Annotated in this window: 46 protein-coding genes and 2 pseudogenes (2 of these 48 cut by a window edge); 35 read left to right on the top strand and 13 right to left on the bottom strand. The window is 41.8% G+C overall.

Going from position 1 to position 57,671, the window contains the following annotated elements:
- The 9 genes from sufC to LKE01_RS02125 form a co-directional block, all read left to right on the top strand.
- Positions 1-668, top strand: the 3' portion of a protein-coding gene (gene sufC / locus LKE01_RS02165; RefSeq protein ID WP_056983012.1) for a Fe-S cluster assembly ATPase SufC. Its footprint begins 151 nt before the window's first position; the window shows 668 of its 819 coding nt (coding positions 152-819); its start codon lies beyond the left edge, outside the window; the stop codon is at positions 666-668.
- Position 669: 1 nt separating this feature from the next.
- Positions 670-1,962, top strand: a complete 1,293-nt coding sequence (gene sufD / locus LKE01_RS02160; protein ID WP_056983013.1) for a Fe-S cluster assembly protein SufD — start codon at positions 670-672, stop codon at positions 1,960-1,962.
- Complete coding sequence (locus tag LKE01_RS02155; RefSeq protein ID WP_054768788.1) at positions 1,943-3,181, top strand: cysteine desulfurase; 1,239 nt, start codon at positions 1,943-1,945, stop codon at positions 3,179-3,181. The genes sufD and LKE01_RS02155 overlap by 20 nt, the downstream gene beginning before the upstream one ends.
- Complete coding sequence (gene sufU / locus LKE01_RS02150) at positions 3,168-3,623, top strand: Fe-S cluster assembly sulfur transfer protein SufU (protein WP_054768787.1); 456 nt, start codon at positions 3,168-3,170, stop codon at positions 3,621-3,623. The genes LKE01_RS02155 and sufU overlap by 14 nt, the downstream gene beginning before the upstream one ends.
- Entirely contained in the window at positions 3,616-5,019 is a 1,404-nt protein-coding gene (sufB, locus tag LKE01_RS02145) for a Fe-S cluster assembly protein SufB (RefSeq protein WP_056983014.1), read from the top strand. Before sufU ends, sufB begins: the two co-directional genes overlap by 8 nt.
- An 11-nt stretch (positions 5,020-5,030) precedes the next feature.
- Positions 5,031-5,345, top strand: a complete 315-nt coding sequence (locus tag LKE01_RS02140) for a metal-sulfur cluster assembly factor (RefSeq protein WP_054768786.1) — start codon at positions 5,031-5,033, stop codon at positions 5,343-5,345.
- 170 nt (positions 5,346-5,515) lie between these two features.
- A complete protein-coding gene (locus LKE01_RS02135) occupies positions 5,516-6,250 on the top strand; it encodes a sulfite exporter TauE/SafE family protein (RefSeq protein ID WP_056983016.1) in 735 nt (244 codons plus the stop codon).
- Between the two features lie 211 nt (positions 6,251-6,461).
- Complete coding sequence (locus tag LKE01_RS02130; protein WP_054768785.1) at positions 6,462-7,220, top strand: NADP-dependent (R)-specific alcohol dehydrogenase; 759 nt, start codon at positions 6,462-6,464, stop codon at positions 7,218-7,220.
- Positions 7,221-7,454: 234 nt separating this feature from the next.
- Positions 7,455-8,183, top strand: coding sequence for a MerR family transcriptional regulator (locus LKE01_RS02125; protein WP_054768784.1), 729 nt, complete (start codon positions 7,455-7,457; stop codon positions 8,181-8,183).
- A gap of 88 nt (positions 8,184-8,271) precedes the next feature.
- On the opposite strand, the gene LKE01_RS02120 is transcribed toward LKE01_RS02125, so the two are convergent.
- The 3 genes from LKE01_RS02120 to LKE01_RS02110 form a co-directional block, all read right to left on the bottom strand.
- Entirely contained in the window at positions 8,272-9,189 is a 918-nt protein-coding gene (locus LKE01_RS02120; protein WP_056983018.1) for an anti sigma factor C-terminal domain-containing protein, read from the bottom strand.
- Positions 9,189-9,671, bottom strand: coding sequence for an RNA polymerase sigma factor (locus tag LKE01_RS02115; protein ID WP_056983020.1), 483 nt, complete (start codon positions 9,669-9,671; stop codon positions 9,189-9,191). Before LKE01_RS02115 ends, LKE01_RS02120 begins: the two co-directional genes overlap by 1 nt.
- Positions 9,672-9,779: 108 nt before the next feature.
- Complete coding sequence (locus LKE01_RS02110; RefSeq protein ID WP_054768781.1) at positions 9,780-10,637, bottom strand: fructosamine kinase family protein; 858 nt, start codon at positions 10,635-10,637, stop codon at positions 9,780-9,782.
- A gap of 140 nt (positions 10,638-10,777) precedes the next feature.
- On the opposite strand from LKE01_RS02110, the gene LKE01_RS02105 reads away from it, so the two are divergent.
- A complete protein-coding gene (locus tag LKE01_RS02105; RefSeq protein ID WP_056983022.1) occupies positions 10,778-11,968 on the top strand; it encodes an oxidoreductase in 1,191 nt (396 codons plus the stop codon).
- Between the two features lie 26 nt (positions 11,969-11,994).
- Complete coding sequence (locus LKE01_RS02100; RefSeq protein ID WP_054768780.1) at positions 11,995-13,377, top strand: flavocytochrome c; 1,383 nt, start codon at positions 11,995-11,997, stop codon at positions 13,375-13,377.
- Between the two features lie 486 nt (positions 13,378-13,863).
- Here the strand turns inward: LKE01_RS02100 and LKE01_RS02095 are convergent, their stop codons facing one another.
- From LKE01_RS02095 to LKE01_RS02080, 4 genes are all read right to left on the bottom strand, one after another.
- Positions 13,864-14,772: an aldo/keto reductase gene (locus LKE01_RS02095; protein ID WP_056983024.1), complete on the bottom strand. Its 909-nt coding sequence runs from the start codon at positions 14,770-14,772 to the stop codon at positions 13,864-13,866.
- A 68-nt stretch (positions 14,773-14,840) separates the two neighbouring features.
- Positions 14,841-15,320 (bottom strand): Dps family protein, encoded by a 480-nt coding sequence (locus LKE01_RS02090; RefSeq protein WP_054768779.1) that lies wholly within the window; start codon positions 15,318-15,320, stop codon positions 14,841-14,843.
- A gap of 145 nt (positions 15,321-15,465) precedes the next feature.
- The gene (locus LKE01_RS02085) at positions 15,466-16,806 is read right to left on the bottom strand and encodes an MFS transporter (RefSeq protein WP_056983026.1); all 1,341 of its coding nucleotides are present in this window, start codon (positions 16,804-16,806) and stop codon (positions 15,466-15,468) included.
- Between the two features lie 169 nt (positions 16,807-16,975).
- Positions 16,976-17,659, bottom strand: a complete 684-nt coding sequence (locus tag LKE01_RS02080; protein ID WP_056983028.1) for a YjjG family noncanonical pyrimidine nucleotidase — start codon at positions 17,657-17,659, stop codon at positions 16,976-16,978.
- 153 nt (positions 17,660-17,812) lie between these two features.
- Between LKE01_RS02080 and budA the strand changes: the two genes are divergently transcribed.
- The 3 genes from budA to LKE01_RS02065 all read left to right on the top strand — a co-directional run bounded on the left by budA (position 17,813) and on the right by LKE01_RS02065 (position 20,632).
- The gene (gene budA / locus LKE01_RS02075) at positions 17,813-18,523 is read left to right on the top strand and encodes an acetolactate decarboxylase (RefSeq protein ID WP_056983030.1); all 711 of its coding nucleotides are present in this window, start codon (positions 17,813-17,815) and stop codon (positions 18,521-18,523) included.
- Positions 18,524-18,940: 417 nt separating this feature from the next.
- Positions 18,941-20,326 (top strand): sugar porter family MFS transporter, encoded by a 1,386-nt coding sequence (locus LKE01_RS02070; RefSeq protein ID WP_054768778.1) that lies wholly within the window; start codon positions 18,941-18,943, stop codon positions 20,324-20,326.
- Positions 20,327-20,425: 99 nt separating this feature from the next.
- Positions 20,426-20,632 carry a hypothetical protein gene (locus LKE01_RS02065; RefSeq protein WP_054768777.1) on the top strand — a complete coding sequence of 69 codons (207 nt, stop codon included), beginning with the start codon at positions 20,426-20,428 and terminating at the stop codon, positions 20,630-20,632.
- Between the two features lie 50 nt (positions 20,633-20,682).
- Here the strand turns inward: LKE01_RS02065 and LKE01_RS02060 are convergent, their stop codons facing one another.
- Positions 20,683-21,369 (bottom strand): type 1 glutamine amidotransferase domain-containing protein, encoded by a 687-nt coding sequence (locus LKE01_RS02060; RefSeq protein WP_054768776.1) that lies wholly within the window; start codon positions 21,367-21,369, stop codon positions 20,683-20,685.
- Between the two features lie 334 nt (positions 21,370-21,703).
- On the opposite strand from LKE01_RS02060, the gene LKE01_RS02055 reads away from it, so the two are divergent.
- The 3 genes and pseudogenes from LKE01_RS02055 to LKE01_RS02045 all read left to right on the top strand — a co-directional run bounded on the left by LKE01_RS02055 (position 21,704) and on the right by LKE01_RS02045 (position 24,140).
- A complete protein-coding gene (locus tag LKE01_RS02055) occupies positions 21,704-22,156 on the top strand; it encodes a DUF3290 domain-containing protein (protein WP_054768775.1) in 453 nt (150 codons plus the stop codon).
- Complete coding sequence (locus LKE01_RS02050; RefSeq protein WP_056983032.1) at positions 22,156-22,794, top strand: DUF421 domain-containing protein; 639 nt, start codon at positions 22,156-22,158, stop codon at positions 22,792-22,794. Before LKE01_RS02055 ends, LKE01_RS02050 begins: the two co-directional genes overlap by 1 nt.
- 169 nt (positions 22,795-22,963) lie before the next feature.
- Positions 22,964-24,140 (top strand): annotated as a pseudogene (locus LKE01_RS02045) (aminotransferase class I/II-fold pyridoxal phosphate-dependent enzyme).
- A 75-nt stretch (positions 24,141-24,215) separates the two neighbouring features.
- Here LKE01_RS02045 and LKE01_RS02040 read toward each other — a convergent pair.
- Together LKE01_RS02040 and LKE01_RS02035 are read right to left on the bottom strand one after the other, a co-directional pair.
- Positions 24,216-26,759: a DUF5776 domain-containing protein gene (locus tag LKE01_RS02040; protein ID WP_082619764.1), complete on the bottom strand. Its 2,544-nt coding sequence runs from the start codon at positions 26,757-26,759 to the stop codon at positions 24,216-24,218.
- A 384-nt stretch (positions 26,760-27,143) separates the two neighbouring features.
- The gene (locus tag LKE01_RS02035) at positions 27,144-28,583 is read right to left on the bottom strand and encodes a DHA2 family efflux MFS transporter permease subunit (RefSeq protein WP_056983033.1); all 1,440 of its coding nucleotides are present in this window, start codon (positions 28,581-28,583) and stop codon (positions 27,144-27,146) included.
- Positions 28,584-28,854: 271 nt separating this feature from the next.
- Here LKE01_RS02035 and LKE01_RS12315 point away from each other — a divergent pair, with 271 nt between their 5' ends.
- The 4 genes from LKE01_RS12315 to LKE01_RS02020 all read left to right on the top strand — a co-directional run bounded on the left by LKE01_RS12315 (position 28,855) and on the right by LKE01_RS02020 (position 33,810).
- Positions 28,855-28,977, top strand: a complete 123-nt coding sequence (locus LKE01_RS12315) for a hypothetical protein (RefSeq protein WP_261907038.1) — start codon at positions 28,855-28,857, stop codon at positions 28,975-28,977.
- A 27-nt stretch (positions 28,978-29,004) separates the two neighbouring features.
- The gene (locus LKE01_RS02030) at positions 29,005-30,699 is read left to right on the top strand and encodes an oleate hydratase (protein WP_056983035.1); all 1,695 of its coding nucleotides are present in this window, start codon (positions 29,005-29,007) and stop codon (positions 30,697-30,699) included.
- Between the two features lie 396 nt (positions 30,700-31,095).
- Entirely contained in the window at positions 31,096-33,204 is a 2,109-nt protein-coding gene (locus tag LKE01_RS02025) for an alpha-galactosidase (protein WP_054768772.1), read from the top strand.
- 270 nt (positions 33,205-33,474) lie between these two features.
- Positions 33,475-33,810 carry a hypothetical protein gene (locus LKE01_RS02020; RefSeq protein WP_054768771.1) on the top strand — a complete coding sequence of 112 codons (336 nt, stop codon included), beginning with the start codon at positions 33,475-33,477 and terminating at the stop codon, positions 33,808-33,810.
- 62 nt (positions 33,811-33,872) lie between these two features.
- Here the strand turns inward: LKE01_RS02020 and LKE01_RS02015 are convergent, their stop codons facing one another.
- Positions 33,873-34,829, bottom strand: a complete 957-nt coding sequence (locus tag LKE01_RS02015; RefSeq protein ID WP_225364652.1) for an AraC family transcriptional regulator — start codon at positions 34,827-34,829, stop codon at positions 33,873-33,875.
- Between the two features lie 151 nt (positions 34,830-34,980).
- Here LKE01_RS02015 and LKE01_RS02010 point away from each other — a divergent pair, with 151 nt between their 5' ends.
- A complete protein-coding gene (locus tag LKE01_RS02010; protein WP_054768770.1) occupies positions 34,981-36,321 on the top strand; it encodes an MFS transporter in 1,341 nt (446 codons plus the stop codon).
- 14 nt (positions 36,322-36,335) lie between these two features.
- Entirely contained in the window at positions 36,336-38,303 is a 1,968-nt protein-coding gene (locus LKE01_RS02005; protein ID WP_056983037.1) for a glycoside hydrolase family 127 protein, read from the top strand.
- A gap of 111 nt (positions 38,304-38,414) precedes the next feature.
- Here the strand turns inward: LKE01_RS02005 and LKE01_RS02000 are convergent, their stop codons facing one another.
- Positions 38,415-39,350 carry an AraC family transcriptional regulator gene (locus tag LKE01_RS02000; RefSeq protein WP_056983038.1) on the bottom strand — a complete coding sequence of 312 codons (936 nt, stop codon included), beginning with the start codon at positions 39,348-39,350 and terminating at the stop codon, positions 38,415-38,417.
- Between the two features lie 335 nt (positions 39,351-39,685).
- Between LKE01_RS02000 and LKE01_RS01995 the strand changes: the two genes are divergently transcribed.
- The 8 genes from LKE01_RS01995 (at position 39,686) to LKE01_RS01960 (ending at position 52,093) form a co-directional block, all read left to right on the top strand.
- The gene (locus LKE01_RS01995) at positions 39,686-41,866 is read left to right on the top strand and encodes a beta-L-arabinofuranosidase domain-containing protein (protein ID WP_054768768.1); all 2,181 of its coding nucleotides are present in this window, start codon (positions 39,686-39,688) and stop codon (positions 41,864-41,866) included.
- Between the two features lie 22 nt (positions 41,867-41,888).
- Positions 41,889-44,255: a hypothetical protein gene (locus LKE01_RS01990; RefSeq protein ID WP_054768767.1), complete on the top strand. Its 2,367-nt coding sequence runs from the start codon at positions 41,889-41,891 to the stop codon at positions 44,253-44,255.
- Between the two features lie 90 nt (positions 44,256-44,345).
- On the top strand, positions 44,346-45,740 hold the full coding sequence (locus tag LKE01_RS01985) for a glycoside-pentoside-hexuronide (GPH):cation symporter (protein WP_371861705.1): 1,395 nt from the start codon (positions 44,346-44,348) through the stop codon (positions 45,738-45,740).
- A gap of 344 nt (positions 45,741-46,084) precedes the next feature.
- On the top strand, positions 46,085-47,431 hold the full coding sequence (gdhA, locus tag LKE01_RS01980) for an NADP-specific glutamate dehydrogenase (protein ID WP_056983043.1): 1,347 nt from the start codon (positions 46,085-46,087) through the stop codon (positions 47,429-47,431).
- Positions 47,432-47,517: 86 nt separating this feature from the next.
- Positions 47,518-48,069, top strand: coding sequence for a LemA family protein (locus LKE01_RS01975; protein WP_054768766.1), 552 nt, complete (start codon positions 47,518-47,520; stop codon positions 48,067-48,069).
- Between the two features lie 16 nt (positions 48,070-48,085).
- Positions 48,086-49,093, top strand: a complete 1,008-nt coding sequence (locus LKE01_RS01970; protein WP_056983045.1) for a M48 family metalloprotease — start codon at positions 48,086-48,088, stop codon at positions 49,091-49,093.
- Positions 49,094-49,337: 244 nt separating this feature from the next.
- A complete protein-coding gene (gene glnA / locus LKE01_RS01965) occupies positions 49,338-50,660 on the top strand; it encodes a type I glutamate--ammonia ligase (protein ID WP_054768765.1) in 1,323 nt (440 codons plus the stop codon).
- A gap of 419 nt (positions 50,661-51,079) precedes the next feature.
- The gene (locus tag LKE01_RS01960) at positions 51,080-52,093 is read left to right on the top strand and encodes a ketopantoate reductase family protein (RefSeq protein WP_054768764.1); all 1,014 of its coding nucleotides are present in this window, start codon (positions 51,080-51,082) and stop codon (positions 52,091-52,093) included.
- Here LKE01_RS01960 and LKE01_RS01955 read toward each other — a convergent pair.
- On the bottom strand, positions 52,081-52,923 hold the full coding sequence (locus LKE01_RS01955; protein ID WP_056983047.1) for a prephenate dehydratase: 843 nt from the start codon (positions 52,921-52,923) through the stop codon (positions 52,081-52,083). The genes LKE01_RS01960 and LKE01_RS01955 overlap by 13 nt on opposite strands.
- A gap of 272 nt (positions 52,924-53,195) precedes the next feature.
- Here LKE01_RS01955 and LKE01_RS01950 point away from each other — a divergent pair, with 272 nt between their 5' ends.
- The 4 genes and pseudogenes from LKE01_RS01950 to LKE01_RS01935 form a co-directional block, all read left to right on the top strand.
- Positions 53,196-54,140, top strand: coding sequence for an alpha/beta hydrolase (locus LKE01_RS01950; protein WP_054768763.1), 945 nt, complete (start codon positions 53,196-53,198; stop codon positions 54,138-54,140).
- Between the two features lie 228 nt (positions 54,141-54,368).
- Positions 54,369-56,123, top strand: a pseudogene (gene spxB / locus LKE01_RS01945) (pyruvate oxidase).
- A gap of 286 nt (positions 56,124-56,409) precedes the next feature.
- Positions 56,410-56,814, top strand: coding sequence for a hypothetical protein (locus tag LKE01_RS01940; protein WP_054768807.1), 405 nt, complete (start codon positions 56,410-56,412; stop codon positions 56,812-56,814).
- Positions 56,815-57,091: 277 nt separating this feature from the next.
- Positions 57,092-57,671, top strand: the 5' portion of a protein-coding gene (locus LKE01_RS01935) for an SDR family NAD(P)-dependent oxidoreductase (protein ID WP_056983049.1). The gene runs 176 nt beyond the window's last position; 580 of the gene's 756 nt are visible here — the first part of the coding sequence; the start codon lies at positions 57,092-57,094; its stop codon lies off the right edge, out of view.

The raw sequence follows: 57,671 nt of genomic DNA, 5'->3' as shown, positions 1-57,671 counted from the left end.
TGTCAGAAACTATTATGGGAAATCCCAAATATCTTGTGACTCAAGGAGATATTATGCTTGATGGGACAAGTCTTCTGGGTAAGCCGGTTGACGAACGTGCCCGTGCCGGATTATTCCTGGCCATGCAATATCCCGCCGAAATCAAAGGCATTACCAATCTTGAATTTATGCGGGCAGCTGTTAACGCCACCCGACCCGACAACGATCCTATTCCAATTCGGACTTTTCTAAAAGAGCTGGATAAAAACCTGGAAATCCTGAATATGTCTGACGATATGGCAGAACGTTACCTTAATGAAGGATTTTCCGGTGGTGAAAAAAAGCGAAATGAAATTCTTCAATTAATGACCATCAAACCCAAGTTTGCAATCTTGGATGAAATTGACTCAGGCCTTGATATTGACGCCCTTCAAGTCGTTGCAAAAGGCGTCAATCAGATGGCTAGCCCAAACTTTGGCGTTCTGATGATTACCCACTATCAACGCTTATTGAACTATATCCATCCGGACCAGGTTCACGTGATGATGGGCGGTAAAATTGTCAAAACCGGGAATGCATCATTGGCGACTGAACTTGAAGCTACCGGTTATGCGGGATTGCGTGATGAACTCGGACTTGATGTTGACCTGGTTGATGAGGATGTCCCTGCAGGGAATGGGGGTCGTTAATATGCTGAAAACGATGACCTTGGAGTTGGATCCGGACTTGCTAAAGCAGGCCCGGTTCTCAAATGAACCACATTGGTTAAAAGCGTTGCGTGAGAATGCCTGGAAGCAGATTAATTCGTTGGAAATGCCGATTTTTGCCAAAATCAATTATCATGCCTGGCCACTACTTGATTTTGTGAGCCATCCAGTGTTCAACGTAACAATTCCTGAAAGCGTCTGGTCAGAATCAAACGGCTATCAATTTGCCAGTCTCGGCCAGTTGGTTGTTAAAACCGAACTCAGTGAGGAATTAACTGCCAAAGGGGTCATCCTTTGCGATATGGGAACTGCAATCCATCAATATGGTGATCTGGTGCACGACTTTCTTTTTCATCAAGCTGTTCAAATTGACGAAAACCGACTCACTGCAGTCAGTGCAGCGTTGATGAATGGTGGGACATTCTTATATGTTCCAAAAAATGTCGAGATTGATGATCCGATTAACCTGCTTCAAATCCAGGACAGTCGGCAACCAGGGAATTTTGTGAACCACACACTAATCGTTGCTGGAGAGAATAGTCAATTCCAAGTGCTTCAACGATCGTCGACTTTGGGGGATGAACCAAACGCTGCCCACATAATGGTTGAGATAGTTGCCCAATCAGGGAGCCGAGTTAAATTCTCGGCACTCGATTCCTTGGGGCAAACGACTCACTCATACATTAATCGCCGGGGATACCTTGAAAAAGATGCCAGAATTGACTGGACAGTCGGTGTTTTAAATGACGGCAATACAATTGCGGATTTTGATTCCAACTTGGTGGGCAGTGGTTCCCATACGGAAATGCAGACTGTTGCGATTTCCACTGACCGGCAAACCCAGGGAATTGACACCCAGGTAACAAATTACGGCCGGCACTCTGAAGGCAATATCTTGCAGAGAGGAATTCTGCTGGGCCGATCCGCTCTGGTGTTTAACGGAATTGGAAAAATTATCAAAGGCGCACACGGTGCTAAAGCCCAACAGGAAAATCGGGTTTTGATGTTATCGCCGAAAGCTCGCGGGGATGCTAATCCCATATTATTGATTGACGAAAATGATGTAATTGCCGGCCATGCTGCAAGCGTGGGACGGATTAACCAAGACCAGATGTACTATCTCATGAGTCGGGGCCTGACGAAAGAAGTCGCCCAACGGTTGGTTGCCCGGGGATTCTTGGGTGTAGTGCTTTCAGACATCCCGGTTCCCGAGGTTCGTCAACAAATGATTTCATTGATTGAAAGGAAGCTCATAAATGGACAAGGGACTGAATAATTCAAGAGAAGATTTCCCGATTCTGAATCAAAAAGTGAACGGTGAGTCCCTGGTCTATTTGGATAATGCCGCGACCTCACAGAAGCCGCTTGCGGTGCTGGACACGATTATGGGTTATTACAAGCATGATAATGCCAACGTCCATCGTGGTGTTCATACGTTGGCAGAACGCGCCACTGAGAGCTATGAAGCAGCCAGAGACAAAGTGGCTGAGTTTATTAATGCGGCATCGAGACGTTCGATTATCTTTACCCGTTCGACGACTGAGAGTTTGAACTGGATTGCCGCAAGCTTTGGCAGTCTGGTGGTTGAACCAGGGGATGAAATCGTGATTTCAGAATTGGAACATCACAGTAACGTGGTTCCTTGGCAGCAGGTTGCCGCCAAACGGCACGCCACCCTGAAGTACATTGGTTTGACGCCGGACGGTGAGCTGGACATGGCAAGCGCCCGCCAAATGATTACTGATAAGACGAAGATTGTGTCTGTTGCCCACGCATCCAACGTGATGGGAGTGGTTAATCCCATTCAAGAGTTGGCTAAATTAGCTCATCAGCATCATGCATACATAGTTGCCGACGGGGCGCAGGCGGCTCCCCACATGCCGATTGACATTCAGAAACTAGGAGTTGATTTTTACGCCTTTTCCGGTCATAAGATGCTGGCACCAACGGGAATTGGTGTCTTGTATGGCAAAGAAGAGCTGCTGAATATGATGCCGCCGGCTCAATTTGGCGGTGAGATGATTGACTTTGTCCATCATCAGGATGCGTCGTTTAAGGAACTTCCATGGAAGTTTGAAGCAGGAACCCCCAATATTAGCGGGGCAATTGCTCTGGGGAGTGCCATTGATTATTTGAATGAATTAGGGATGGCCAACATTTTGGCTTACGAAAAAGAGTTGGTGGCCTATACGCTTCCCCGCTTAACGGCAATTGATGGGGTGAAGGTTTATGGCCCGCAAGATCCGAAAAAACATACCGGGGTGCTGGCGTTTAACTTATGGGGAATCCATCCCCATGACGTCGCCACCGGCCTGGATATGGAAGGAATTGCCGTGCGAGCCGGCCATCACTGCGCTCAGCCGCTTATGGCCTATTTAAACGTTGACGCAACTGCCCGGGCCAGCTTTTACTTTTACAACACCAAGCAGGATGCAGATCGATTAATTGAAGCAATGGTGGCAGTAAAGGAGTTTTTCACTAATGGGATTAGCTAAATTAAACGAATTATATAAACAAGTTATTTTGGAGAATGCCCAACATCCGCATCATCATGGCGACTTGGAAACGGCTACCGGAACGTTGGAACTTCGAAATCCAACGTGTGGGGATGTCATTAATGTTTCAGTCTTGATCCGGCAGAATCGAATTGCTGATTTATCATTTTCCGGCACCGGTTGTACCATTTCACAGGCCTCTGCCAGCTTGATGACGACGGCGCTAATTGACCAACCGGTTCAGCGGGCCCGGGAACTGATTATGGCGTTTTCACACTTGATTACCGGCGAATCGATTAATTCGATCGATGAAGATGCCCTTGGTGACGCAGCACTGGTTGGATCAGTTGCGGAATTTCCCGCCCGTATCAAATGTGCCGCACTTGCATGGCACGCAATGGATGAAATCCTTGAGAAAAAGGGAGTTGACGACAATGACTGACGTTTCTGAAATCATTAAAGATAAGGATTATGAATATGGGTTTCATGATAATGTAAAGCCTGTTTACTCAACTGGTAAGGGACTGACAGAAACAATTGTTCGCGAAATCTCCGCCGAAAAGCACGAGCCGGAATGGATGCTTAATTATCGGCTGGCAGCCTATCACGCATATTTAAAAATGCCGGAGCCCAGTTTTGGCCCTGATTTAAGCAAACTGGATTTAGAAAACATGAAATTTTATCAAAAGGCCACTGACAAGCAATATCGTGATTGGAACGATGTCCCGGAAAAGATCAAAACAACATTTGACCGCCTGGGAGTGCCGGAAGCTGAACGAAAATATTTGGCTGGCTCCTCCGCGCAATACGAGTCGGAAGTGGTGTATCACAACATGCAAGAGCAGTTCGAAAAGCTGGGGATTATTTTTACGGATACCGATACCGCCTTGCAGAAATATCCTGAATTATTTAAAAAGTGGTTCGGTAAGTTGGTAAAACCCACCAATAACAAATACTCTGCCCTGAATTCCGCTGTGTGGTCCGGCGGTACCTTTATCTATGTACCAAAGGGCGTTTCGTTAACGACACCGATTCAGTCATACTTCAGACTCAACGCAGAAAATTCTGGTCAATTTGAGCGGACCTTGATCATTGTGGATGAAGGGGCTCACGTGGAGTACGTGGAAGGTTGTACCGCGCCGACTTATAAAAGTGACAGTCTGCATGCCGCTGTGGTCGAAGTGAACGTTTTACCTCACGCCTATTGTCGGTATACGACCATCCAAAACTGGTCAAACAACGTTTACAGTCTGGAGACCAAGCGAGCTCAGGCACTTGAAGGGGCCATCATGGAATGGGTCGATGGTAATTTAGGCTCAAAAGTCACAATGAAATACCCTTCCGTTTATTTAAATGGTGAGGGTGCCCGGGGAACGATGCTGTCAATTGCCGTAGCCGGGAAAAATATTGATTCGGATACCGGCGCCCAAATGATTCATAACGCTCCTAATACATCTTCTTCAGTCGTCTCAAAATCAATCGCGAAAGACGGCGGCGCGGTGGATTATCGCGGCAAAGTCAAATTTGGCCGCCACTCGGACGGTTCGTTTGCTCACGTGGAGTGTGACACCATCATCATGGACGAGCAATCTTCCAGTGATACCATTCCGTACAATGAGATTTTAAATAACAATGTTTCCATGGAGCATGAGGCGAAAGTTTCAAAGATTTCAGAAGAACAGCTCTATTATTTGATGAGTCGTGGTATTCCAGAAGCCAAAGCAACCGAAATGATTATTATGAGCTTCGTGGAGCCATTTACTAAAGAACTGCCAATGGAATACGCTGTTGAGCTTAATCGGCTTATCAGCTTTGAAATGGAAGGTTCAATCGGATAGGAGAGATTGTCATGAGCACAGAACGTTCGTTTAAAGAGCAGGCCATGTCAGTTCTTGAAGACGTGGTTGATCCGGAATTAGCGGTTGATATTGTGAACTTGGTATTGATTTATAATGTCGAGTTGGATAATCAGGGGTTGTGTACCGTGACAATGACATTAACGATTGCCGGTTGTCCATTAACTGAGTATCTCAATGCCGCTATTGAAGAAGAGTTGTTAGCGATGGATCAAGTTAAAAAGGTCAAAATCAACCTTGTCTGGGAACCGGCATGGTCAATTGACAAGATGTCTCGTGAGGCGAAACTTGATCTTGGAATTCACTAATGAAGATTGATAGACTATTTCAAATTCAATCAATCACGTAAAACACCGCCAGACAAAATGGGTTCGTTCAAAAGCTGGAATCCAGTCGTCAAATTGGCGGTGTTTTTTTAGAAAATGATTTGAGAAGGTGTACAATCATTTTAGATTGATTGTTGGAAGGACGTCTTTGTATGAGTATTATCTATCTGATCATTACCGGTTTTATCATTGGCACGATTGTCATTACCCTTGGCGGTGGTGGAGCAGCCTTTTACCTCGGTATTTTGACGACGGTCTTTGGATTGGGGCCAGCCAGTGCAGCCGCAACTTCTCTGGTCACGTCGTTTCCGTCACTGCTCATTGGATCGTATTCATATTTTCGATTACATAAAATCAAATTAAAAATCGCCTGGCGAATGATCATTTTTGCTGTTCCGGCGGTTGTCGTCGGTTCGCTGTTGTCTCCCCATATTCCGGCTAAGATTTATTCCTTTATCATTGGCGGTATCCTGGCAATTCTGGGGATTCAAACCCTGTTCAGTAAACAAGATGGTCACAAAAAGCCAAATAAATGGTTGGCGCCAATCTACGGTGTGATTAGCGGCTTGATGGTTGGAATCGGTGGCTTAAGTGGTGGCGGCCCAGTTGTTGCTGGCTTATTGGTAATGGGCACAGACATGGTAACAGCTGCTGCGACATCCTCTTTAGTACTGGTTGTGATGACTGCCACTGGGTTGATTTTTCACCTTTCAGCCGGAAACGTTGACTGGTCGGTGGGACTTGGCTTGATGTTTGGTGCCATTATGGGATCATTTCTGGCCCCGGTTCTTTTGGGAAAATTAGATCCAAAGAAGTTTACCAAGTATGTAAAGCCGATTTTAGGTGTTTTGCTGGTCGTCATGGGGACGTTCACGGCATTCAAATAATAGAGTGGGACAAAAGGCGTTTTGATCCCAGAATTTAAGAGCATCAATCGATTATTCCTGGTTTTGGAATGATTGATTGATGCTCTTAGTTGTCTTCATCACAATAATTGAGATTACAAAAAATAAGTATTTACAAATTGCCCTTAATACTGTATTCTTACATAGTGAAATGAATCACTAACTATCAAAAAAGTATACAGGAGGAATCCATATGACTGATCGTTTAAAAGGCAAAGTAGCAATTGTAACTGGCGGTACCTTGGGAATTGGCTTGGCAATCGCTGATAAGTTTGTTGAAGAAGGCGCAAAGGTTGTTATTACCGGCCGTCACGCTGATGTAGGTGAAAAAGCTGCCAAATCAATCGGCGGCACAGACGTTATCCGTTTTGTCCAACACGATGCTTCTGATGAAGCCGGCTGGACTAAGTTGTTTGATACGACTGAAGAAGCATTTGGCCCAGTTACCACGGTTGTCAACAATGCCGGAATTGCGGTCAGCAAGAGTGTTGAAGATACCACAACTGAAGAATGGCGCAAGCTGCTCTCAGTTAACTTGGATGGTGTCTTCTTCGGTACCCGTCTTGGAATCCAACGTATGAAGAATAAAGGACTCGGAGCATCAATCATCAATATGTCATCTATCGAAGGTTTTGTTGGTGATCCAACTCTGGGTGCATACAACGCTTCAAAAGGTGCTGTCAGAATTATGTCTAAATCAGCTGCCTTGGATTGCGCTTTGAAGGACTACGATGTTCGGGTTAACACTGTTCATCCAGGTTATATCAAGACACCATTGGTTGACGATCTTGAAGGGGCAGAAGAAATGATGTCACAGCGGACCAAGACACCAATGGGTCATATCGGTGAACCTAACGATATCGCTTGGATCTGTGTTTACCTGGCATCTGACGAATCTAAATTTGCCACTGGTGCAGAATTCGTTGTCGATGGTGGATACACTGCTCAATAATTCTAACTAATCAAATAATTCTAACAACTCTCAAAGACACCCCGCCAGCTTATAGCTGAGTGGGGTGTCTTTGTTGTATGCTTAATATGAAACTTAAGGATAAGGATTGTCTGTCACAGGGATGAGAAACAGGTTTCCGTTTGGTTTGCGAACTGATTTATTTAAAAAGATTCAAGATTATCCTTGCTCGTTACGTTACGTCATGGGATATAAAAGAATCAGGAGGTGAGAACGATGTCGACATATACAACGGGAGAATTTGCCAAGCTGGGTGGTGTCTCGGTTAGAACCATTCAGTATTATGATCAAAAAGGTATTTTGAATCCGACAACGATTTCTGAAGGTGGGAGACGTCTATACACTGACAAGGAGCTTAAAACGCTGAGATTAATCTTGTTATTGAAATCAATGGGATTGCCATTGGCCACCATTAAGAATTTACTACTGGAAGAGGATTCTACTCAGGTGCTGTCGCTCATGCTTACTGAACAGGAAAAAAAGCTTCAGCATGAAATGACGTTAAATTCTGAGCAGTTGAAGACGATTCGAAAGGTTCAGGAAAGTCTTGATGATTATGCGCTAATCTCCCAAACCGATCTTGACGGCATCGAAAATATCATGGAAAGCAAACCAAAATTAAGAAGATTTCGTGGTTGGATGATTACTTGGGGATTAATGATGGACGTTCTGGAGGTTGCCGCCATTGTCATTTGGATCATGTCAGGCAACTGGGTCCCTGCAGCAATTGTTTTTCCACTTGTTATCGTAATGGCAATTGTTGTGATTTGGCAGTACTACGTGAAGGTCGAATATATTTGCCCGAACTGTCATCAGCACTTTAAGCCAAGCTGGAAGGACTTCACATTTTCAAAGCACACACCGAATACCCGCCGATTAACTTGTCCTAATTGTGGTTATCGGGGATATTGTGTGGAAGTTTATGATGTAAAGCAAATAAATTAGTAAATTTAGATATTATCAAATAAGCATTGAACATCTTTGTATTAAGAAGAGTTCAATGCTTATTTTTTGCGTGGATAATTTTTGTTGCTTAAAAGCTTGGCTTAATATATGGAACCCGCTTGATTGTGGCACCAACTGAGCTTTCAGTAAACCACTTCTGGTTAACCAATGGTTTGAAGTTTTCGGTCTGCCCGGTAACGATCACTCCGGCAAATTTTGCCTTATTCAGGGAAGGGTACTTTTTGGCGTATTGATGGGCAAATTTTGTGATTGAAAAGTTGTTAAAGGTTCCTAACTCGTCGGCCGTATGGAGCTCTTTTCTAAAATAATTGTAGTCCAAATCATTCAGCTTTCCTTTTGTAGATTGAATTCCTAGAAAATTATTATTTTCGATCGTAGGATCCGCTTTTCCGCTAACTCCCAGCCAATACCAATTAGCTTGCACATCAGAAGGTAGTTTTTCCAAAATCTGTTTATAAGTTAGGGGTTGTCGAAATGTTAGGGCAATTTCACCAACGTAATCTTTCATTACTGAAATGGAAGCTATTTCCGATGCCTTTTGTACGTTGGGAGATTTAACACGATCGTTGTAAAATAAAGGAATCTTTGTTTGAGTTGTCCTAGTGTAAGCAGCATTATCATAAGAGTCGACTAGATTATCGCTTTGAATCTCGTGGTAAATCCAATTATATTTACCTTGAATTGTTTGCCAGGGAATATGGTAACCGTCAATGTCTTTGTACTGATGGCTAATAACGGTTCCACCACTGATATTGCTATTGCCAATAGCTAAATCACTATTTTGAATATTCGGACTTACTAGTGATTGTCTGACATCCATATCAGCCATTAGCTTACTGGACTGTTTTGCAGAGAAAGATTGGGTAGTTTTGTAGCTGATTGCTGATAAAATTGGAAAAAGTACAATAATTAATAATATTGTCAATAACCATCGCTTGAGTTTAATGCGAAAAGCGAGCTTTTCAAATTCATTGTCTTGTTTCATTATATTTCACCAAATCCTTTTTTGATTTTCTTGCGAAGTCGATATAAACGCATCTTAATGGCGGCGGGCGTTGTCTTCAGTTCCACTGAAATTTGATCGATTGATTGATTCTCAATGTACTTCATCTTTAAAATGGCTTGATCATTTGACGATAATTTATTGAGAATACCCGGTAACTTTTTTGATGAATTTCTGATATCTGAAGTATCCACATTCTTTTTTTCCGGAATAAGATATAATTGCAAAATTTCTTTCAAATGTTTGTCACGACGATACAAATCGATGTATCTCGTTTTGGCAATCTGATACATATACGGCCGAATTTTATCTGGTGGCAGTATTAAATCCATTTCCAAGACTTTGACGAAGACGTCTTGGACAACGTCTTCAGCCATGTCCTTGCTGGCACCCTTTGAGATTAGGTATTTCCTGAGTTCAATCGAAATATCCTTTAGTAATGTCTCATACCCGTCAAGTTTCATGACAACCTCCTTTCACTCTATATAACGAACGGTATCCGCAAAAGTAACGCCTATTCCCTCTTTTATGTAAAAAATAGCCGGACAAAAATGTCCAGCCAAAATTAATGATTATTTATGTTCCAAAATTTGATTCATCGCACTATCAGCACTGCTCTTATACATCGTGCCAAACTTGTTGGTGTGAACCATCAAGTAGTACAGACGATAGAAGTTCAATCGTTCATTGGCACCGGGATCCAGTGGGTAGACGGCGTTATAGGCAGCGTAGAAGTCTGCATCAAAGCCACCGAATACAGTGGTAATCCCCAGATCAAATTCCCGGTCACCATAAAATGATGCGGGATCAATCAATGCGGGGCGACCATCTGCAAGAAACATGTAGTTACCGCCCCAAAGGTCACCATGCAGAAGAGACGGTTCACTTTCGTGCTTCGATAACTTATCGAGAATCACTTCGCGAACCTGTTTGTATTTGGTATCATCACGCTCATTCCACAAATGCTTCTTCATCAGAGCATCGCGCAGTCGATCCAAACGATGATCGACAAATAGCTCGCTCCATGTGTCGGTCCAGCTGTTATCGAAACTTTCATCATTGCTGACATACGGCAAATCAAAGCCGAACTTGCCGTTTTTACTATAGTGCTGGTGAAGATTGGCAACGAGTTCACCTAGATCACTCTGACTGCCGGATCCGGATTCCAAAAAGTTCAGCAATAAGTATGCATCACCATCGATTTGGCCGTTCCCTAATACTCTGGGAGCCAAAACCTTTGCCTCTTCAAATGCCTTTAGTCCAGCAATTTCACCGGCATAAAAATCTGCGGTTGTGTGTGGCTGAACCAGCAGAAAATAAGTATCGTCCTTTGTTTCTAATCGAAATGCTTCATTAACATCTCCGCCACCAACTGGAACTGCTTTTGTAATTCCTTTGATTGGCAGTTGTGCTAGCCATTGATCATCCATTGAATAATCACCTCTGGGTTCATTGTAACTGAAAATGTCACTTTGTGGGCATTTTGATAATTGCCCTTCGTTAAAAATCGGGTTAACATTAAATCAATATATAAAATCAGTCAAAAGCATGTAAAAAAGGAGCGGTTAATATGAATTACTTACACGTTGCAAAGCCATTGACACTGCCATGTGGACAGCAGATCAAGAATCGCTTCTTTAAGTCTGCCATGAGTGAGACGATGGCAGATAATCATGAACCGGATGAGCGGTTTGCCAGATTGTATGGTAAGTGGTCTGCGGGTGGTTCAGGAATAATTGTGACCGGAAATGTGATGGTTGACCGTGATGCGCTTGCGGAGCCGGGGAATGTTGTCGTTGATGATGAACGCAGTCTGCCATTGCTCAAAGAGTGGGCCAAGGTCGGAACTGCAAACCAGACGCAACTATGGATGCAGTTAAACCATCCGGGCAAGCAGTCACCCAAGTATCTCTCTGCCCAACCTGCAGGACCAAGTGCCATCCCGATTACGGGAGCTAACCGCAAATATTTTAATTCACCACGGGCACTTTCCAATGAGGAAATATACGCCATTATTGCCAAATATGTCCGAACGGCAGAGATTGCTCAAAAAGCGGGTTTTACCGGCGTTCAGATTCATGGGGCATTCGGCTATCTGGTCAATCAATTTCTATCACGGAAAGATAATCAACGCCACGATGAATTTGGTGGATCATTTGAAAATCGCATGCGGTTCCTCGTTGACATTTATCAGGGAATTCGCGAGTCTTGTGGGGCTGATTTTGCAATCAGCCTCAAGGTAAGTGTTCTTGATATCGACGTGGATGGCTTTACCGAGCATGACTTAATTGCCGTGATTCAAAAGATGTCTGATCTGGGAATTGATCTAATTGAAATTGCCGGTGATGACTATGAGGATTCCACCGTTGGCTTCTCAGGGTTTGCACATATGATTCATCAGCTGGTGGGAACCCCAATTGCTTTGAGCGGCGGTTTTCGAAGCATTTCCACGATGGAAGAAGCGCTTGGCAGGCACGATGCGGACTTGATTGGTATTTGTACGCCAATGGTCGTGATGCCTGATCTGCCAAACCAAGTTCTGAACGGAAGTTATCAACCGGTTCGACTGCCACTCACAATGGGCAGTAAGCGGGTTGATAAAAAATATGCACCAACTTATATCACCGCATATTGTGAACAGCAGGCACGACGAATTGCAGCTGGTAAACGACCTGAATTGTATGTGAGTGGCTGGCGGGCACTTGCCGCTAGTGTGAAGATGCATGGCCCTGAAGGACTAGTTCCCCGGCGGGCACAATAATAAAAATCAAAGATGGGAAGAAAACCATGTCACAAGAATTTGAACCAACTGATTTAAGTGAATTAAAAGATATGTATGATGTGATTGTCATTGGATCCGGCGGTGCCGGCTTGACCAGTGCCATTGAGGCGAAAGAACTGGGGTTGAAACCAGTTGTTTTGGAAAAAATGCCGGCTGTGGGTGGTGATACCAAGCGGGCATCTTCCGGAATGAACGCAGCGGAAACCTTTGTGCAAACCGAGCACGGTGTTCAAGACAGTGTCGGTAAATTCTACTATGAAACATTACGTGGTGGTCATGGCACAAATGATCCCGAACTGCTCAAGTATTTCACTGAGCACAGTTCCAGAGCAATTGAATGGCTATATAAGGAAGGCGTCCAACTGGATGACCTGACTTTTACCGGTGGGATGAGTGTTCCCCGTGCCCATCGACCGAGCAGCACTGCACCAGTTGGTGCCTACCTGGTAAATGGATTACTGACACAAATTGAGGCTAAACAGATTCAGCTATTTTGCGATGTGAAGGTGACCGCAATTAACGATGATGAGAAAGTCACCGGTGTTCAGGTGCAAACCGCAAACGGTGAGCAAATTATTAATGCGAAAGCCGTCATTATCGCTACAGGGGGCTTTGGAGCCAGCAAAGAATTGATCGCAAAGTATCGGCCTGACCTAACAAAATACAAAACGACGAATCAACCGGGGAATACTGGTGATGGTATTCTATTGGCTGAACATATCGGTGCTCAACTGGTCGATATGAATCAAATCCAAGTTCATCCAACTGTTCAGCAGGATACCGATCACGTTTATTTGATTGGCGAAACCGTTCGCGGTGAAGGGGCTATTTTGGTTGACCAAGAAGGCAAACGGTTCGTGAATGAAATGCAAACCCGGGATAAAGTTACCAATGCGATTAATAAGCTCAACGGAACCGGTGCATATCTCATCTTCGATCAATCAGTCCGCAACCGGGCTAAAGCAATTGATTTTTATGACCACGTTGGTCTAGTGAAAACCGGTTCGGATTTGGATACGCTCGCAAATGAGGCTGGCATTGATCCTGAGATGCTCAATCTGTCCATTAAGAAGTGGAATCAATCGGTTTCCGATCGGATGGACATTGCCTTTGGTAGAAAGACCGGTATGCACGTGCTTGATACGCCACCATATTATTCAATTCACATTGCGCCGGCTGTTCATTATACGATGGGTGGAGTTAAAGCTAACGATAAAACCCAAGTCCTTAAAGCTGACGGCCAGCCGATTCAGGGGCTGTACGCTGCTGGGGAAGTGGTCGGTGGCCTGCATGGGTCCAATCGCATTGGTGGAAACTCAATAGCGGAAACCGTAATTTTTGGTTTGCGGGCAGCTCAACAGGTACGAGATTATATTTTTGGAATGTGAGACTTCATTTAATTGTAAAAATCCAAAGAATGATCAAAATGATTGTTCTTTTTTTATTGATTTTGGGGGTAATTAATAGGACAATATATTCAATCAAGTACGAAATTATATTAATATATGTCCACCTTTGACTTATCGAGATTAATTTGGAGGTATTCAGCCATGCTGGGAAGAAAATTAGAGAAATATTCAAAATGGTTTCAACTGCTAAATTGAGGGCTTAGTTTAATGGTTTCAGTGGGCATTATTGGCATAATATTCACTATCATTTCAAACAATTCATTCGCTTATCTTTTAGACTTTATCTCAACGGTCTACATAATCCTTTATTTACTTACTTTTTTCATTGAATTACTCAGCCATTATTTGAAACACAGGTCTAATTGAATATATATGTCAAGAATAAGGGCCCGAGATAAAAGCTTACACTTTTACATTGGACCCTTTTCACATAAAAGAGCTTGGCATTTACCAAGCTCCAACTAACTAAAACAGTTTATTAATTTCATCAAATTCTGCTGAAGGCAATTGCACGTCTAAAGCCTTGGCATTGCTGTCAACTTGTTCCGGCACTCTGGCGCCCGGAATTACCACGCTGATATTTGGATTGGCAATGTACCAGGCCAAAATGGTTTGAGCTACCGTGGCATCATGTTTGTCAGCGATTGCTTTAACCTTGGCCAAGCTGTCGATAATCTTATCAAAGGTGTCGGATGAAAATTGGCTGAATTTTTTGGCGTCAGCCGATTTGTACTTTCCTGTCAGCAGACCTGAAGCCAGTGGAAAGTATGGGACAAAGGAAATATTATTTTCTTTTAGATAAGCAAAGACCTTTTCTTCAGCGTCACGATGTACCAGGCTGTAGTTATCTTCAACAATATCGACTTGGCCATCGGCATTGGCCTCTTTGATTTGATCCGGTGAAAAGTTGGAAACTCCGATTGCCCGGATTTTGCCAGCTTTTTTCTCCTCAACCAGAGCATTTACGGCTTCGGCTTTTGGAGTGTGATCATCTGGAAAATGAATGTAGAAGATATCGATGTAATCGGTATTTAGACGTTCCAATGCTTTATCAACGGAATTCTTTAAGAACTTTGGATCATTATTTGGCTTTAACTCGTTATTGGGGTCCTGAGCCGCTTTGGAAGCAATCACAATCTTTGAGCGATCATAATCTTGAATGACATCACCGATAATTTCTTCTGATTTTCCCAAGCCATACATAAAAGCGGTGTCCAGCAACGAAATGCCGTTATTTAAAGCTGCTTTAACGACTGCGGCACCATTTTCATCTTTGAGGCCGTCAAATAAATTATGGCCGCCGACCTTGTTGGTACCCAACCCAAGTGGGCCGGTTGTAACATCACTTTTACCGATTGTAACTGAATTCTTCAATATAAGTTCCTCCTCACATAAAAATGGGTTGAAATAGATAATTTCCAACCCATTTTTGTTTGTACAGATTAGTCGTCATAAGGCCCTTTTCCCAAGTATGCGTTAATCATCCAGATATTTTTATCAATATCTTCTTTGAAGCCATTAAGCATATCTTGGGTTGGAAAGTCCTTTTCTTCATCAGTTATTTCAATACCTTTTTGGTATTGGTCACGCAGATATTTGAATTGATCGACCAGACGCTGCATGAAATCACGCATTGTCAGTTGATCCCAGGTTACTTTTTCATCTGGAAGGCCGGTATTCTCGATAAATTCATGAGTTGTCGAAAACGGTGAACCGTTAATTGCAATTAACCGTTCCGCAACGTTGTCCAGTTGGTCTGCCAGTTGATCATTATAATCATCCATTAGTGGGTGGAGGCGAAAGAAGTTTTCTCCACGCATGTACCAGTGAGTTTGCTGGATGTTGGTTTGCAGCTGACTTAAGTCAGCTACCAATTGATTTAACTGTTCACGGGTCTTTGGAAAATCATATTTATCTGCCATCGTAATTCCTCCTCAAAGCATGAATTCGTTTACAGGGACAGTGTACCCGATTCATGAGATCCGTTTCAAGGAAGTTGCCTTCAGATAAGTTAACAAAATCCGCAACAAAATAATTCCGATATGAGCAAGCTTAACCGCGGCTTCATTAATGGTCTCTTGGACCAGAGGACAGCGGTGCCTGAACATTTTCCACAGCTGAAACAGACGGTGACTCATCCAACTTGGAGTCTTTAGAAGTTTCCAACATATGAACATAGACTAGGAAACTTACAAATGCCGCAGCTGATACATAATAGAAGAACCAGTCTTCATGACCGATGTGTTTGAGCCATAGGGCAACATATTCAACACTGCCGCCAAAGATCGCAACGGTCAGACCATAGGGGAAGCCAACTCCCAAGGCCCGAATCTCGGTTGGAAACAGTTCTGCTTTAACGATTGCGTTAATTGATGTGTAGCCACTTACAACCAGCAGTCCACTGAGCATCAATACAAATGAGGCAATCGGGTTGTCGAAGGTCTTTAATCCTAAGAAGATCGGTACGGTTAGGATCGTTCCGCCAATCCCAAACCAATAGAGCAGAGGCTTTCGACCAATCTTGTCTGAAAGGTGGCCAAACAGTGGTTGTAATGCCATGAAAATCAGTAACGCCACAAAGTTGATCATTGTGACCAGCTTAGGTGCAAGGCCCAGTGAATTGATCATGAACTTTTGCATGTAAGTTGTATAAGTATAGAAGGCAATTGTGCCACCAAAGGTTAGCCCCATGACGGTCAGAACCTGATTTGGATACTTTGCCAGTTCATGCAGGGTTCCTCTGGCAGTTGGTGATTTTTCAGATTTCTTAAATTGATTGGTTTCATCCATTGATAATCGAAGATACAGGACAATAACAGCTCCAATCGCACCGATTGCAAATGGAATTCGCCAGCCGAATTCTCTTAACTGGCGGTTGGTAAACATTGCTTGTAACCCAATTTGAACAATCAGGGCGATTAATTGGCCGCTGATCAAAGTGACGTATTGAAATGATGCGTAGTATCCACGACGACCCGGAGTTGCCATTTCTGATAAATAGGTTGCGGAAATCCCGTACTCGCCACCAAGGGAAAGACCCTGAACCAGTCTGATGAGCACCAGCAGCAGGGGTGCGAATACACCAATTGAATTGTAAGTTGGAATAATGGCGATCATCAACGAGCCGGTGGCCATGATGCTGACTGAGAGGGTCAGCGCGGAACGGCGGCCTTTACGGTCAGCGTACTTTCCCATAATAAAGCTGCCAAAAGGTCTCATTAGAAAACCAATTGCAAAAACACCGGCAGTGCTCAAAAGTTCGACGGTCTGATCCCCGTCTGGGAAAAATGACCCAGCAAAGTAAATGGCAAATGACGCGTAAATATACCAATCAAACCATTCAATCATATTGCCCAAGGAACCTTTAATAATGTTGCTGGTAATTCGCTTTTGACTATATACTTGCATGCTGATGACCTCCATTTATTAAAATTTGGTGGGTAAACATTAGACAATCTCTAATTAATTTAATAGTATAGGTTAAATATTAATGACATGCAATATATTATGTAAGAATAACTGACATTTGAATAAACAAAAATCAGCCGGCACAAAGCCTGGCTGATTGAATGGCGGATTAAGCCACAATTGATTCAAGTCGTAATAATTGGTCAATTTCATAGGTTGGACTGGTTTTGGTCGGATTGGCTTGGTGTTGGGGGTTGAACCAAACTGAATCCAACCCATAAGCAGCAGCCCCTTTAATATCGGAAGTTAAAGAATCTCCAATCACCAGTGACGAAGGCTTGGAAAAGCCCGTAATTTTTTTCGCCACGTAATCAAAGAACGCTGGATCCGGTTTTTGATAGCCAACCGCTTCGGAGGCAAACACGTGGGTGAAGTATGGCGCCAAGCCGGACTCGTTTAACCTGCGGCGCTGAGTCTTGGCAATCCCGTTGGTCACAACGTAAATGTCATGATTGGTACTCAGATCCGCCAACAGTTCCTGCGCATGGGGCATCTTGGTGTGGCCTTCAGCGAGATAACTGCGATAGGCCTTTTCATATGCCTGGCCATCAACGTGCTTACCATATTTACCGAAGAATAGACTGAAGCGGGTCCCCAACAGCTGAGATCTGGTAATTTTGCCGAGTTCGTACTGCTGCCAAAGGTGTTCGTTTAATTCGTGATAATCCTCGTAAATCGTTGGCGTGAGTTCTTCTCCAATTGTATTGAAAAGCTTTGTAATCGCGTGCTTTTCGGACGCTTGAAAATTCAGGAGTGTATCGTCGACATCGAATAGTAATGTTGAGTACTTCATTTGGGCTTACCTCACATTTGTTTTTTTAATTTTAGCACAAAATTGATTGACGTAAATATTCTGTGAAAAGGCGGTATATTGTTATCTCACTGGCGGTTAGAGTGATACGATTAAACTAAAGCAATGTTTACAAAATATAAGGGGAGTTTTAACATGTCAAATCAGATAACGTTATATCAGCACGGAACTTTGGCATTATTAGTGCCGGGGCTCCTAAAAGGGACAATCACATTGGGACAATTGCTTAAACATGGAGATACCGGGATTGGTACCGGTGAAGGCCTCGATGGCGAGTTGATTATTCTGGACGGCAAGCCATATCATGTTCATGCGACTGGGGATGTGACCCTGGCACCTGATTCATTCAAGATGCCCTTTGCTAATGCCCACTTTGCAAGATATACACCGTTGGCTGAATTGGAAAATGTTGATGAAGCTGATCTGAATAAGCAGATGGTCTCCTTAAGTAAAGCCCAAAACACATTTTTCTCGATTGAAATTCACGGGACTTTTTCCAGCATGCAAACGAGAGCTGCGGTTAAATCAAACCCACCATATAAAACATTGGCCGAAACGGCTGAAAATCAAAGTGTCTTTACCCGAAAACAGATTGAAGGCACGTTAATCGGATATTATTCACCACAATTGTTCGAAGGTGCCACAGTTGGCGGCTTCCATCACCACTTTATTTCTGATGATCATAAGTTTGGCGGCCATGTTTTGGACTTTCATCTAGATAAAGGAAATGTCAGCTATCAATTGTTTGATACATTTGAGCAGCATTTGCCCGTCAACGACAAGCAGTATATGCAACATGATTTTTCAAAAGATGACATCGAAAATAGCATTCATCAGTCGGAATAGTCTCACCGGTTAATAAATTATATCGTTGTAAGTAATCGTCAATGACAGCAGTTATAACCTTTTAGTAAACGTAATAAAAGCATTAGTAAAAAAAGTGCACTCACCACGATTCCCATGGTGAGTGCGTTTTATTGTCCTCAAAATCGATAATTTGTATGATAATAGTTCATAGGGGTTGATTTATACGGATGAATCCGTTAACATAACAAATTATGGACGCCAGTTATTTTTTGATAGCACAGATTCTGTGCTGTGAAAACTAATGTAAGCGTTACTATAACAATGTTTGCCTGTAGCTTCATTTAATAAAAAATTGTTGTGAATTTGTATGATTTGTTATGTAACCCCTTTCAACCCTTTCGAAATGGGATACATGTAAATCTGCAGTGGCTTTATGCATTAAAAAGGAGAATTTTCATGGAAAAGGTTTCTGCAACAGAAAAGAAAATCTCAAGCAGATTTATTTATTTCTTTGGTTCATTTGGCGGGATTTTATTCGGATATGATATTGGGGTAATGACGGGGGCTCTCCCATTCCTGCAAACTGATTGGGGACTTCAAAACAATGCCACGATCACTGGCTGGATAACCTCTGCAGTGATGCTCGGGGCTATTTTTGGTGGCGCAATCGCCGGCCAGATTTCTGATAAATTAGGCCGACGAAAGATGATCCTGATTTCAGCACTGATTTTTATGGCTGGATCATTACTCTCAGCAATCTCCCCTCACGATGGTCAATTTTATTTAATTGCCGTGCGGGTGTTCCTTGGACTAGCTGTTGGTGCTTCATCAGCCTTGGTTCCTGCCTATATGTCAGAAATGGCACCGGCTAAAATGCGGGGACGCTTGACTGGGATTAACCAGACAATGATTGTGTCAGGGATGCTGCTCTCATATGTGATGGATTTTGTATTGAAAGATTTGCCTGAAAACTGGGCATGGCGTTCAATGCTTGGTCTCGCAGCGGTTCCAGCTTTAATCCTGTTCTTTGGTGTATTGAAATTACCAGAATCACCAAGATTTCTCGTTAAAAATGGTCGTCCTGATGATGCCCGTCGCGTATTGAGCTATATTCGTGACAGCGATGAAGGAATTGACAAAGAACTCGAACAAATTCAAGACACTGCTTCACAAGAAAAGAAAATTTCAAAAGCAACGACTTGGGGCACAGTATTTAGTTCCAAGTATCGTTATTTGGCAATTGCCGGTATCGGTGTAGCTGCATTTCAGCAGTTCCAAAATGCCAACGCAATCTTCTACTACATTCCATTGATCGTTGAAAAAGCCACTGGCGCTGCAGCCAACTCTGCATTGATGTGGCCGATTATTCAAGGAATCATTTTGGTTGTGGGTTCACTGGTATTCTTAGGAATTGCCGATAAGTTCAAGCGTCGGACATTGTTAATTCTTGGTGGAACCGTTATGGGTCTGTCATTCTTATTACCAACTGTTATTAAATTGCTGATGCCAAATTCAAGCCCATTATTGATTGTGGTGTTCTTGAGTATCTATGTTGCCGCATACTCATTTACTTGGGCTCCATTGACCTGGGTTATCATTGGTGAAGTATTCCCATTGGCAATTCGTGGCCGTGCCTCAGGTGCTGCCTCATCAGCCAACTGGGTGGGTTCATTTGCTGTCGGCCTACTCTTCCCAATCATGACTGCCAGCATGCCTCAGGACGCTGTATTTGCCATCTTCGGTGTCATCTGTCTTCTGGGTGTCTGGTTTATCCATTCACGAGTTCCAGAAACCAAGGGTCGCAGTTTGGAAGATATTGAAGAAGAAAACATTAATAAATAATTGAAAGTATCAATTTGCATAAAAAGAGAAACGCCTGTCAATTGGCGTTTCTCTTTTTTTACGTGCTATAATTTGGCAAAAATGAAAAGGAGAATTATTTTGAAGTTCAATAAATTATTTTATAAGTCATTTAATTTTTGGCTTGGCTTCATCATGTTTCTGGGTGGCATTTCACTCTTCCCGGCGGTTGCACCAAACAACCCAGTTTTTTCTAATTGGTGGTGGATCAACTTGGCGGAGTTTTTGTTTGGCTTGAGTCTGTTAATTGAAGGATTGATCCAAAAACCCAAGAATTCGAGAAAATAAAAACTATTCAGGTGTGATGATTCATCACTACTTGAATAGCTTGATTTGAATTATTGCAGTAATTCTTTAATAATTGCGTCGCCAACGCCGGTTGCTGAATTCGGATTTTGCCCGGTAATCAAGCGATCATCGACGACGACATTCGGTTCAAAAGCAGTTCCTTTTACAAAATTGGCGCCTGCTTTACTCAATTCATCTTCGATTAGAAATTCAACGTCGTTTGTCAGACCATTCAGGGCCTCTTCGTCATCGGTGAATCCGGTCAGCTTACGGCCGTGAACAAACCGTTTACCATCCTTGGTTCTTAGAGCCAAGAGGGCACATGAGCCAACACAATTGGCGGCGATAATGCCGTTATTGGCATAAATTGTTTGGGCAATTTGAGCCAACTCGGTATTTTCAGGAAAGTCGGTCATTGCGCCGTGACCGCCGATAAAGTAAATTACCTGATAATCTTTTGGATTGACGTCTTTTGGCTTCAACGATTTTGCCAAGTGTTGGTTTCTGAATTCATCATCCAAATAAAATTTCCAATCGACCGCGTCCATATCATCAGTTCCCAAACTGAGTGGATCAATTGGAATGTAGCCACCGTTTGGACTGAGGTAGTCAACATCGATACCGTTATCGGTCATGACGTCATTAAAGTGGGTCGCTTCTTTTAGCCAGATGCCGGTTGCCCGCTGGATTTTCTTGAATGTGGGGGTGTTTGTACCCACCATTAATGCTTTTGTCATAAGCAGAATTACCTCGATTTTTGATTCAAATAAGCTTTTCGTGATTTTTCCCCAACCCCATCATAGCAGATAATGTAAAGCTGTGATGTGAAATGGGGTGTTGTGTATGTTTTAACACATATGTTATCCTTATAGCCAATCGTCACTTAAAATATGATGGTTGCTTGCTATGTGGTATTCAAACGTCGTAGTGTATAGTTAAAAATAAAATTCAGAACGGTCGAGCCTGTCATGGACTCGGCTTTTTTTGTTATGTCGATCAATTTTGTGGTGGTCGACGTCATTTGGTTTACAATAAACAATTGTATTTAGCGAAATATCAAGGGGGATCCTTATGACATTCTATACGTACGATTATCTTCATCAGTCTCAAAGTAACTGGCAGTATGGCCGGATTGCTGTTTTAAGTGTGCTGGCGGTCATCTTTATTCTTTTTCTGATTCATTACCTGCGGAATCGAATGGACATCAAATACAAGGATTTAAGCATTATTGTGGCGACACTTCTATTATTGGTTCTGGCACTTCAATATAATGATTTCAATTCGATTCAGTCATCATCAAAGCAGACCGGCCAGATTACCCAAACTGTTAAGCAAGTGGCCAACCGGCTGCATGTCCAGCCAAAAACCATCAGTGTGAATTCGACCAACGTGAATGCCAATTTGATGGTTAAAACGCCGCGGGGTTACTTCCGAGTTGATTACAATTCAGACGGATCTGCCTTTGTTTTAGAGAAAGTTGAATTAGACGGCGCAAGCAAAATTAAGGTTGAGGAGGCTCAATAATGTTTACATATTCAGATGTTACACTTAAATTAATTGTCGGATTCTTATTTATTACGGTGTTAATTAATTTGACCGGGAAAGGCAACCTGGCACCTACGTCTGCGATGGACCAGCTGCAGAACTATGTTCTTGGTGGCATTATTGGCGGGGTCATTTATAACCCGGCAATTACGATGGCTCAGTTCTTGGTAATTTTGTTATTGTGGGCACTTTTGATCATGGTGACAAGATATTTGAAAACCCATATTCATTGGGTAGGGAAGTTCGTTGAGGGTGAGCCGATCACGTTGGTCAGAAATGGCGAGCTGCTGGTCGAAAACTGTATAAAAGCGAATTTGTCTGCATCAGATGTTAATTTCAAGTTACGGACGGCAGGCGTTTATGACATGAAGGATGTCAAACGGGCAATTCTTGAACAAAACGGTCAGTTAACTGTTTTGAATCAAGGCCAAGGCAGCATTCGTTACCCGGTCATTGTCGATGGAAAAATTGATCCCGATGTTTTAGAAATCATGGGGAAAGATGAATCATGGATTGAATCCGAGCTGAAGAAGCAAGGAATTGACAGTGTCGGGTCCGTGTTTTCCGCAACTTATCGGAATAATTCCTGGCAGATTGCGACGTTTCCCCAAAATTGACGAGTGATCGACCTCACATCACAATGTATCATTACACATTAAATATCGAATCAATAGAATAATTATTCATTATTTCACTAAATCTGATTGACTTTCCCCTCGATTGATATATTATTAACAATAACTTTTAATAGTCAGATTCAAAATAAATATCCCCGGAGGTTTCGATATGGAATTAAATGAAATTAACCCGTATGTGTTAAAGGTCATGCCTTCTGCAATGCGTAAGTTTGACCATGAAATCAGTGTTGATCCCAAGATTATCAAATTAACTTTGGGGGAACCCAACTTTAACGTTCCTGATCATATCAAGCAGGCCGCGATTGATGCCATCAATGATAACAAGTCTCACTATCCATATTATTGGGGTTATCAAGAACTCCGGGACGCGGCCTCAAAATATTATCGTGACAAATTTGGCTATGATTATCCAGCTGATCAAATTGTCGTGACCGTTGGGGCAACCGAGGCAGTGGCAGTTACCGTTAAAACGTTATTTAAGCCTGGTGATGCCGTGATTATTCCAACTCCGGCTTTATCCGCTATATGACGCCTCAACTACTTTAAATGAGCTGAATACGCTTTTGGTGGATACCAGTGATGATGACTTTATTCTCACGCCAGCCAAAGTCCAAAAGGCAATTGATGATCATCCTGATTTGAATGTTAAAGGGTTGATTTTAACCGATCCCAACAATCCAACCGGGGTGGCTTATTCTAAGGAACAAATCGCTGCATTGGCCCCCGTCTTGAAGAAGAATGGCATTTGGGTTATCAGTAATGAAATCTATGGTGAACTGACTTATGGTCAGAAACATTATTCAATTTCAGAATTCCTGCCGGATCAAACGATTATCATTAATGGATTATCGAAGTCTCATGCCATGACTGGTTACCGGCTGGGCTTTATCTTTGGTCCTTCCGGGTTCGTGGATGAAATTGCCAAAGTTCACCAATTTACAGTAACTGCGGCTGCTTCAATCGTTCAGTATGCTGCAATTGAAGCTCTGGAACATGGTCAGGATGATTCCAAACCAATGCTTCAGGAATACGAAAAGCGCCGTGACTTCGTTGCAAAAGAAATGACTGAAGCTGGTTTCGATGTTGTCCATCCGGGCGGGGCATTCTATGTCTTTGCCAAAATTCCGGAAGGGTTACACATGGACAGCTGGGCATTTGTCAAAACGTTGGCCAAGGAATACCACATCGGCTTGATGCCTGGTGATCCATTTGGCGATAACGAATATATCAGAATTAGTTACGCTGCCAGTGATGAAGCACTGGCTGCGGCTATGAAGGCAGTTAAACAATTAGTCGTTGATTATTCAACAGAATCAGCAAAATAAATGCACTAAAAAGGACCGTCAGATTATTTCTGACGGCCCTTTATGTTGCATTTAAAGATCTTTCATTGAAATGGTTTAATAGTTACCTTGAATAATGAATGACTTATTGGCAGTGACATAATAACCATTCGTTAACTGATAACGTGTGGTTAAGTTCCATTTAACCAATTTCTTAACTCGTAAGTGTGAGCCCTTCTTATAGTGTTTAACTTGCTTGGTCAAATTCTTATTCTTGTAAGCATTAACACCTTTAGGGTTGATCACAGTGATCTGTTTCTTCTTAGGCGTTGATTTGTAATAAGCATTCACAATGTATTTGCGGTTAGCAGTAATGTATCCGCGCTTACCATAGGTCTTACTGTGATGATTGATATCACGAACTTTGTACCTCAATGCACCACCGTTGGAACGAGCGTAACCAGTGACGATAAACATTGGTCGGCTGATCCGTTTCTGTTTTGCATAAGTGGCAATCCGTTGTGATTTCTTGAAGTTAACATGTTTATACATGTTAACCCGTTTGGTAGCGTAAACGGCTGAGCCAACCTTCGCTGCACTCTTTGGAACAGATGGCTTTTTAGGCTTGTTTGGCTCTGGGGTAATTGAAGAACTTGATGATGAACTTGATGAGCTGCTTGAAGAAGATGATGAACTACTTGAAGAATTATTGGAAGGAACAACTGGATTTGGTGTCGGAGTTGGGGTTGGTGTGCTGAGTGGCAATAACTGAATAAAGTCGATTTCAGCACTATTTTGACCTTGTTCAAGGGTAATTGTATTTTCATCCTTCTTAAGAGGAACGGCAGAAGCGATCTTCTTAACAACTCGGTTTCCAATTGTTAATGTCAATGGAATATAATTTCCAGACAAGGTGCTATCTTGAACAGTGGCATCAATTGAGTATCCTTTTCCGCTAACGTTACCATTTGGTCGGTTATTTGCAGATCCGGTACCATTTCCTGTAAACGGAAGGTTAACTGTCTCAGACTGATTGTTGATTGAAACCTTTTCAGTCGCATCTTGACCGCTAATATTACCATTTCCGTAACCTAAATTAAAGGCATATTGGCCATCTTGTGGGGCATTAACTTTAAATGTCAACTTGGCATTAGTACCGTCTGATCGTTCAAATTCTCCTCCAGATGCATAACTTCCATAAACCATGTGTGCACCTGTAATTGAATCTGCATCTTCTGCTTCTTTGTAAATTCCCATTGAAGTATCAGGTTTGCTGTAATTGATTTGATCAGTTCCGGTTGTACTTGTAGCTTTTTTGATAACTAAACGGTATCCACTGGCAAGCTTCATGTCTTTAACTGGAACAGTTACAGAACCATTATTAACTTTGAGGTTGCCGGTAAATAATTGAGTAGGTACTTTAACTGCTGTATCAGCTCCGTACCATGGTGATTCTTCAGCTTCAACACTGACTTCACTCCCGAACTTATCAGCAGATAATCCATTAACTTTAACATTTGTATCCCCTGATTTACCACCAAGTAATACGGTCAGCGAATTATCATTGTTAAGGCTGGCAACGGTTCCGACTTGTGGATCGGCATAATCGTCAGACATACCGCCACCATTTGCATTATCGGCAGTCTTATCTGGATGATCAACATTATCAGCTTTTACCATTTCGCCATCCATATCGGCATACCATTTGTAGAACCAGTATCCGCCATTAGGTTCAGACTTATAAGTTAACAAATTGCATAATCTACCTGGCTGGAACCAGTATGCCATGTTGGCACCGGCAACATCTGTGTTATTTTCAAATATTTGAATATAGTGCGCTTCCCAACCGGGAACAGCTTGCTCTTGATAATCACTATACTCGTTGATAAAGACTGGGATGTGTTTGATACCTAATGCTTTTTCTTCGTTATGAAGATGCGTTATGTTACCACTGAAATTCTTATAATTCCAAACATGCCAGCAGAGGTAATCTGGTAAGGTCTTATCTTTTTGGGCATATTTCAAGAAGTACCACATGCTGCTGCCGTCACCAAATGTTGAAAAACTTGGTCCAACAATCTTAGCATTTGGATCTGCTTCTTTTACGGCTTTATAAGCAGCGTTCCAGTACGGCATAAAACTATTTTCATCTTTAACACTACGGAATGGATAAGGACCATTTTGAGGTTCATTTGCGATTTCGTATGCATAAACCTGATCCTGATTTCCGTTGTTCTTGATTTGTGTGACAATCTCTTTGATCTTAGCTGCATACTCGGCATTACTTGAAAATTCATACGGGAATCCATGGAACATATCCATGAATCGAACAACAACCTTTGATCCCGCAGCCTTTGAAATTGGCACGATATCGGTAAAAGTACCGTCTGGCACATGTTCATTGGCTTTACCGTCAACTGATTGACTTGGTTGAGTGAACGTTTGCGGCTTTAGATTGTTAACAAGGCTTTGATCTGAAATGGTATTTTTTCTTAGTCCAGCCAAGTATCCGTTGGCAACATGATCGGTCTTGCGAATGCTTTGATTTGCGTCGACACTAATGTTGCTGGTGTCTGAGGCATGAATGGGATTTCCTGAAAAACAAAAAACCATTCCTAACCCCAGAGTCATCTTTAATACGTTGGCGATTGCTTTATGCAAAAGAATCACTCCTCAATTATGATTTAATAAGAATTACTGATCAGCTAATCAAGTATTAATGATAACGGTTCCAGAATCAAAATCCAATCCACCAAAGTCGTATATTTGGTTGTGTTTTTTGACTTTTTTGAAAGCGGTTCAATCCTTTTCAGCACTATTATGAAAACGCACTCAACTTTATATTCAGAATCTGGAATTTATGTTAATCATAATGTTAAGACAATTAGCATAACCACATCTGCCATCGAAACTTTGTCCGCCATCGTATAAAGATGGAATTAATTGTTTAATTAAAAGAATGCAAAAGAAAAGCAAACCCGTTTGGATTTGCTTTTAAGCTGGTATCAACCTCGGTTGATAAAGAGCCTTGATTTTTATATTAAATTAAGCACGTTTATGATCTTTAACGGTAAATGACAATAAGAATGCGGCAGCTGCGACAATCAAAGTGAACCATAAACCAACATGAACACCGTTGGTAAAGGCAATTTGGTGGCTGACGTTTCCGGCTGCATTATTTCCGAATGCCAACAAGCTGGTTGCGATGGCAGTTGCCATAGCACCAATAATTTGTTGGAAAGTGTTCATAATAGTACTTCCATCTCCAGAAGTTTTTTCATCCAAAGCACTCAAACCGAAAGTTTGGGCGGGTGACATTGCTAACGGAACTCCCATCATAATGACAATGTGGGCAACGATAACGTACCACATTGGTGATGTAGAACTTGCCAACAGCAACATGATCAATCCGATGATAGTAACTCCAAATCCAAGAGTGGTAAGAAGCTTTGTACTGACAATATCAGAGAATCGACCAGAAATTGCTGAAACAATCGCATTTACAACTCCACCAGGCAGCATGACAATACCGGTCATGGCAACTGGAATAGCCAATCCATTTTGCCAGAACATTGGCAATAAGTACATTGATGACAAGATAATGGCGAAATCCAACATAACCAAGATGGAACCAATGGTAAATTGACTCTTTTTAAATACTCTGAAATTCAAAATAGGAGATTTCGAACCCAATTGACGTCGAATATACAAGGCTAATACGATAATGGCAACAACTAAGGTTCCCAATACTCGTGGTGAACCCCAGCCGGCGTCACTGGCCATACTGACACTGGCAACCAAGCCACCAAAACCGATAGCTGAAAGGATAAGTGAGAACCAATCAATCTTTGGCTTTGTAATATCCCCAACATTTGGCAGAAATTTAAGTGCCAAGAAGAATGCAATTAACAAGAATGGAATGAACAACCAGAAAATCCAGTGCCATGAAAGCAGACCAAGAATCATACCGGCTAAAGTAGGACCAACGGCTGGTGCAAACATGATGACTAATCCGATCATACCCATTGCGGAACCTAATTTATAAGGTGGGAAGATGAGTGTAGCAACGGTAAACATCAGTGGCAAAATTAATCCAGTGGCAATTCCTTGAATCATTCGACCAACTAATAAAATAGCAAAGTTAGGTGCCATTGCTGAAATCACGGCTCCAACCATGAAATCACATAAGGCGAATAAAATTAACGAACGAGTGCTGAAAATTCGTTGTAGTAATGAAGACATTGGTAACACAATTCCGATGACCAGCATGTAGCCGGTTACCAGCCACTGCATGGTTCCAATACTAGTATGTAGTTCAGCGATCAGACTTGGTAAGGCAATATTCAGTGAGGTTTCACTGAGCATTCCTACAAATCCACCGATCAGCATTCCCAGCATAGCTAAGAATGGACGGGCAACCGGTTTGGCTGCTTGTTTTTGTTTTGCTTGTACAGAAGTTTGTTCTGTATTTAAAGATTTTTCCATAAAGATGACTCTCCTAATTATAAATACTTTTCTATCACGACAATTGATTACACTACCATAAATAAAATGTTCTCGTAAGCATTATTTTCAAAAAGTTTCATTATCTATGAAAACGTGGCATATCAACGTTCAATGACAGCGCTATCAAAATATGGACAGATGTGTGCACATTGTCCACGCATTTATGCCAATAATCTACTACAATAAAGGCAGATGCGAAGAATATACTTATCGCATTTCTCTCAAAATACAATGTGGGGAGCGATTAAATATGAAACACAAGTTTTTATTAGCAGCGGGGATTGGCGTCGTTGTTGCAGGCACTTGTTTCCTGAAGTCAATCGGCTGGTTTGAAGACGATTCACATTTGTACGATGAATACGAAGCAAAGTAATCTTTAACAGATCTGGAGGAGCTATCAATGACAAAAAATAAAGCAATTATGATTGGTGCCGGCTTGGCTAATATGGCTGCGGCTGTTTATTTAATTCAAGAAGGTAAATGGAAAGGCAGCCAGATCACGTTTTATTCATTAGATGATCACGGTTCAAACGACGGATCAACCGCAAGTGAAGCGGCCGATGAATATTGGAATAAGACCCATCCATTGGAGAACAGTAAAGGGTTCATCGCCCGTGGCGGTCGGATGTTAAACTATCGGACTTACGTTGACCTGATGGATTTGCTGAGCCGAATTCCTTCCGCAACTGAGAAGGGGATGACGGCTGCCGAAGATACCCGTGACTTTGATGCCAAACACCGGACCTTTGATAAAGCTCGGTTAATGGAAGGCGGCAAAGGCATCATTAATGGTGGCAAGCTGGGCCTTAATAATAAGGACAGAATGAAACTCACTGAGTTGATTTTGATGCCCGACTCCAAAGAAGAAAAGCTCGACAATGTGACAATTGCCGATTACTTTAAGGATGACCCGCACATGTTTACCACCAACTTCTGGTACATGTGGGAGACAACCTTTGCATTCAGAGTTCAAAGCTCGGCTCAGGAACTCCGTCGTTACATGCACCAAATGATCTATGAATTTACACAAATTGAGCATCTGGTTGGTGTTAACCGAACCCGATACAATCAGTTCGAAAGCATCATGCTGTCTTTGATTAACTACTTGAAGGATCAGGGCGTCAAGATCGTTTTGAATCGTCGAGTAACGAATTTTGAATTTAAGAATACCCCAATGCAGGATGAAATTACCGTTACTGCATTGCGGATGACCAATACTGAAACCGGCGAGGAAGAGGATGTGCCGGTTGATGACGATACCGCTGTGATCTTTACCAATGGATCAATTACTGATTCGGCTACCTTGGGTGATTTCAATACCCCAGCTCCGGAAAATATGGACTATGGTGCAGCAGCCAGTCTGTGGAAGAAAGCTACTAACCGGTTCTACAACTTGGGGAATCCCGATAAATTCTTCAATGACAGAAATGCCAGTGAATGGGTCAGCTTCACGTTGACCACCAAGGACCATACCTTGTTGAATGAAATTACCCGGATTACCACTCAAGTTCCAGGTAATGCGCTGAATTCGTTTATTTCGACTTCACCAATTACACCAATGGGTAACAAGGACGTGAACATGTCGATCGTGGTTCACCACCAACCTCATTTCACAACTCAAAAACCAAATGAATCGGTTATTTGGGGCTACTTCCTGTATCCACGTCGAACCGGTGAATTTGTTGATAAACAGTACATCAAGATGACCGGTAAAGAAATGGTTGAAGAGCTCCTTGGTCAACTTTCCAAAGTCGATCCGGGACCAGGTAACATTATGGATAAGAAGCAGGCAATCATGGATAGTGTGATTAACTGCATTCCATCATATATGCCTTATGCTTCAGCTTTGTTCAATAACCGAGCCAAGACTGATCGGCCAAAGGTCATTCCAGAACATTCAACTAACTTGGCATTTACCGGTGAATTTGTCGAACAGCCATACCAGATGGTCTTCACTGAACAAAGTGCCGTTCGTTCAGGCGAAATTGCGGCTTACCACTTTGCCGGCGTGCCAATGGCCAAATTGGTTAAAAATCCTCGTTACGATAAGGATGTTAAGACTTTGGCAAAGGCAACCAAGAAGATGTTTGAATAAGTGAATGATATGCCTGGATGATCCCAGAGCATAATGTTAAAGAACCAGTGGTGAGGGGTTTTCTCATCATTGGTTCTTTTGTGTTATGTAGTCGGGTCGGGCCATAACGAGGATTTGCATTAAATGAAAACGCCGGATTTTCAACTTGGGCTGTATCTCTATCTTGCTTGTTTAGAATTACATGATATTCTAATAGTGAGTCTGGTTGGATGGCTGTCTTTTACTGCAAGACAGCCTTATGTTGGTAGATTTCCTCGATGTCAATTTATTGATTAACACGGCGAATGTCATGTTATTGAACTAAACCTATCATTCAAGCAGTTTCCTATCATATATTGGTAGAATAAACTTACTTATGTAAACGCTTTTTATTAATTATTATAAAAGGAGAAATATATGAAAAACATTGCTGTTGACACAGATAGCGCTCAAATGGAATTTGAGATTCTTGATAACCAACATGTAGCACTGGTTAAGATGAATCAAAATGATTTGAAGTCATTATCTGATGCCCAAAAACAAGAATTAATCATTACCGAGTTACAAATTACTGGTGAAAACTTTCATCATAAGGGAATCAATCTTGTTAACTCAACCCCTGGATCAGATCTTAAATATGCATCACATAATGTTGAAGAATTGAGTAATGGTAAGCTGTTAACGATCGTTACTGAAGATTCAAATACGAACGTAACGGTCACAAATTACTACAGACTTTATGACAGCTCTGCCATTGTAAGAACTTGGGTCACTGTTAAAAACACAGGCTCCAAAGACCTTGGAATTGAATATATTTCATCATACGCAATGACTGGAATTAACCAGGGTGGCGACATGGGTAATAATTATGTGACTCATAACGTCTTGTATACTCCACATAACAAGTGGCAAGCTGAAGCTCAGTGGGAAAGCAGAACTTTGAAGGACGCCGGCCTTGATTGGTGGTCAAATGGCGGTCAAAATCAACGAAACTCTTCTCAAAGAGTTAGCGTTAATAACAATTCATCTTGGTCATGTTCTGAATACTCTCCAAACGGTATATTGACTAACACGCATACAAATATGTCGGCTGTTTGGCAAATCGAAAGTAAGGGTGCTTGGCATTATGAGCTCACCGATGGCAATAACGGTGACTTACTGAATATTCGCCTTTCAGGACCAGAAGAATTTGATAATAATTGGTGGAAGAACTTAGCTCCCGGCGAATCATTTGAAACAACCAAAGTTGCTTTTGGTCAAGTTGAGGGTGATTTTGAGGATGCTCTTCAACAAATGACTAAATATCGTCGTTTGATTCGAAAACCTAACGAAGATGATAAAAAGTTACCTGTTATTTTCAATGATTATATGAATGCTTTAATGGGTGATCCAACCGAAGAAAACGAGCGACCACTCATTGATGCTGCAGAAAAAATTGGCTGTGACTATTTTGTCGTTGACTGTGGCTGGTATGCTGATGGCTATTGGTGGGACAGTGTCGGCGAATGGCTGCCATCAAAGAAACGTTTCCCAAATGGCATCGAAAAAACAATCCAATATATTCGCGACAAAGGTTTAACTCCCGGATTATGGTTGGAAATTGAAGTAATCGGAATTAATTCACCAATTGCCAATAAACTTCCTGATGACTGGTTCTTTATGCGTCATGGTAAGCGAATTATTGATTGTGATCGTTACCATTTGGACTTTAGAAACCCAGAAGTTCGAGCATTTGCCGATAAAGTTGTTAAGCGTTTGGTAGAAGAGTACGGTGTTGGTTACATTAAGATGGACTACAACATTACGACTGGAATCGGAACAGAAATTGATTCCGATAGTTTTGGTGATGGTCTGCTTGAACACAACCGTGCATATTTGAAGTGGCTTGACAGTATTTTTGCAAGATACCCTGATCTGGTTATTGAAAACTGTGGTAGTGGTGGTATGCGTCATGATTACGCAATGCTTCAACGACACAGTATCCAGTCAATGACGGACCAAACTGATTACCTCAGAAATGGAAACATCGCTTCTGTAGGACCATCTGTGGTTACTCCAGAACAATGTGCGATCTGGTCATATCCTCTTAAGCAAGGGGATGATGAAGAGGTCATCTTTAATATGGTTAACGCAATGTTAGTCCGAATTCATCAAAGTGGTTTCTTGAATAAGCTTGATGAACATCGATTAGACTTAGTTGCTGAAGGAATTAAAGTATATAAAACTTATCGGGAAAAGATTCCAGAAATGCTGCCAATTTGGCCAGATGGACTGGATCGTTTGGACGATGAATGGTTTAGCTATGGACTGAAAGGCGACCATGAACTTTACCTTGCTGTTTGGCATGGAAAAGGTGATCAACCAGAACACGAAGTTTCACTTGAAAAGTATGGAAATATCCAAAGCATTGATCAAATCTATCCTGAAAAAGATGGGAAGAGCAAGTTTAATGTTGAAAACAATACTTTGAAAGTCAACTTTTCAAAGCCAAAGATGGCTCGTCTATACCACATCACTTTAGGATAAAGACGACATCTATTTAAATAATTACACTAAGTCCCTGCTGGAAGTGTTTGTTTTCAGCAGGGACTTTTTGTGGTCAAACTATGAATTAACAAGGCCACTAATGGTGAAAACGGCTTTTTACGTTTGGTTATGAGTCAAAAGGCGAGTGCATTATTATAAATGCCTGGTTAGATTATTGATTACATAATCGATTGATTCACTGTAAAATACTTTTTGAAAGCGATCTCATGTTTTTTGAGATCCAAGTGGTTTTAGACAAGGAGAATAAGAATGAACAAACCAATTTATCTAATCAGGGTGGCGTTTCAAACAATCATGATTGCAGGCATTTATTTCCTGTATTGTTCAAACCCTGATGGCAGCTTTACACTTCGAATCGGCCTGGTATTAGCCTGGCTGATTCTGTCCTGGATCTGTCAGATTTACCTAATGAAATTCCGTGGCTTACGGCCAGTTTCTCAAGAAACTGCCCGGCAAAAAGGGGATCATATCGATGAGGTCAATTTCTTTTTAGCAATTGCCTTGCTGCTCGCCTATGATTTCTTTGGTCCAATTGTTGCGGTTGGCTTTTATCTTTGGGATAAGCGAATTAACGCAAGTGCCTGATGGATAAATTAAATAATTAGAAAAAAGGAGTCACATGCCATTATCCTGACATGTGATTCCTTTTATTTTTGCTGCGGTGCCTCACCAAAATCAGGGACATCCTTGAGATGCTTGGTAATCTCTTCTGGAATTGGCAAAGTCGGGCTGATGACTTGATTATTGTGATAAATTTCATCGAATTGAGCCCGGTATTCACTAGGAGTCATTCCTGTCAACTGCTTAAATTGTCTCATGAACAATTTTTCGCCTTCAAAATAGGCATTCGCAGATATTTCTTTGATTGATAAATTGGTTTTGATCAATAAGGCTTGGGCGGTATGCAGTTTGAGCTGCAGGACATACTGTTTTGGCGGGATTCCAACCACTTTTTTGAACAGCCGGGAAAGGTACTGGGGATTGAGCTGCATGACATCGGCCATGTCTTGAACCGTCGGTGACTTGTAAAGATTGGTTCGAATCCATTCCTTTAGGCGATTAATCCGTTCGGTATCTTTGGTTTTAAAGTCCAGCTGGTTGAGCGTTAACTTACTAATACTCATGATAATCATCGTTATGAAATAGTTGGCCATCTTTCGGTCATACGCATTCTTTTGGTTGGTGTTAAGAAGCTGATGAATCAAAATCGTTAAATAATCAAGATTTGGAATTTTGAATTGTTGAGGAATTAAAATGTGTTTTGGACTTTCATCCTTATCGGACAATGTTAAAGAATTGGTACTTTCAAATACTTTAGTGTCCTTTGGCAGAATAAAATGCAGCCAGTAAAACTCAACGTCGCCAGGAGATGGCTCGGTTCCAGACATTAGAATATATGGTGGGACCAACAAAAGGTCATTGGGTTCCAAGGTATATTCTTGTTTAGCTACCCGTAAGTGAAGCTTGCCTTTTGTACAAATAATTAATTCAAAATCACCATGATGATATCTCGGATTATGCTTCCATCCTTTATGAGCGGAAAAAATACCGCCAACCATAAAAGTCACCACATCGTCAATGCTAAAACTATAATAATTCGTCATTTTGTCCACCTTTTTCGTAATAAAAACGTGAAATGTCATAAAAGTATACCACAATTAGTATTTTAGCAGTTTTTTTCGATTTGTGAAAGCGGCATCATTAGGAATGTAGAAAACGTTTTCTAACTTTATATAATATTTGTAGGTGGAAATGATGTTAAAAAAACATTTTAGATTCTTTGATTCATTCGGAACACAAGGATCAACCGCAACTGCTGATCCCGATGCAATTTCTCCAGAAACTGGGAAGCCATGGTCAAAGTCATATGTTTGGCGCTTCCTGATCGCGTTTGTTATTTATGGTATTTTGAACAACGCTGCCTTTACTTTAAACGGGGCCGTGTTGTTGCCTCAACATATTAAGGATGTTGGGATTGTTAATCCTACAGCCGCATACGGTATTATTACATCTGTTACGTCTCTGGTATCATTATTTGTAGGATACATTTGGGGAACTCTTTCTGATAAGACTCGTTCACGTTTCGGAAAGCGGACTCCTTGGATCTTCGTTGGTTCATTCGTTGCCGGAATTGGTTTGTATTCATTAGGAATTTTCGAATCAACTACTAGTTTGACCTTAGCTTACATCTTTAACACATTAGGCCAAAACGCTATTCAAACTCCAATGTATGCCTTCCTTGCCGACCGTGCACCTAAGAACGTTCGTGGTACATTATCAGCAGGTTTCGGTGCAACATCTATTGGTGCCCCAGTTGGTCAGTTCATTAGTTCATACTTCTTGGGTCAATCATTCCAGAACACTGGTTTCATCGTTGGTGGTGTTTTGATTGCCCTCTCAGGTTTAATTGTTCTGTTGATTACTCCAAGAGAAAAATCATCAAAAGACGCAGTTATTCCAAAGGAAGAATCAGTATTAGGTGTCTTTGCTACATTGCTGCCACCTAAGATGCACGGTGCCCATGATTTCTACAAGGCTTGTGCCGGCCGATTCTTAGTTATGACTAGTTACACTATGATCTTCCAATACTTGCTTTACATTCTTGAAAACCATATTGGATTATCAGTATTGGCTGCTGCTCGTGCCATGAACAAGTTGTCAATCTTTACTTTAGTTGTTTCATTACTTGGACTTGCATTCTCAGGTCCTATCTCAGACCGTTTGAAAGCACGTAAGATTCCTGTTGCTTTTGGTGGTATGTTCATGATCTTTGGTACTGTAAGTTTACTGTTGTTCAAGTCAGTTAACGGTGTTATCGGATACGTTGTTTTAGCTGGACTTGGTTATGGTATTTACTTGGCTGTTGATATGGCTTTGAACATCGATGTTATCCCTGCCGAAGCTAAGGAAAACAAGACAACCGGTAAATATGTTGGATTTGGTAATTTGACCAACACTGCTGGTCAAATGATCGCACCAGCTGCTACCTCAATGATTGTTACTGCAACTGGAAGCTATGGATTAGTATTCTGGGGATCAATCATTACAACCCTTGTTGGTACAGCATTTATTCTCTGGATCAAGCACGTTAAGTAAAGGAGTTTTAACTCATGGATACAAAACAAAGTACTCAAATTAATAATCTTAAAATTACATCACCATTTTGGAAGCGGTATCGTAAATTAATGGCTGATGACTCAATCCCATTCCAATGGGACATGATCAACGACAACAACGATGTTGAAGTTGAAAACGACCCATTCGCTGCTGGTGGTTCTGCTGACAAAAGTCACGCAATCGCCAACTTGAAGATTGCCGCTGGACGAATGAAGGGCGACTTCTTCGGAATGGAATTCCAAGACACTGATGTTTACAAGTGGTTGGAAAGTGCAGCTTATGTTTTGAACTATGCGCCAAGCGACAAGCTCAAAAAAGAAGCCGACTCTGTTGTTGATTTGATTGCTGATGCTCAAGAAGACGATGGTTATCTTTCAACTATGTTCCAAATTGAAATGCCAGAACGTAAGTTTAAGCGTCTTCAACAATCACACGAACTTTATTCAATGGGTCACTACATTGAAGCAGGTGTTGCTTACTACACAATTACCGGCAACCAAAAAGCTTTAAACATTGCTAAAAAGATGGCTGATTGCATCGATAGTCATTTTGGAACTGGCGAAGGTAAGATTCTCGGAATTCCAGGACATCCTGAAATTGAAAACGCTTTGGCTCGTTTATATGATGCAACTCATGAACAGAAGTACCTTGATTTAGCCAAGTACTTCATTACCCAACGTGGTAAGGATCCTGAGTTCTTTAACAAGCAAAACAAAGCTGACGGTGCTGACCGTAACTTCTTCCCTGGTCTTGACACCATCGGAAATGCTTACTACTTCGCTGACAAGCCTGTCACTGAACAAACTGAGCCTCATGGCCATGCTGTTCGAGTATTATACTTCTGTACTGGTTTGGCTCATGTTGCTCGATTGACTCATGACAAAGAATTGATGGATTCTGCCAACCGTCTTTGGAAAGACATCGTTAAGAAGCAAATGTACGTAACTGGTAACGTTGGTCAAACAACTACTGGTGAAGCATTTACTTACGACTACGATTTGCCCAACGATACTGATTACGGTGAGACTTGTGCCTCAGTTGCAATGGTATTCTTCGCTAAGCAAATGATGGAAACTCGTATGAGCGGCCAATACGGTGATATCATTGAAAAAGAATTATTCAATGGTGCATTAAGTGGAATTGCTTTGGATGGTAAACATTACTTCTATGTAAACCCATTGGAAGCAGATCCTAGAGCCAGCCACGGTAACCCAGGTAAGAACCATATCAACACCCGTCGTTCATCATGGTTTGCATGTGCATGTTGCCCATCAAACATCACCCGTTTACTTGCCTCAATTGACAAGTACATGTATGAAGTTAACGATGACGTTATCTTGTCACATCAATTCATTGCTAACGACACAACATTCAAGAACGGTGTTGAAGTTAACCAAGAGAGCAACTTCCCTTGGAGCGGTGATATTAAATTTACAATTACCAACCAAAACAAAGAAGATTTCAAGTTTGGAATCCGAATTCCAAGCTGGAGCCGTAACAAGTATGACGTTAAGGTTAACGGCGACTCAGTTGACCCTGAATTACAAGACGGCATCATTTACATTCTAGTTTCAGATTCTGAAATGACCATTACCTTAAGCCTCGACATGGATACTAAGCTTGTTCGTGCCAACACCAAGGTAAAAGATGATATGAACAAAGTTGCAATTCAACGTGGACCAGTTGTTTACTGTGCCGAAGAAGCTGACAACAAAGCTCCTCTTTGGGACTACCGTTTGGACGACAAGCCACAGATGGATTACAAGTATGAAAAATCATTGTTGGATGGTGTAGGTGTTATCGAAACTTCCGATGCCAAGATGGCTCAAGAAGATGGCGATGAGCTCTATTACACCGATGACATTTCATGGAAGCCAGCCAAGATGACGTTCATTCCATACTATGCTTGGGCCAACCGTTCCGAAGGTCAAATGCGTGTATGGCAGGATATTAATCGTTAATAACAGGTTTCTGACACAAATATTATCCGACTAGATCCAGCTTCATTGGATCAAAAAATAAAGTCTCTTTTCGTAAGCTAACCCCATTGCTTACGGAAAGAGACTTTTTGATTACATAAATTGATTTCCAGACCCATCGTCTGGCGTATTTGGCTTTAAACTAATGTATTTTTTGCGGTATTCAGAAGGTGACATGCCATAGCCTTTCTTGAAAGCCATGGAGAAGTAATACACATTTTGATAACCCACTTTGGTAGCAATCGTACTGATCTGATCGGAAGTTAACAGCAAATACTTAGTCGCTTCCTCCAACCGGTACTTGGTCAGTAGGTTATTTGGCGTAATTCCAAATGTTTTCTTCATATATAATGAAACTGAATTTGGGTGAATATGAAATTCCTTACCAAGTTCTTCATAGGTAATCTTTTCATCAAAATGATCTTCGATATATCTTTGAATCTTATTGGCAACCATGACCATTGGAGACTCCTGCGGCGTTTGGACTTGAACCAGCTGGAGAAGATCCAGAAATAGTTGTTGGGCTTTCCAAAATTCAATTGAGTTTTGAGTCGTATCTGAATGGTTTTCGTTGGATTTTCGACTGTTGGCGAAGATCTTATTCATCATCGAGATAACCGTGTCTTCGTTTGGAATCGTCTGCTGCTTTCTTAAGAACAGGGTAATCGTCGAAGTGTAATAATGAATTGCCGGAACTGAGATGACTGGTCGAACTTGCTTTGGCTCTGCGGCTTGAACATAACTGCCGGTTGTCGTGAAGTGAATCCAATAATATTCCGTCGTTTCATCCATCGGCTTCCAGGAATAATGGTGGTGCTGCGGTTGTAGTATGAACATTTCGCCGGCACTGACCGTGTACTTTTTGTCATCTTCGGCGATATATAATTTTCCTCGTTTCATAAACATCATAACGAAAAATTGAAAATTCTTGCGATTGGGATGTCTTTCACCAGGTCTAAAGATAACATGACCACTCTGGATATATGTTGGTGTTGGCAGGCAAGATATCGATAAATACTCCTTAACCATGAAAAAACCTCCAATGTTGGTCGGCTTTAGATTCGAAGCAGATTAGATTTTATAAATAAACCTTTTGATATTATAAAAATAGCTCATAAACCATAAAAAGTCAAATTATCCATTTCTTATTGAAAAGTTGGCATATTTTATGAATGCCGATTTGATGGGATTGATGGCTTGCTCAGTAAATAATTAAAGCGCTTTTAATTTTATGTTGTATTTTATAAATGATTGATAGAATAATAGATTTTAATTAACGCATTTAGCATGTATTCTATTAATCGTAAGCGGTTACAGAATAGCACCTCTCAAAATTCACTTTTCACCAGAAAGGACGATTTAAAATGAAACCGGTATCATACTATGATATTCAATATTTACCAGGTTCGACCTTAAAAGAAAAATTTGATCGTAACATTAATTGGATGCTTTCACTCACGACAGACCAATTACTGTACAACTATCGTAAAAACGCAGGGATGGATACCAAGGGTGCAACACCTTTGACTATCTGGGAATCACCGGATTGGTTCTTTAGAGGCCATTTCACCGGTCATTATCTCTCAGGAGCTTCCAAGAGTTTCGTAGAACTTAACAATATGGATGATACGGAAACCGCCCGTGAATTGAAAAAGCGTGTTGATAAAATTGTCGATGGTCTGAAAGAATGCCAACAAAAGTTTGATACATTCGAAGAATTCCCCGGCTATTTAGCTGCAGAACCTTCAAAGCGATTTGATGATATTGAAAAGCTTCGATTCAACGGCAATCACTATGTTCCTTACTATGCTGTTCAAAAGTTGATGGATGGCTTGATGGACGCATATGAATTTACTGGCAACAAGATTGCTCTTGATTTAACAGAAAACATGACTCATTACTTTGAAAAACGGATGGCCCGCCTAACACCGGAACGAATCAATGCAATGATTGATACCCGCTGGTACCAAGGAAACGGCCAGTATGTCTTCCATCAAGAGTTTGGTGCAATGCATCGAACACTATTGAGACTTTACGAAATGACTGGCAAGAAAGAACAGGATGTCTTTGACCTTGCTGAAAAGTTTGATCGTAAATGGTTCCGTGACATGCTTATCAATAACGATGATGAATTAGGCTATTACTCATGCCACTCAAACACCGAATTGGTTTGTGCCGAAGGAATGCTTGAATATTATCACACCACTGGTGATGAGAAGTATAAAAAGGGCGTTGTCAACTACATGAATTGGATGCATACCGGCCATGAATTGCCTACCAAAGGAATTTCAGGACGTTCTGCATATCCAGCACCTGCTGACTACGGATCAGAATTATATGATTATCCTGAAATGTTCTTCAAGCATTTATCCAAGTTAAATGGTGAAAGCTGCTGTTCACATGATTTGAACTACTTGAGTTCAGAACTTTTTGCCGACACCAAAGATGTCACTTTAATGGATGACTACGAGATTCGTTTCATCAACGCCATCATGGCTCAGCAGAATAATGACAGCGCTATCGCAGAATATCTCTACAACCTGAGTGTTTCACCAAATGCGACTAAAGAGTTCGATCGTGGCGGCTTCTGGTGCTGTGTAGGTAGTGGAACAGAACGTCATTCAACATTAGTTGACGGAATTTACTACGAAGACGGTAACGACATTTATGTTGCTCAATACTTCGATTCAATCTTGAACTTGAAGGACAAGGGCATCACGATCACCCAGGATTCACATTACCCTGATCAACATTTTGCCCACATTACCGTTGAATCAGATAAAGACCAGGAATTCACTGTTTACGTTCGAGTTCCCAAGTGGAGTGCAGAAACCACTATTACCGTTGATGGTAAAAAGGTCAGTGCTCAACCAAAGAATGGCTTTGTTGCAATCAAACGCAGTTGGGGCAAGAAGTCAGAAATCAAAGTTAACCTTGATTTCCAACTTCACTACCAAACCCTTGCTGATCGTTTCAACCGAGTTGCCATCTATTACGGCCCAATCTTATTAGCTGCACAGACTAAAGACTTACCAACTTCCACAAAACCAGCTGCTGAATATTTGGCAGACTTGGTTAAAGTTGAAGATAAGAATCAATTCAGACTTTCCGGTACTGATATCATCTTCAAATCACTTCCGGAAATTCCAGCCGATACCCCTTACAACGTTTACGTAAAGGTTCCTGAAGAAGAAGTCGCAACAACGATTGATACTCAAAACGACAGTGACAATCCTGTAAATGAAGACCATTCATGGACATTGGCTGTTGATCCTGAAAAGAAGAACTACTTGAAGATTACCTATGACTATCTTGATGGTGATGTTTACAGCTTCCAGATCCAAGATGATGACAAGGTTCTGTTCACTCAAACAATTAAGAACGAAGAGTGGCCGGAAGATTCCTACTACATCTACCCATTGCCAGCTGATGCCACTAAGGGTAAGAACAAGATTAATATCAAGATTACCCCGCTTGACTATGAAGGATTAAACTTCGACATTGCCAACATCAACAAAATTGAAACAATGGTAGCAAACAAATAACAATTCCAGGAGGCCTTTACACATGAAGTCAGAATTTCTGACAGTTGAACAAAACAAGCGTGGAGCGATTACCAAGCTCCAGTTGAATTCTGATAAATCCAATATGAACTGGGTAATCGATCCTGATTATCTTAAGTCACTCGGATATGATGACTTGGATAAATTATTTGGCGAATTTAATATTACGGTCAATGGTCAAAAGCACCGTAGTATCGATCAGGTTCCTGAAGTGAGTGGGGATGATACCCACAGCAAGATTCAATTCAAAGTCGATGACCTGTCACTGGTTCAACAGTTTGAACTGATCGGCAACTCATTTAAATGGAATTTCACGATTCAAAATAATGGCAAAGACGACATTAACATTAGTAATCTGGGCGTTTGGATCAGCTTGGCATATGTCATGTTCAGAGACAAGAACGTTAAGCGTAACGCCAACCAGTCCGTTGCCGTCTTCCCACAGATTTCAAAGAACTACACCAAGCTCGCGGCGGTTCGTCGTGATAATACAGCACCTAACATGGGTGTTTACCAAACCAAAGGCGAAGTGCTATCAGTCGGAACTTTCAACGATTACACCAACCGATTCTTTGAAAATGTTTCCCCATCATTGGATGGAATGCTTTTCCACGAGATTGTTTTGGCCGGAGGTTATGATGATGACCGCAGGCCGCACAACGATTGGATTTATTCTCAAAAGCCGCTGGTTGTTAAACCCGGTGAAAGCAAAAACTGGGAATTCTATTTGAAGCCATTTACCGACCAAAAGGATTTCTATGATATTGCTACCAGATTATATAACCATCCGCGGTTCGCATTTGAACCAATGATTTCTCAAGGTTCTTATCAAGTATTCACCATCCATCTTGCAAAAGGTCAGGTGTTGAAACGGATCTCTGTTCGACACAAAGATGGTGACCAAATCGTTGATCAGGATATGACCGACCACATTGAAAACGGCCGCCTGGTATACGAGCCTCAAGGGCTTGGCGAACATCAAGTAATTCTTGAATTTGCCGATGGCACAGTTGATATGGGCGTCTTCAACGTCATGAGCTCAATCAACGAATTGCTTCGTAATCGTGCCAACTATGTTTCAGCTCATTCATATGCCGGTAAGGATGGCAAGGTGCCATATAGCTTCGGCCCTGTATCCAATCAGGGTGAATCCATCGGAAAGATGACCTTCATTCTTCAAGAATGCCTTCTCGATGACAAGGTTAAAGATGCTGACAAGCAGATTGCCCAAGTCGAAGAAAGTGCTGTGAAGTATGTTCGACCGAAATGGTTTGAAAATGGCGACTTTAGGAAGCCCGCTAAATTGTACGGCGACTTTTACCGCCTGATGGATTTGGAATATATCACCCATATGTTTTATCTCTTATCCAAGTGCCCAGCTTCATCACTGAAGTTGAACAAGCCTAATGATTATCTGTCATGGGCAGCTCAGGTATTCGATGTCCGGGTTAATCCGGATCTCAATGATAATGAACGTGGTAAGACAGAAGCTCAGATGCTTGGAACATACGGACTTTATATTGAAGACTTGTTAGCCGACCTGCAAAAGAGCGGGCTGGACAAGGAGTATTCCGAAATATCCAAGTCGTGGAAGTCGGTTACCGACCGGCTTGCCGCTAACAGTGATTCTTTGGAAGCAGCCATGACGGAGCATTTCTTCGATAACGCTGGGTTTGGTCCAGCCGCTGGCGCCCTTGCTTTAACCGGCAACGTTCACGCGGCAATGACCTACGGTGAGTTGCTGAAAGCCAACATCGGGTACAGTAATGACTTCAGGTCACAAAGCCCTGATCGTTGGTGGGAAGCCCTGTCATACATGATTCATGCATTGTGGGGCGGCTTAACCGCCGCATCAGCCCAAATTGCCGGTGAGAAGCTTCAGGATCCTGAATTAGTGGAAGCTGCTTATCGAGCTACCGGTGCCATTCTTTACATGTATGATTCCAACGCGACTGCAACCAACAGAATGCTGAAGCCTGGCGAAGCCGCCTCAACATACAGTATTGCGGGTCCCAACCTGAACCGGCCGGATCTTTCCAGAAACCGATTTGGCCAATCAATCTTCGCTTCGGACGGCGGCATTTTTGCCCGTTTGTTCCCAGATGGTTATACCGGCGAAGATGACTGGGATATGGGTGAAGAATTGGTTGCCTTCCTCAATGGATTTGGTCAAAAGACTTATATCTACAAGGATAAGGAAAAAGGCCTGACAGCCGTCAATGGACGTGTGAAAAAACTTGTTGACGAACATTATGAAATTCAAAGTTTTGCTCCATATATCCAAGAATATATCTTCTTGGATGATGGTCAGACCTTGAACAGTAATAAAGATAAAGCATTATTTGATCTTACAACTCGTAAGTTTGAATAAAATAAGCAGTTCACTTTAGGAGGTGGTGGTTCCGTTTCACATATTGTTTTGCAATTATTTTCAATAAAATTCGGATAGGAGATTATGATCATGGATAAAAACGCTGCTAGTGCAGCAGGTACCAGCAAAGACAGCGCCAACGTTAAACTGTCTGTTTGGGAGAAAACAGCTTACTCCTTTACTGATATGGCTGGTAACTTGCTTTATGTTACAATTTCAAGTTATATTCTTTATTTCTATACTGATGTTTTCGGTATTTCAGTTGGTGGTGCAGGTTTAATCCTGTTAGTTGCCCGTTTCTTTGATGCAGTTAGTGCACCAGTTTGGGGATCAATTGTTGACCACACCCATACAAAATGGGGCCAAAGCCGACCTTACTTCTTATGGCTGGCAATTCCATTTGCCGTTGCAACATTCTTAGCATTTACTGCTCCAAACTTACACGGTACTGCTAAGTTATGGTATGCCGGATTTACTTACATCTTAGCCGCTGGGGTTGTTTATATTGGTATTCAAACTCCAATTACTGCTATTCTTCCCAGCTTAACTACTAACGGCCAGGAACGTATCAATGCCAACACATTCCGTATGTGTGGTGGTTCCATTGGTTCATTCATCACTAGTACTTTCGCCTTACCATTAGTTGCATTCTTTGGTAAAGGTGACGATAAAGTTGGTTTCATGTGGACAATGTTCTTCTTCGGCTTACTTGCCGTTATCTTACTTTTCCTTTCATTCAAAGGGATGAAAGAACGGACCATTGCTGTTCAAAAGCCAATTCCATTCAAGGATTCTTTGAAAGCTACTGTTGGTAACAACCCATGGTACATCTTGGTTGTATCATTCGTTATTTACTGGGTTGCTCAATCAACTCGTAACGGAATCTCAGTTTACTATGCTAAATACAACTTGGGTAACGAACAATTAACCTCTGTATTTAACGGTCTCCAAGTTCTTGGTATCATCGCTACTATTTGTATCCCATTTGTTGTTAAAGTTACCAACAAGACAATGACAATGATCATTGGTTTGGCAATTGGTGCTGCTGGTCAAATCATGATGGGTATGGTTGGCAACAACTTTACTCTGGTTATCATTGCTTGGATTATCGGTATCTTCGGTGCTTCAACTGCCGTTGCTATGCCATTTGGTATGTTAGCCGATACTGTTGATTATGGTGAATGGAAGACAGGTATCCGTGCTCCTGGTTTCTTAACTGCCGTTGGTTCTGCCTTCTGTATCCAGTTAGGTTCAGGATTCGGTTCATTCATTCCTTCAAAGATCATGGCTGCTGCCGGATTCGTTGCTAACAAGACACAAACTGCCCATGCCCTTAGCGCAATTCACTTTACATTTATCTACTTCCCAGTTATTGTGTACGCTATCGTTGCTGCAATCATGTGCTTGTACTTCAAGTACGAAAAGATGGAACCACAAATTAAAGCTGAATTAGCTGCTCGTCATGATGCTGAAGCAAAGAACTAATTCGCATTAATAATCGTCTGATGTAACGCTTGAACGCAGATAAGGTGGTGATGCATTCATTCAGAAAATCTTGATACTTGATGAAGCCAACATTATTTCTGACATAATGTTTTCACGAACCCCATTCGTGTTATTGAGTTACCCATCATAAAAAAGAGTTTGGATTGTTGAAAAACAGTTCAAACTCTTTTTTGATTAATTATTTGAAAAGAATAAGAAAATGTGAACATCTGTCATAAATCTTTTGATAATATATAACATAACAGTGTAAGTCGGAGCCGTTATTTGGATCGCGTCTGCAGTTGGATGTTGTGTAAATTTGAAATCAGAAAGTGGGAATAACCGTGACGAATGTAAAGGCATATATTGAATCAATCAAAGACCAAATCGACCGTCGTGATCCTGACCAAAAGGAATTCCAGGAGGCTGTATTTACCGTTCTGGACAGTTTGAAGCCAACTTTGGAAGAACACCCAGAGTATGTCGAAGCAAACCTCTTGGGGCAACTGGTCGAGCCTGAACGGGTCATTCAATTCAGAGTACCTTGGCAGTCGGATGACGGCAAGTTCAACGTTAGCCGTGGCTTCCGAGTTCAATTTAATTCCGCCATCGGGCCATACAAAGGTGGCCTAAGGTTACATCCGACCGTTAATTTGAGTGTTGTTAAATTTCTTGGCTTTGAGCAAATTCTTAAAAATAGTTTGACTGGATTACCAATCGGCGGAGCCAAAGGTGGAAGCGACTTTGATCCAAAAGGAAAATCAAATTCAGAAATTATGCGTTTTTGTCAAAGCTTCATGACTGAGTTACAGCGTCATATTGGGCCTGATTTAGATGTCCCAGCAGGCGATATTGGGGTTGGCGGCCGGGAAATTGGTTATCTGTTTGGGGCGTATAAACGCTTAAACGGCTATCAAAATGGTGTTCTGACTGGTAAAGGTCTTACATTTGGCGGTAGTCTTGCCCGTACGGAAGCCACCGGCTTTGGCCTGCTTTATTACACCAACGCCATGTTAAAGGCTCAGGGCGACACTTTAACCGGCAAAAAAATCAAGATTTCCGGTGCCGGTAACGTTGCCACGTACGCCATTCAAAAAGCAACCGAACTTGGCGCAAAGGTCATCACCGTTTCGGATTCCAATGGTTATATTTATGATCCTAAGGGAATTGATTATAAGGTCGTTAAACAAATCAAAGAAGTTGAACGCGGTCGAATTCGTGACTATGCCGATCGGGTTGAGTCAGCTGAATACCATGGCGGATCTGTCTGGAACTTTGATGTGGATTACGACATTGCTTTGCCATGTGCCACACAAAATGAAATTAACAAAGATCAAGCTAAACTCATCGTCAAAGACGGTGTTAAATACGTGTGTGAAGGGGCCAACATGCCCAGCTATCCAGACGCAATCGCCGTTTATCGGGATGGCAATATTTTGTATGGGCCTGCCAAAGCAGCCAATGCCGGTGGGGTAGCTGTTTCAGCCCTTGAAATGAGTCAAAATAGCGAACGTCTCGCATGGAGTTTTGAAACGGTTGATAATCGTCTTCAAGACATTATGGAAGATATCTTTGCCAAGTCAGAAGCGGCCGACAAGAAGTATCATTTGGACAAAGATTATCAGGCTGGGGCAAATATTGCCGGCTTTGAAAAGGTTGCGGAAGCAATGATGGCTCAGGGATTAGTCTAAAATGTTAAAATGAAGACAAAGTAAACTTTCAAGGATGATTCGATTGTGGTATGTTAGTTACCAAACAATCTAAGGAGGAATTTACAATGGGTCTAATCATTACAGGAGTCATCATCCTGGTTATCATCATCGCCGTTATCTTGATGTATAACGGTTTGGTGAACCAAAGAAACTTGGTTGACGAAGCAGCCAGTCAAATTGATGTTCAATTACAACGTCGAGGAGACTTGCTTCCCAACTTACTGGAAACAGTTAAAGGATACGCTAAGCATGAACAGGAAACTTTTGCCAAAGTAACTGCCATGCGTTCACAAATCCAAGACCCCAACGTCAGCTTGGGAGACAAGGTTAAGGCGGATAATCAATTAACCGGCGCCTTGAATCACTTGTTTGCAGTTTCCGAGAACTATCCGGAATTAAAAGCCAACCAAAACTTCTTGGCACTCCAGGAAGAATTAACCAATACCGAAAACAAGATTGCTTTTTCCCGACAGAACTACAACAGCAATGTCATGGTTTACAACAACAAACTGCAAACCTTCCCAAGCAATTTAGTTGCTAAATTCGGAAACTTTCCAGTACACAGTTATCTTGAAGTACCTGAAAAGTCTAAAGAAGTACCACAGATGAAATTTTAAAGGGGACTGACTGATAATGGACACCATAAATCAGCAAGTTCAGCAAAATCGACGGCGAACCTGGTCAGTGATGGCAGTGTTCGTTGTTTTAATCGCAATCATTGGTTTTTTGATTGGTCTGGTGTTTGCTCTCGCCACCAACGATGAAGGCTCAGTGGATTGGATTGTTCCGACCTACACCATGGTTGGATTTCTAATTGGCGCCGGATTATATTCACTCTTTGTCTATAGTCAGGTCACCAATATTTTGATGAAGTCAGCAAATGCTCATCAGCTGCAGGAGTCGGATGACCCTGAACTGTTTAACATTGTCAGCGATCTCGCAATGGTTGCCCACATTCCAATGCCGTCAATCTATCAGACTGACGATCCATCACCCAACGCCTTCGCTACCGGACGTGATCCAAAACACGCAGCCGTAGCGGTCACCAAAGGCCTTCGGGAAATGATGAATCGTGAGGAACTTGAAGGTGTGCTTGCTCATGAAATTTCGCATATTAAAAATTACGATATCCGGGTTTCATCAATCACGGTTGCTTTAACGACCTTTATTGCCGGTGCCGGGACTGTTTTAATTGTTGCCGGAATTGGGCTTATTCGTGGTGGCCGCTGGTTTAGCTGGTTCGGCACCGACAGCGATGACGATTCCAAAGCTGGCTGGGCTGTGGCTATTGGAATATTAACCTTTGGCTTAATTATGTGGCTTGGCGGCTGGGTCATCCGAATTATCGGTGTGCCGGTTGCCCAGATTCTTCAATTCTCTGTTTCCCGACAGCGGGAATCATTGGCGGATGTTTCCGGGGTTAATTTGACTCGGGATCCTCAGGGGCTGATTGATGCTTTGACATTGCTCAAAGATGATTCAACACCGACGAATAATCCAACTGCCAAAGGTGCAGCACTCTACATCAATGAGCCGATCACCCGTAAGGGCAAAACACCGTTTCTTGTTAAGATGTTTGATACTCATCCACCGTTGGACGAACGAATCGCCCGTCTTAAAAGACTCCTTGGTGAACAATAATCAGATTTTTATGGTTTGATCTCTGTATTTAACAGAGACCAAGCCTTTTTTATTGCTCAAAATTGCCTAAATGCCGGGTGTAACTTAAGAAATCCAGCTGTCACGTTTAATCAAAACTTCAAAAAATTCAAAAAAGTTGTAAAAAAATCTGATGTTAGAAGATATAACGTGTATAATATCCGTTAAGGGAAACCCAACAATTAACTTAGGATGACCTTAAAAACGATGACTATGGAGGCATTTGATGAAAACTGCTGATGATATTCGTAAACTAGCTAAGGACGAGGAAATTGAGTATTTAAGAATGACTTTCTCTGACCTCAATGGCGCACTAAAGAACGTTGAGATTCCGATTGATCTGCTGGATGCTGCTCTTAATAACAAAATTAAGATTGATGGCTCATCAATCACTGGGTTCTTACCAATTCAAAACTCAGACATGTACTTATACCCTGATCTTGATACCTGGACTGTATACCCTTGGATCACCACAGGTGGGAAGACTGCTGCACTAATTTGTGATGTTCACAATAGTGACGGCACCCCATTTGCCGGTGATCCTCGTTTTGTTTTAAAGCGGCTGGATGATACTTTAAATAAGATCGGTGGCGGCCACGCCAATGTCGGAGCTGAGATGGAGTACTTCTTGTTCAAAGCCGATGAAGACGGTAAACCTACAGATCAATTAAATGATCAGGCATCATATTTTGATGTTTATCCAGATGACCGTGGCGAGGCTTGCCGACGTGAAACGGTGAATACACTTAAGTCAATGGGCTTTTCAATTGAAGCGGATCACCACGAAGTCGCACCTGGTCAATGCGAAATTGACTTCAAGTACGACGATGCTGTTAAGACCGCTGATCGCGTTCAATTATTGAAATTGACAACCAAGGCCATTGCCGTTAAGTATGGTTTGCGTGCGACATTTATGCCAAAACCACAAGCTGGTGTCAATGGATCTGGGATGCATTTGAACACATCGTTATTCGATGGTGATCAAAACTTATTTGATGATCCTAAGGGAAATCATGGGCTGTCAGAGTTGGCAACACATTATCTTGCCGGTGTTTTGACACATGCCCAAGCCTTTACAGCCATCACCAACCCAACACTTAACAGTTACAAGCGACTGGTACCAGGATTTGAAGCACCTACCTATGTCGCATGGGCAATCGCCAACCGAACTGCTTTGGTCCGGGTCCCAGATGGTCGTGGACCACAAACCCGATTTGAATTACGAAGTGGTGACCCCGCTGCCAACCCTTATCTTGCAATTGCCGCAATTTTGGCCGCTGGACTGGATGGTATCAAGAACAAGTTGACACCACCAAAGAATGTTGAAGATAGTATCTACGACATGTCTGAAGAACAACGAACCGCTGCCCAAATTGTTCAGTTGCCATCATCCTTACCTAAGGCCTTGGCAAAATTGGAGGCTGATAAGGCACTTACAGATTCCATGGGAAGTGTTATTCCCAAGTATCTGCAGATCAAGCAGGATGAATTGACCCGCTTCCAGATGAGTGTGACTGACTGGGAAAAGAAAGCTTACTTCAACGTTTAATTGAAGTTTCCTGCTCGATCATTCGATAATTTCAAAAATTATTTTTGAATTTCATGTTGACAATTAAAATTACATGAGTTAAGTTATAACCACATTAAAATTTGATTGAAAAAATGCAGCGATGAGGAGAGTAGTTTTGCCAAATCATTTCAGGGAGTCCCGCTAAGTGAGAAGGGATAATGGTTGGTAAAGTGAAAGTAGCCTCTAAGCAGTAGATGCGAAGAAAGTGAGTATCTACGGTGTGCACCCCTTAAAGTGCCAGTGTATTGTCATTAATTTGGCTGTACATGATGAGACGATTTGCGTGAGCAGGTCGTGAATTTAGGTGGTAACACGCGTAAGCGCCCTTAATCTTAGAAATAAGATTAAGGGCGCTTTTTTTAATCAAAAATAAAAATAGGAATTGGAGAGTGATTTTTATGAAGTTTGCAATGATTGGTGCAGGAGCAATGGGTTTACGTTACGGAATTTTACTACAGGAGGCCGGCAACGATGTTACTTTCATCGACACATGGCAGCCACATATTGACAAGATTCGGGAACAGGGTGGCGTATATGTTATGCGTGATCATAAAGATCGCCATTTAACAAAGATTAAGCTTGAAACTCCTGAAACGTTTGACGGTCATCCTGATATGTTCATTTTCTTTACGAAACAAATGCAGCTCCAAGATTACCTGGACCGTTGTCAGCACTTCTTTCATAAAGATCAATATGCTTTTACGGCAATGAATGGGATGGGGCATATCGAAAAGCTGCAAAAATACTTTGCCGATGACAAGATCATTGGTGCCACTGCCCTAATTGCAACAGTTCTTCCCGGTCCCGGTGAAGTTGACTTTATGGGTAAACGAGGTGCCGGCAAGATGAACATGTGCCCACTTAATGAAAAGCCGGACGCCACTTGTAAGGAGCTTTTCAACCAACTTCAAAAGGCTCAGATGAATCCGACATTAACCGATGACTTTACTGGAACATTGATGACCAAGGTTATCTTTAATTCAGTTATCAACACGATTTGTACAATGTTTGAGCTCCCCATGGGTGAATTTGGTAACTTCCCAGGGGCCTATCAAATGGGTCGTCAGTTAATTGATGAAGCTTACGACATCTGCGCTCGAGCCGGTATCAAGCTGGTATCAAGCCGTGATGAAGAAATGGCTGCTTTGGATCACAACACCCGAATCGATATGCCACTGCATTATCCTTCAATGTACCAGGATATGACCAAAGATCGACCAACCGAAGTTGATTACATCAATGGCTATATTGCAGATCTTGGTCGCAAGTATCACTATGAAGCCAGCACTCATTTGTTTGTTACCCAAGCGGTTCATCTGGCCGAAATTCATCGTCAAAACCTTGCCAAACAACGGGCAATTAAAGCTAAACAGACTGAAACCCAAACTGCTGAGCAGGCTCAGACAGCATAGAAGCCAAGCGAATGAACACGATATTTGGCAGCTATCTTTTTAAGCGTCGTGAAAAGAATCGCTTGTTGTTCACGAGTGCCGGAGATTTCCAAATAAAATGAGTACACGCCAAGTTGGGTCTTGACCGGCAGTGACATCAAAGTGACAAGATTGAGTTCGCTTTTAGCAAAATAACCCAAAATGTCATAGAGAGTGCCGGGGCGATCGTTGAAGGCTGGTGTTATGAACAAGGGTGCTTTGAAATGGTCAGTTGCCAAGTGTTCATGTGAGATCTTTTCAAGATCGGCAGGATGAGATTGGAAAATGATGAATCTCGTACTGTTGTCATCCTGATCAGCAACGTTGTCCATCATCAGTGGAAACGATAAATCTGTCATTTGAGATTGAGGGATGATTGCTGCATCACCGGATTGACCCGCTTGAAATTTTTCTAACGAAATCATATTGGAAGAGGTCGTGATAATTTGAACATTGCGCATTGAAGTCAGAAGTGTCTGGCATTGACCCTCTGTTTTAAATTGAACATAGATTCGTTTGATTTTACTTAAATCAGTCACATTGGCCACCAAGCCAAAATTGACTGGAATCGTAATTTCACCAATTTCCGTTACGTCAGCAGATTGTAGACGCTGAAGGGTGGCGGACACATAACCATCAAGCTGATTTTCCAAAGGCAACAGACCGATATTTTCACCGGAGACAGCTTGATAAACCTGATCAAAAGTGGGGTGGTAGTCAAAAATTATGTTGGATAATGGCTGGGTTTTGAGATAAGCTTTTGCGGCGGCGTCGGCAAAGGTGCCAGCGGGCCCAAGAACTGAGAATTTCATTGTTTAACCACCTTATTAGTAGGATTTGAATAATGAGCTTATTATCTCATATTGAATTGAAAATGAATGACAAAAATGAATGATAAAAATGAAAGAAAGCATTCTTGATTTGTGTGGAACAATCGACACATTTTGGGAATGCTTTTTAAGGACAATTTTGTGGTCATTTATGACGGCTATTCCTATTTATTAAACAAGAGTAAAGTTGTTTGACATCGCTGTGCTCAATAACTACCATAAACATTAACACTAAAGGAGCGTAACGAAAATCAATGAAACTATCAAATATCAAATCATCATTTAAAACCTTTATTCTGCCGCTAACGGCGATTACCGCAGGCAGTTTTTGGATTAGTCTCAAGTTGTTTGATATAGCTTTCAAACGAGTAGACTACGTGCCCGAGACTTCAAAGGAAAAGCAGCAGTATGCGGATCAGTATTACGAATATGTCGATTGGTTCCACAAAATGCCCTCTGAAGAGTGGTATTTAAACCGTAACGATCCTGACAAAAAGATGGTTGCAACTTATATTCCAGCCGAAGGGATTTCCAAGAAGACGGTGATCATTGCTCATGGATATAAAGGTAATCGTGAAACAATGGCTAATTACGCGCAAATGTTTCACAACATGGGCTTCAATGTTTTGACCCCGGACGATCGTGGCCATGGTGATAGTGCCGGCAAGTACATCAGCTTTGGCTGGCTTGATCGGCTGGACTATCTCAAGTGGATCGACCAGGTGATCGATCACGTTGGCGAAGACAGTAAAATTCTGTTATTCGGTGTCAGCATGGGTGGCGCAACGGTTGAAATGCTCTCGGGGGAACGGCTTCCCACCCAGGTTAAAGCAATTATTGCCGACTGCGGATACTCCAGTATCAAGGAAGAATTGACCTATCTATTGAAGAAACAGTATCATTTGCCTGAATATCCTGTCGAACCGATGGTGAGTGAAATTAACAAACGGGCTGCCGGGTTTGGCCTCAACAGTGCCTCTTCGGTTAAACAGTTGGAGAAAAATAAGCTGCCGATTCTCTTTATTCATGGAGGCAAAGACACTTATGTGCCATCTTCTATGGCTTACGAAAACTACAAGGCAACTCACGCACCCAAGCAGCTTTGGATTGTCCCCAATGCGACGCATGCTGAGAGTTTCTGGTATGATCCGGTGGCCTATAAGCGTCGGGTACAAGAATTTTTAAAAACCTATTTTTAATTAAATATCAAAGAGAAAGTGTCAGGCGGAAGATTCTGCCTGGCATTTTTATTTTCTATAAGTCCGGTTATTATTATTTTCGAGCTTACAGTAAACCAATTTGTAATACTTACGAAAAGTAAGTCTAAATGTTGGCATTCCATTTTCAGCATGCCTATAATTAATAGTTGAAACAGGGATGTCAAACGCTTACATTTTGACATCATATCTATTAAAGGAGATTTTGCTATGACTAAGATGATTGCAGGACAAGCTTTAGTTAAGGTTCTTGAAAACTGGGGCGTGGATCACGTCTATGGAATTCCCGGCGGTTCAATTAATCATACTGTCGAAGGACTCTACCTTGAAAAAGATAAAATGAAGTACATTCAAGTTCGTCATGAAGAGGTTGGCGCAATTGCCGCTTCTGCCGATGCCAAATTCACCGGTAAGATTGGAGTTGCCTTTGGATCAGCTGGTCCTGGTGCTACTCACTTGTTTAACGGACTTTATGATGCCAAGATGGATCACGTTCCTGTATTGGCTTTAATTGGGCAAGTTCCTCAAGCAACAATGAACACCAATTACTTCCAGGAAATGGATGAAACGCCAATGTTTAGTGACGTAGCCATCTACAATAAGCAGGTAACAACTGCCGATCAGATTCCTTACGTTGTTAACCAGGCAATTAAGGAAGCATACCGTCAAAAGGGTGTTGCGGTTGTTATTTTACCTGAAAACTTAACTTCAGAAGAAATTGATTACGCACCAACTAAGACCCCATTAACGGTTGCCGATGACTTCAAACAATCAGTTGATCCCAAAGCTGTCAAAGACACTTTAAAGATGATCAAAGAAGCTAAGCACCCATTAATTTATGCTGGTCGTGGCTTGCTTGGCGCTCGTGATACTTTAACCAAGTTCTCCGAGCAATTCAACATTCCAGTTATGAACAGTGTTCCAGCAACTGGTGTTATCAGCACTGATCATCCAAACTTTATTGGAACGACTGGTCGACTTGGTACCAAATCAGGATTTGAAGCAATTCAAAATGCTGACTTGATTCTCTTCTTGGCTTCTGAATATCCATTTGCCAACTTCTGGCCACAAGATACCAAGATGATTCAAGTTAACAACAACCCTTACGATATTGGTAAGCGAATTGATGTTGATTATGCCGTTATCGCTGATGCCAAGAGTTACCTTCAGGCAATGATTGACTCTGGCGAAAGCCGTCCAAAGGATGCTTGGCTTGAAGCCAACCAGGAAAACAAGAAGAACTGGGATAATTGGCTTAATTAATTGGCCGATGATGACAGTGATGGTTTGAACGCTGAATCGGTTACCAAGAAGATTGCTGAAATGGCAGGACCAAATGATACTTACGCGGTTGATACTGGAAATGTTTCAGAGTGGAGTGTTCGTGGCTTACCAATGAATAAGAACCAACGCTTCGCAATTTCCGGCTTGTTTGCCACTATGGGCTTTGGCCTTCCTGGTGGAATTGCCGGTGCATTAAGTGTTCCTGACGGCCAAGCATGGTCACTTTCTGGTGATGGTGGCTTCTCAATGGTTGTTCAAGACATCTTGACCCAAGTTCGTTCCGGCTTACCAGTTATCAACGTGGTCTTCTCAAATGATCGCTTTGGCTTTATCTGGTACGAACAAATGCAGACAAAGCAACACTTCTATGGTGTTGATTTGAATGATGCCGACTGGGCAAAGGTCAGCGAAGGACTTGGTGGGATTGGCTTTACTGTTAAGAGCATCAAAGATCTTGACGAAGTATTTGCTAAGATCAAGGATCTCCAAGCTTCCGGCAACAAGAAGCCAATTGTGATTGATGCCAAGATTAAGCAGGACGATCCTGTGGCAACTGCCTTCATGCCTCTTGATTCAGAGAAGTATGGTGAAAAGACTGCCGAAGGATTTGCAAAGCAATATCACATTGATCGTAAGCAACAACCATCATTGGAAGAATTATTAAGAGAAAAAGAAAAGTAACAAGCAGATATTAAAACGAGCACTCTTGGTGAGTGCTCGTTTTTTGCGTTCTTTACAGAAATGTTACAAAGATGGTTATCGATCAACCTGGCTTTAAAATGGCTGTTTGGACGCCTGAAAACAATTGATATATCAACGTATTAATGATTATTAAGATCGTGCATAATCAAACTGTAACCGTTATTTTAATATTTAATAAAGGCCCAAATATTACACGAATGTTTCGTTGACATCTGTTTGTAACGTGGCATAATAGATTTAATCGTTAAGGGAGGTCGTAATGACTATGAAAAAATTTGCAACAATTATTAGCGTAGCTTCACTTGCTTTGCCACTTGCTTTTGCAGCTCCACTTGCCGTCTCAGCAGTAACTGCTCCAACCGCAGTCGCAGCTAAGACAAAGGGAACTACTTACACTGTCGCAAAAAATGGTGTTAAGAACTTTAAGGCACGTTCATATCACATTAAAAAGAACATTGCTTTATATAAAGGCACTCTTTCTAAAAATCACAGCAAGATTACCTTTACTCGAAAAGGTAAATTGACTAAACCAGTTACCTATAAAGTAACTCGTTCAGTTAAGGTTTCTGCAACCAAGAATTCAAAAGCAAAGACATTCTTGTATGTTAAAGGCTATGGATATGTCTTCGCATCACAAATTGCTAAAGGCAAGTATTTACCAGCCGATTAATTTAAATTGAAATAAATAAACAAAGCTTCATCCTTCTATAATCAGGTCAAGGGCAATGTCATTTGCACTTGGCCTTTTTATATTGGACAATGAATTTTCCTGCTCAGGCATTTTATTTATTGACACTAAGTCATGGAGTATGGTGCAAACGGGACCTGATCGAATGACTGTGGGGTGGCCTTTATTAATGTCGTGATTATTCAACTGGTCATACACCACTTTGAAAAGAGATAATTTGGGCTGAGTTGGATTATACTAGTGTTGTGGAGGCATTAATATGACAGATAAAAGGCCAATTTTAACTTTGATTACCGGAGCCGATAGAGGGATCGGCTTTGAGACTGCGATGTCACTAGCCAAAAAGGGTCAGCATATTTTGCTGGGTTCCCGTAACATGGTGCGTGGTAAAAAAGCAGTCGATAAAATTAGGCAGGCTGGATATGACGCCGAACTCTTGATTCTAGATGTAACTGATCAAACTGATATTGATCGAAATAAGCTGATTGTGAACGAGAAGTTTGGCTATCTGGATACCTTAATCAACAATGCTGGTATCGCTTTGGATAATCATGAAGATGCCGCAACACTTTCTACGAATGTGATTCGAAAAGAATTTGATGTTAACTTTTTTGGGACGGTTAGCATGATTCAGGCGTTTATTCCCCTGTTAAAGAGAGCCAAGTCCGGAAAAATTATTAATGTATCCAGCAATATGGGCTCTCTCGACCTGGCTTCGGACCCAAATTCGAAATTTTACAATGTCAGTTCCTTAGGCTACCAGTCCTCAAAAGCAGCCGTAAATTTTGCTACGATTACTTTTGCCAAAGAGTTGGCGGATACCAACATTACCGTTAATT

Origin of the sequence: Lentilactobacillus kefiri (genome assembly GCF_007989105.1) — a bacterium.
GTDB lineage: Bacteria > Bacillota > Bacilli > Lactobacillales > Lactobacillaceae > Lentilactobacillus > Lentilactobacillus kefiri.
This window is presented reverse-complemented; position numbering and strand designations above follow the sequence as displayed.

Excerpts from the sequence above, each read along its gene's own strand:
- LKE01_RS02130 (WP_054768785.1), top strand. The coding sequence starts at position 6,462 with ATGACTGATCGTTTAAAAGGCAAAGTAGCAATTGTAACTGGCGGTACC.
- LKE01_RS02030 (WP_056983035.1), top strand. The coding sequence starts at position 29,005 with ATGACAAAAAATAAAGCAATTATGATTGGTGCCGGCTTGGCTAATATG.
- LKE01_RS02050 (WP_056983032.1), top strand. The coding sequence starts at position 22,156 with ATGTTTACATATTCAGATGTTACACTTAAATTAATTGTCGGATTCTTA.
- sufU (WP_054768787.1), top strand. The coding sequence starts at position 3,168 with ATGGGATTAGCTAAATTAAACGAATTATATAAACAAGTTATTTTGGAG.
- LKE01_RS02070 (WP_054768778.1), top strand. The coding sequence starts at position 18,941 with ATGGAAAAGGTTTCTGCAACAGAAAAGAAAATCTCAAGCAGATTTATT.
- budA (WP_056983030.1), top strand. The coding sequence starts at position 17,813 with ATGTCAAATCAGATAACGTTATATCAGCACGGAACTTTGGCATTATTA.
- LKE01_RS02115 (WP_056983020.1), bottom strand. The coding sequence starts at position 9,671 with ATGAAACTTGACGGGTATGAGACATTACTAAAGGATATTTCGATTGAA.
- LKE01_RS02085 (WP_056983026.1), bottom strand. The coding sequence starts at position 16,806 with ATGCAAGTATATAGTCAAAAGCGAATTACCAGCAACATTATTAAAGGT.
- LKE01_RS02000 (WP_056983038.1), bottom strand. The coding sequence starts at position 39,350 with ATGGTTAAGGAGTATTTATCGATATCTTGCCTGCCAACACCAACATAT.
- LKE01_RS01995 (WP_054768768.1), top strand. The coding sequence starts at position 39,686 with ATGAAACCGGTATCATACTATGATATTCAATATTTACCAGGTTCGACC.
- sufD (WP_056983013.1), top strand. The coding sequence starts at position 670 with ATGCTGAAAACGATGACCTTGGAGTTGGATCCGGACTTGCTAAAGCAG.
- LKE01_RS02010 (WP_054768770.1), top strand. The coding sequence starts at position 34,981 with ATGTTAAAAAAACATTTTAGATTCTTTGATTCATTCGGAACACAAGGA.
- sufB (WP_056983014.1), top strand. The coding sequence starts at position 3,616 with ATGACTGACGTTTCTGAAATCATTAAAGATAAGGATTATGAATATGGG.
- LKE01_RS02135 (WP_056983016.1), top strand. The coding sequence starts at position 5,516 with ATGAGTATTATCTATCTGATCATTACCGGTTTTATCATTGGCACGATT.
- LKE01_RS02015 (WP_225364652.1), bottom strand. The coding sequence starts at position 34,829 with ATGACGAATTATTATAGTTTTAGCATTGACGATGTGGTGACTTTTATG.
- LKE01_RS01950 (WP_054768763.1), top strand. The coding sequence starts at position 53,196 with ATGAAACTATCAAATATCAAATCATCATTTAAAACCTTTATTCTGCCG.
- LKE01_RS02125 (WP_054768784.1), top strand. The coding sequence starts at position 7,455 with ATGTCGACATATACAACGGGAGAATTTGCCAAGCTGGGTGGTGTCTCG.
- LKE01_RS02080 (WP_056983028.1), bottom strand. The coding sequence starts at position 17,659 with ATGAAGTACTCAACATTACTATTCGATGTCGACGATACACTCCTGAAT.
- LKE01_RS01970 (WP_056983045.1), top strand. The coding sequence starts at position 48,086 with ATGGACACCATAAATCAGCAAGTTCAGCAAAATCGACGGCGAACCTGG.
- LKE01_RS01990 (WP_054768767.1), top strand. The coding sequence starts at position 41,889 with ATGAAGTCAGAATTTCTGACAGTTGAACAAAACAAGCGTGGAGCGATT.
- LKE01_RS02155 (WP_054768788.1), top strand. The coding sequence starts at position 1,943 with ATGGACAAGGGACTGAATAATTCAAGAGAAGATTTCCCGATTCTGAAT.
- LKE01_RS02110 (WP_054768781.1), bottom strand. The coding sequence starts at position 10,637 with ATGGATGATCAATGGCTAGCACAACTGCCAATCAAAGGAATTACAAAA.
- LKE01_RS02090 (WP_054768779.1), bottom strand. The coding sequence starts at position 15,320 with ATGGCAGATAAATATGATTTTCCAAAGACCCGTGAACAGTTAAATCAA.
- LKE01_RS02035 (WP_056983033.1), bottom strand. The coding sequence starts at position 28,583 with ATGGAAAAATCTTTAAATACAGAACAAACTTCTGTACAAGCAAAACAA.
- LKE01_RS02120 (WP_056983018.1), bottom strand. The coding sequence starts at position 9,189 with ATGAAACAAGACAATGAATTTGAAAAGCTCGCTTTTCGCATTAAACTC.
- LKE01_RS01985 (WP_371861705.1), top strand. The coding sequence starts at position 44,346 with ATGGATAAAAACGCTGCTAGTGCAGCAGGTACCAGCAAAGACAGCGCC.
- LKE01_RS12315 (WP_261907038.1), top strand. The coding sequence starts at position 28,855 with ATGAAACACAAGTTTTTATTAGCAGCGGGGATTGGCGTCGTTGTTGCA.
- LKE01_RS02005 (WP_056983037.1), top strand. The coding sequence starts at position 36,336 with ATGGATACAAAACAAAGTACTCAAATTAATAATCTTAAAATTACATCA.
- LKE01_RS01960 (WP_054768764.1), top strand. The coding sequence starts at position 51,080 with ATGAAGTTTGCAATGATTGGTGCAGGAGCAATGGGTTTACGTTACGGA.
- LKE01_RS02060 (WP_054768776.1), bottom strand. The coding sequence starts at position 21,369 with ATGACAAAAGCATTAATGGTGGGTACAAACACCCCCACATTCAAGAAA.
- LKE01_RS02140 (WP_054768786.1), top strand. The coding sequence starts at position 5,031 with ATGAGCACAGAACGTTCGTTTAAAGAGCAGGCCATGTCAGTTCTTGAA.
- glnA (WP_054768765.1), top strand. The coding sequence starts at position 49,338 with ATGAAAACTGCTGATGATATTCGTAAACTAGCTAAGGACGAGGAAATT.
- LKE01_RS02025 (WP_054768772.1), top strand. The coding sequence starts at position 31,096 with ATGAAAAACATTGCTGTTGACACAGATAGCGCTCAAATGGAATTTGAG.
- LKE01_RS02105 (WP_056983022.1), top strand. The coding sequence starts at position 10,778 with ATGAATTACTTACACGTTGCAAAGCCATTGACACTGCCATGTGGACAG.
- LKE01_RS01940 (WP_054768807.1), top strand. The coding sequence starts at position 56,410 with ATGAAAAAATTTGCAACAATTATTAGCGTAGCTTCACTTGCTTTGCCA.
- LKE01_RS02100 (WP_054768780.1), top strand. The coding sequence starts at position 11,995 with ATGTCACAAGAATTTGAACCAACTGATTTAAGTGAATTAAAAGATATG.
- LKE01_RS02020 (WP_054768771.1), top strand. The coding sequence starts at position 33,475 with ATGAACAAACCAATTTATCTAATCAGGGTGGCGTTTCAAACAATCATG.
- LKE01_RS01955 (WP_056983047.1), bottom strand. The coding sequence starts at position 52,923 with ATGAAATTCTCAGTTCTTGGGCCCGCTGGCACCTTTGCCGACGCCGCC.
- LKE01_RS01975 (WP_054768766.1), top strand. The coding sequence starts at position 47,518 with ATGGGTCTAATCATTACAGGAGTCATCATCCTGGTTATCATCATCGCC.
- LKE01_RS02055 (WP_054768775.1), top strand. The coding sequence starts at position 21,704 with ATGACATTCTATACGTACGATTATCTTCATCAGTCTCAAAGTAACTGG.